This window comes from Campylobacter sp. MIT 12-8780 (genome assembly GCF_006864535.1).
Taxonomy (GTDB): Bacteria; Campylobacterota; Campylobacteria; order Campylobacterales; family Campylobacteraceae; genus Campylobacter_D.
This window is the reverse complement of the sequence record NZ_QHLL01000010.1, coordinates 1-57392: the sequence shown is the minus strand read 5'-3', so window position 1 is coordinate 57392 and position 57392 is coordinate 1. Positions and strand designations below refer to the sequence as shown.

Sequence of the window (57392 nt, the reverse complement as noted above, 5' to 3'; positions counted from 1 at the left end):
GCGATTTTTAATGTCGCTTTAGCTCAAGACTTTGGTAGGATTAGGGCTGAGTTCGTGTATGAACGCACTTTTTGGAGTAGTGCTGATATTTTTAAATTCGGCTATGTAAATGCTCAATTTAAGGGAATAGGAGGCATTTTAAGTGCTTTTGATAGTTCATATATAGCTGGTATGATGAATTCAGCTGATTATAATGCTGTATATTACGGACAAGGCTGGAAAGATAGCAATGCGTATCGTTTGGGTTTGAGCTATTTTGGCGATGATCATACTTTTATGCTTTCTTTTGCTTATGATGAGACGCCAACGCCTCAAGGTGTGTTTGGCATACCTGATGCAAATGCATTTATGTTTGGGCTTGGGTTAAGAAAAAGGTTGAGCGAAAGTGTCGATGTGGGTTTAGCGTATTCTTTAGCAGTAAAAGACAACAGAAAAAGCTTTATCCAATCACATGATGGCTGGGGTGAGCTACACCTTGTAACTGCTGGTTTTAAGTATCTTTTCTAAATACATTTTAACACTTAAAGCTTAGAAATGAGAATTTTAGAAATTTAAGTTTGTGTAAATTTAAGTAAGGTTCTAGGGCAAAAAAGCCCTAGAGTTTTTGTCAATATAGCACCAAATGCACTTTTTGTGAGCCATGCACGCCAAAAACCGTGATAAGCTCTATATCAGCTGTTCTTGAAGGACCAGCGATAAATAAAATATTATTTGGCAATACTTCATTTTCGCTTTTTACTAAATTTAAAGCTTCGGCTAGTGAGTTTAAAATCTTGCTTTTTTCAAGCAAAATGATACAAAGTGTCGGTGCTAAAGAAAGCATTCTAGGCTGTTTTGGCGAGCTTGGCACGCATACAACTCCGTGTGAGCTTATGCCACATTTTGCGTGAATGACAGAAAATTCGCTGTGAAAAACCTCGTGGCGTAAATTTTCTATCTCTTTATCAAAACATACTTTTTCGCTGGCTTTGATTTTATCTATATCAAGTTCTAAGCCTGTGCCATAGATGAATTTTTCATAGCCATATAAAGCGACGATTTCATTGATCTTTGTTTCAAGTTCGTGTTTTTCGCACTCTTCGACGATGAATTTGTTATCACTCATCTTGCGTTTCATCTCATCTATCGCCTCTTCACCACCAACTCTTTTGATATGTACGACTGGATCGCTTGTTTGTATGCGTTCAAAGTCTTTTATTTTATTTCTTTGTCTTACGGCATTTAAGATCGCTTCTTTGCTACGACTTGAAATTTCATTTTTATTTTCACTCATAGCTTACTCCTTCTAGCTTTTGAACTTCTTTGTAAAGATCGACTTTTATGGAAGGCAAATCCTTAAATTCGCTCCATTTTTTAATCACCGGCAACGCACTCTTAAGCCCTTGCACCGCCCAGTTAAAATAATGCGCGTTGCCTAGAGAAAAACGCCAAAGCCCACCATTTGTCGCTGCCATTTGGAAATTTCTCATTGCAAAAGCTTCGGCTTTGTTATGGTGCATATTTTCATCGCCTAAAAGCTTTTGTTCGCCTTGTCCTGCTTTATCGCTTCTTAATGTGCGTATGAGATTAGCGAGTGGAATTTTTACCGGACAAACTTCAGAACAACGCCCACAAAGCGAGCAAAAGCTTAAAATATCGCCGGTTTTATCTATACCAAAAAGATTTGGGCTAATCACTTCACCAATTGGTCCTGGATAAGTGGTTTGATAGGTGTGTCCGCCTATTTTATCATATACCGGACAAAAGTTCATACACGCACCACAACGAATACAGCGCAAGGCTTCATAATAATTTTTATTTGCAAGCATTCTTGTTCGGTTGTGATCAAAAAGCACGATATGCACTTCTCTTGGTCCATCTAAATCCCCATTTTTTCGAGGTCCTGTAATGATATTGTTATAAGTTGGGATAAATTGTCCTGTTGCTGAAGGGGTAAGCAAATGCACCATAGTTGCCGCATCCTCAAAGCTTTGCATCACTTTTTCTATACCACAAAGAGCGATATGTATGTCTGAAGCGGTGGTGCACATTCTGCCATTGCCTTCATTTTCTATAAGCCAAATTGCACCTTGCTCTGACATCGCAAAATTTACACCACTTAAGCCTATTTTTAAATCTTCAAATTGATTTCTTAAATGCTCTCTAGCTATGGCATTAAGCTTTTCTGGTTCGCTTTCAAGGCTTGCACCAAGTTTATCTTTAAAGGTTTGTCCGATTTGATAGCGATTTCTATGAATAGCTGGCACGACAATATGCACTGGCGTATCTTCATCAAGCTGCAAAACAAGCTCGCCAAGATCGCTTTCAACAGCTTTTAAGCCCTTTTTTTCAAGGTAGTGATTTAAGCCTATCTCCTCGCTTGCCATGGATTTGCCTTTGAGGATTTTATTTGCTTTTTTCTCCATCATAATTTGATAAATAATCTCACAAGCATCAGTATCAGAGCTTGCCCAATGCACGTGCATACCATTTTTTGTAGCATTTTTTTCAAATTCAAGCAAACGTTCATCAAGACTCATTAAGGCGTTATTTTTAGCCTGTCTTGCCCTTGCTCTTAAGCCTTGCCAATCCTCAAACCTATCATCAATAACCTTAAGACGATTTTTTTGTAAGATATGCATTGCAGTGGTTAAATTTGTTCTCATTTGTTCATTGCTGAGATTTTCATGAACAGCAACTTCGTGCGGTAATTTGTGTTCTGCACTCATAGTTTTGCTCCTTCAAGTCTTTTAAGTAAAAAGTCATATAAATGAAAGCCTTTTATATCAAGCCCCATTCTACTCATCGTGCCTTTGATATTAAGCAAGCAACCACCATCACCGCTGATAATGTATTTTGCTCCGGTATTTTGTATATCATTTACCTTTGCTCTTGCCATTGCGTTTGAAATTTCTGGTTCTTTTACAGAAAAAGTTCCACCAAAACCACAGCATTCTTGCTCGTATTCAAGCTCGATTAGCTCGACATTTTTAAGCCTTTTGATAAGATTTTTACTTGAGGTAATGCTTTTTTGCACTCTTAAAGCATGGCAGTTTGAATGCCAAGTTACTTTTATAGGCTCACCTTTGTCTTCATAATTTACATTTAAAACTTGATCGAGGTATTGAGAAAGCTCGATTACTTTTGAGCTAAAATGTTTGATCTCATCAAGTCTTTTATCCTCTTTGAAAAGTTCTATATAATCATGACTCATCATACCTGCACAAGAACCGCTTGGTACGATGATAGGATAGTCTTTTTCAAAAAGTCGAGTGTTATACAAAGCCACTTCTTTGCTTTCGTTAAAATAACCTGAATTAAAACTCGGCTGCCCACAGCAGGTTTGATTTTTCTTAAAAATCACCTCTACGCCTTCTTTACGAAGGAGTTTAATCGCATTAAGCACCATTTCTTGCATGGCAGCAGTGCCTAAGCAAGTTGCGTAAAAATACACTTTATTCAAAATAAATCCTTTATAATAAAGATAAGCCTTGCTTTTTCAAGCAAGGCAAAATATTATTTTTGTATATAAACAACATCAGGGATTATTCCATTAAGGAAAAATGCGATGATGCAAGTCCAAATACCTATTAAGATGATAAAGCCAACAGAATATTTAAGCGTAAATTTAAATAAGTCTGATTCTTTACCAGCTAAACCAACCGCAGCGCAAGCTATAGCTATACTTTGAGGGCTAATCATCTTACCAACAACACCACCAACTGAGTTTGCTGCTAAGAAAAGAGCTTCTTTTATCCCAAGTGCAGTAGCTGAAACTTGTTGTAATGGTCCAAAAAGTAAGTTTGCGCTTGTATCAGAGCCTGTTAAGAACACGCCTATCCAGCCAATAACCGGACTAAAGAAAGCAAAGGCATCGCCAGTTTGTGCAAATGCTGTTCCTAGAGTTGCGCTCATACCAGAGTTTTTAGCGATAAATGCAAAGGCAACCACAAGTCCTATAGTGATACAAGGCATAGCCATTTCTTTTAAAGTGTCTCCAAACGCTTCTTCAACGACATTTGATTTGATCCTTAAAAAGATGATTGTTAAAAATGCTGCGACTAAGATAGCCGTTCCAGCTTGTAAAGCGATAAAGTTTATCGGTAAATTTAAGCCTATAGCCTTACCATCTGGATCAGTTATGCTGCCTTCTATATTATTAAATGCCATAGTGACTTGAGTATAATCAAACACTTCTCCTTTAACAAATAAAGCCTTAAACCAAGGTTGAGTCCAAATGATGATACAAAGGATAAGCAAGATAAATGGAAGCCAAGCTTTAAATACCTTGCCAAATTCAAGTTGCTCGTGGTTTGAAAAGTCCTTTAAATCATCAAGTCTAAAGATATTTTTAGGCGACCAAAATTTCAAAAAGATAGTCGTACAAGCAAGTGAAACGACAGCTGAAACGATATCTGGAAGCTCTGCACCAAGATAATTTGAGCTTATAAATTGAGTTGCTGTAAAGCTTACTGCGGCAACTAAGATAGCCGGAAAAGTTTCTTTTACACCTTTAAAGCCGTCCATTAAAAAGACGATGAAAAAAGGCACAGTAAGGCTAAGTGGCACAAGCATACGACCTACCATAGCAGAAACAGCGTGCTGTTCAACCCCAACTAAATTTGCCATAGCGATGATAGGAATTCCAACTGCGCCAAAAGCAACAGGAGCTGTATTTGCGATAAGACAAAGTCCAGCTGCATAAAGTGGGCGAAGTCCTAAGCCTACTAAAAGTGCCGCAGTAATGGCTACTGGACCACCAAAACCAATCGCTCCTTCTAAGAAAGAACCAAAACAAAAGCCGATGAGAATAACTTGAATTCTATGATCAGGCGTGATTGTCATAACGCTTTGTTTGATGACTTCAAAAGAACCACTTTTAACTGAAAGCTTATAAAGAAAGATCGCAGCAACGATAATCCAAGCGATAGGCCACATACCTTGAGCAAAACCTTGCACAAAACTTGCACCAATGAGTGAAAAAGGCATACCATAAGTAAAATATGCCACCAAAGTTGCTACGATAACGGTAGCAAAGCCGGCTTGATAACCCTTAAGCTTGAATACAAGCAAACAAAGCAAAAAGCACAGGATAGGGATAAAAGCCATCAATGCGCTTAACCAAATGTTACCTAATGGATCAAAAATTTGCTGATACATTAAAACTCCTTAAAAATATTTTTTGTATTTTGTTTTAAGTTTAGCAAAAGAAAAATGAAAATTTGTTTTGTTTATTTAAGTGAAGTGTCAAATGTGTAAAATCGTAACTTAACTATAAGCATAAGTGATACTTGTTACAAAAGTATATAAAAAAAGTTATTTTTTTATTTAAATTAGTGTGTAAATATATACTTTTGCTTGTTGGCTTAATTTAGGCTTATTGTGAATTGTTAGCGAAAATAGCTTTTAAGTATCATCAAAAGATTGTCAATTTCTTCTTGTCTTCTTGCTTTTGTATTTGCGTCAAGTAAATGTTCTTTGATATGTTCTTGCAAGACTTCATTAAGCAAAGCATTCATCGCTCCTCTTGCAGCAGCGATTTGCTGGAGTATCTTAAAGCATTCATTTTCAGTTTCTAAAGCTTTTTCTAGGGCATTGATCTGTCCTTTTATCTTTTTGAGTCTTGTTAAGAGTTTGCTTTTATGAGCTATGGTGTGTGCCATTTTATCCCTTTAGTAAATTTTAAGATATACTAGGGTATAGTATCAAAAATCAAATTAGAGCTTGCTTAAAGAGCTTTGATTCTAAAAAATATGATTTAAATTTACACAAGGAAAAAAGATGAATACTTCTTCTTTGCATGGAAAAACTTGCTTTTATAGCCCTAGTAGTTCAAATGAAAAAGCACAAAAACGCATTTTTTATGCTTTTGTTTTTACTCTTATTACTATGGTTGTTGAGATTATCGCTGGAAGTTTTTTTAATTCTATAGCCTTGCTTGCTGATGGGTGGCATATGAGTTCTCATGCTGTGGCACTTGGCTTGGCTTTGCTTGGGTATTTTTTCGCTAAACGTTATGCTACAGATCGTCGTTTTAATTTTGGCACTTATAAAGTCGAGATACTCACAGCTTATACAAGTGCGTTATTTTTACTTGCAGTAGCTTTTTTTATGGTGTATGAGTCTATCCATCGTTTTTTAAATCCTGAAGATATAGCTTATACAGAAGCTATCATTGTAGCTTTTTTAGGGCTTTTTGTTAATGCTGTTTGTGTGTGGCTCTTAAAAGATGATGGCGGTGTTTGCGGGCATAATCATAACCACGATATGCACGATCATAGCGAGCATGAAAATTGCACACATTCGCACACAGAGCAAAAAGTGCAAATTGAGGGGAAGGATCATTCTAAAGACTTGAATTTAAAAGCAGCGTATGTGCATATTTTAGCTGATGCTTTAACCTCTATACTTGCGATTATCGCTCTTTTAGGCGGCTTGTTCTTGGGCTGGTGGTGGCTTGATGCAACTATGGGTTTAGTGGGAGCAACTCTTGTTTTTATCTGGTCTATAGGACTTATAAAAGATAGCGGAAAAATTCTACTTGATATTACTATGGACGAACCTGTTTTGAGTGAAGTTTTGGCTTTGAGTAAAGAATTTGGTGAGATTGAGGATTTGCATTTGCTTAAAATCGATAAGGATCATTATGCTTGTATTTTAAGTTTAAAAAGTCAGCAAAACTTAGCTCAAATCAAGTCAAAATTACAAACTTGCAAGGCTTTAGCACACATATCAGTTGAAATTTCAAGCTAGCTTAGTTTAAGCTATATGCAAAAAGCATTCTTTAATCAAACAAAGAGCTCTCAAAGCACTTCAGCTTAAAACTCGATCGATGAATTTCACTTTCTTTGCATACGCGTAAAGCTTCTATGTGAGCTTTGCTTGCGTAACCTTTGTGTTGTTTGAATCCGTAGTTTTTATACTTTGAGTCTAAGTGTATCATCACTTCATCTCTGCTTACTTTAGCAAGTATGCTTGCAGCTGAAACTTCTGGCACTAAGGTATCAGCTTTTATAAGTGTTTTTATGCCTTGGACTTTAAAATTTGTATTGCCATCAAACAAAAACTCAGTATTTTGCATAGACGAAAAATGCCTAAGTATGATTTTTAAGCCTGTTTGAAGGCAGTAAGATAAGCCTTTTTCATCGATTTGCTTGTTTGAAAATGCAAGGATTAAAAAGCTTGAGTTTTCTTTGATAAGTGTAAAAAGTTTTTTTCTTTGTGTGGCGCTTAAGGCTTTTGAGTCTTTTAAGCCAGCGATATTTTTATTAAGCAAACAAGCCGCCATAAAAAGAGGACCAGCCAAAGCACCTCTACCTGCTTCATCTATACCTATAAGCTTTTTGTGATTCATTTTTGCACTCTTTTGAATTTTTGTGATTATATAGAATTTATCTTAAAAAATTTCTTGCAAGATAGACTATAAAAGAGCTAGTTTTACATTTTGTAAATAAAAATTAAATATTTTAAAGCTTTTTGGTGATTTTTTAGTGCAAATTTGCTACACTTTAAGCAGTTTAAATTTTTACAAAAAGGAGAAAATATGAGCTTTAGGATAGAAAAAGACACTATGGGTGAGGTTAAAGTGCCTGATGAGAAGTATTGGGGCGCACAAACTGAGAGGAGTTTAGAAAATTTCCGCATAGGTATAGAAAAAATGCCAAAAGTTTTAATTTATGCTTTTGCTAATCTCAAAAAAGCAGCAGCTATAGTTAACAACCGCTTGAAAAATGGGCTTGATGATGAAAGAAAAGAAGCCATTGTTAAGGCTTGCGATGAGGTGATAGCGGGTAAGTTTGATGATAATTTTCCACTGGCTATTTGGCAAACAGGTTCAGGCACACAAAGCAATATGAATGTCAATGAAGTCATCGCAAACCGCGCAACTGAAATACTTGGCAAAGATTTTCGTAAAGAAAAATTCGTCCATCCAAACGATCATGTCAATCGCGGGCAAAGCTCAAATGACACCTTTCCAACAGCTATGAGTATAGCAGCAGTCCAGCAAGTAGAACAAAAGCTTTTACCAGCTCTTGATACCCTAACAGCAACTTTAAAGAAAAAGGTTGAGGAATTTAAAGATATCATTAAAAGCGGACGCACACATTTGCAAGATGCTACGCCTTTAACCTTAGGACAAGAATTTAGCGGTTATCTTTCTATGCTAGAGCATTCTAAAGAACAAATTCTAGCCTCACTTCCTACTTTAAGAGAGCTTGCTATCGGTGGCACTGCGGTTGGCACAGGGCTTAATGCACCGGCTCATTTTAGTGAAGAAGTAAGCAAAGAACTGACTAAACTTGTAGGGGTCGAGCTTAAAGCCAGTCCAAATAAATTCCACGCTCTAACAAGCCATGATGCCATGGTTTTTACACACGGAGCGATGAAAGGCTTGGCTGCAAATTTAATGAAAATCGCAAATGATATAAGGTGGCTCGCTAGTGGTCCAAGATGTGGGCTTGGTGAGCTTAATATCCCAGAAAATGAACCGGGTAGCTCTATAATGCCGGGCAAGGTTAATCCTACGCAGTGTGAGGCTGTAACCATGGTCGCCGTGCAAGTAATGGGAAATGACGCAGCTATAGGCTTTGCCGCTTCTCAAGGAAATTTTGAGCTTAATGTTTTTAAGCCTGTTATCATTTATAATTTCTTGCAAAGTCTTGATTTACTTGCTGATTCTATGCTAAGTTTTAACGAGCATTGTGCTGTTGGCATTAGTGCAAATAAAGAAAAAATTGATTACTATCTACACAATTCTTTAATGCTAGTTACCGCGCTTAATCCTCACATAGGCTATGAAAATGCAGCTAAAATAGCTAAAAACGCCCACAAAAAAGGCATATCACTTAAAGAAAGTGCTTTAGAGCTTAAGCTTGTAAGCGAGGCTGATTATGATAAATTTGTGGTGCCAAAGGATATGATTCATCCTTTAGGCAAGTAAAATATATAGTGTGTTATAGCCAAGTTTGTATAAATTTGGCTATAATCGTATGTTAATTTTTAAGAATTTTTAAACTTTTAATCTAAGATACTCAATAAAAATTATATGCTTTAAGATCAAAACTCATACTTAGCGATAATATTTGCTCCAAAATAATCCATCTTATCATCAAAGGCTGTTTTGTAAAAGCCTTCAAAACCCATTTTTGCGTTATTAGCTATATAAAAATATCCGCCCAAGCTTATGCCAAGTCTTTGCTTGTAGGGCTCTTCGTATTTGAGCTTTGCTCCTGTTTGAGTGCGAAAAATGGTGTTTTTATGGCTATTATAAAGCACCTTTTCATAACCAAGCTTAAGGCTTGAATACGCATTATTTACAAAAAAGCTTTGAGCTTCAAAACCAAGAAGCAAGTCAAGATTATAAGCTTTGTGATTTGCCGAGTTAAGAGCTAGTGCATCGCCTGTTTCTTCAACCTTTGTGCGTATATTATAAGAGTGTGATAAACCGATGAAAGGCTTTAAAGTAAAATAATCCTGATTGATTCTATAGCCCAAACTTGCTTCGCCATTTAGCTGATAAAAATCATACTTGCCTTTTGAATTAAGATCAAAATTTGGAAAATAAATCTGTCTTTGCGTATCAAATTTACCCATAGAAGCATAAGCTTTTATATCAAGTTCATAATCGCCCCCAAGTGCATAAAGCTGTGCTGTGCCAAGTTGAAACATATGTGAGTTTGAACTTGCTTTGTGGTATTCATCATCTTTTTTAATGCTACCATAAGCATAATTTGCTTCAAACCGCAATATATGCTCGTTAAAATGCTTTGTTTGATTAAGACGCAATCCGCCCATACCTCCACTTCCTTCGCCCAAATATCCAGAAGCAAAAGCAGAAATATCAAATTTATCTTCACTTGTATAAGGGCTTAAGAGTTCCTTGCTCTTCATCGCATCAAGCATAATATAAGGTTGTTTAAGATAGTTGCTTTGTATGCCCTCATCAGTATCATTGATAATCTCTTCAAGTTTGTTGCTATCATAAGAACTTACGACAAAAAAGTTTTTGATACTTTCATCGTTAGCTAGAGTTTGCACGCTAGCATTATTTGCTAGGTGGGGGGGGGGTGTTTGAGGAATTTTTTGGTGCGTTTTGTGAATTAGCTTGTGTGCTATTTGCTTGATGAGTGTTTGTATTGCTTGTGCTACTTAAAGTGCTTGTTTGAGCCGAATTTAGTGTTTGAGCGGTGCGAATATTTGAATTAGTGCTTTTTGTTGTTGTGTTACTTGTGGTTTGGATATTTGAGCAGTTTTCATTATCACAAGCAACTATACTTGCTTGAGCTAGAGTGGCTAATATTGCTCTGCCATTATACGCTTCTTTGTCACCAAAAACAGCTTTTTCAAGCACAGCTAAGCCATTTTGGTTTGGTTTTGTTGGTGTGCTTCCACCAGAACCGCTTCCACCTGTTCCTCCGGCATTGCCACTTCCACCGGTGCTACCTCCACCCGAGCCACTTCCCCCACTTCCACCGCCTGTAGTAGGACAGCTTGGCTCTGCCGCGCCTGTTTGCCAAACGACTATGGAGCCATCTCCACAAGTTTTGCTACTTGTCATATTGCTGCCACCACTGATCGCGATGTTTGTATTTGTGCCACTAAGCGTGCCATTGATGAGTGTGAGAGCTCCTTGTTGATTGATACCGGTAATATCTGCATTAATCGTGCCACCATCATTTGTAACATTAGCATTTAAAGAACCCATAGCACCACCAGTTCCTGGTTTAAAATCTATACTTGAGCCAGTTTTATTTTCTACTCCACCGGTTACATTTACGCTTCCACCTTGTATAGTAAGGCTTGAGCTTGTGAGATTGGTTGCTGAGTTTGATGAGTCTGTAAAAGTTTGATTCACAAGTTTTCCAGTGATATTAATCGTTCCACCTTCATTGACTAATTTTGCATTGCCACAAAATCCACCCTGAACACAAGTAGCGTCATCTATCCTTGTATTTATTTTTGCTCCATTATTTAAGTTTCCATTTATAGTAATGGTAGCACCCTTATTTGTAAAAGTGCTAGTTTTTCCTATATAGCTTATTGTAGTTTTTTCCTTTCCTGCCAAACTTAAGCCTCTTTCAAAAGTTGCTGTTCCTCCTTCTATAATAACATCATCATTAAATAAAGTTGAACCTGAGTCAATAAGAGTGTTTGAATTCGTTGCTCTAAAGATACCTGTCACAGCAAAGCCTTTATCTGCTTTTACGGTAAAATTAGAATTTGTTACATTTATGTTGCCATAGCTTGAAAAAGAACCTGTGCCTGTTCTACCTGTAAAAGCAAAGTCAGAATTACTAATAGTAGAAGTAGCATTTGAACTAATGATTATACTATCAAAGTCGTTTATATTAAGGCCAGCATTATTTATATTTAAAGTATTAAAATAAATGGGTACGCCTCTAGCAAGAAGCTTAGGGTCGCCATTTGGTGGATCTTGCCTATTAAGTGTAAGCACATTTGTTTTTGCACTACTTGTAAGGTTAAGACTTACTGTCTGATTAAAAGTGCATTGCTGCTGCTTGCAGACTGCGATAGCATTGTGCGTTTCTGATGATGTTAAAGTAATTACTGATGGCAAAACGTTTGTATAATCAGCATACAAACCAGCCGATAAAAGTATGATAAAAATGCTTTGTTTTTTCATGAGTGTCTAGTCTCTTTTAATTTTTTTTAAATAATAAAATTTATCATATAAAAGTAAAATACCAAGCATTTTTTTGAAAAATCTTTCTTTTTTTGAGAAATTTAAGTGGCTTTTGGCTAGAATTGATCTTTTAAAACAAAGGAAAAAAGTGCAAGAATTTCTCATAACCTCTTTAATCGTGTTATTTGTATGTGCTTCATTTTTAGCTTTTAAGCTTAGTCGTTTAAAGCTAATATATAAGTTTTTACACACTCAAGATCAAGAGCTAAAAACTCAAAATGAGGCTATAAAACTAGAAAATGAAAGCCTTAAACTCGATCTTAAAGAGCTTCAAGAAAGCCTTATAAAAACACAAAGCAAGCTTGATGCACAAGAGCTTAATCTAGCTTCAAAAGATGAGTATTTACGCTTGCAAAAGCTTGAATTTGAAAAAGAAAAAGCAAATTTAAAGGCTGAGTTTCAAGAAAAAGAACAAAGCCTCTTACACACTCACGCTGAAGCACAAAATAAGCTTTTTAAAGAGCAAAAAGCAAGCCTTGATGAGCTTGAATTAAAATACAAAACAAATCTTGAAAGCCTCAAATTTGAGTTTGAAAAAAGCCTTGAAAAACAGCACGAACTCTTACTGACTCAAAATAAAAATATGCTTAGTGATGAGAGCAAAAAAATCCTTGATGAGCTTTTCACTCCTTTAAAAAGCAGCGTAAAAGCCTATCATGAAAAACTCGCTCACAATGAAATAGAGCTAAAAACCAATATCAAAAATATGTTTGAATACAGCCAAAAGATAAGCCAAAACGCCGAACAACTTGCAAATATCTTAAAAGGAGATAAAAAAACAAGGGGCAATTTTGCTGAACTTCAGCTTAAAAGCGTGCTTGAGCACAGCGGCTTAAAAGAAGGGGTGCAATATAAGCTCCAAGAGCATTTAAAGCTTGATGGCAAGAGCTATTATCCTGATGCGGTGGTGTATTTAGATCATCAAAAAAGCATTATTATCGATGCTAAGTTTTCCCTGCCAAATGACTTTGATTTTAATCAAAACGATAGGCAAATTTGCGAACAACTTGCTTTAAACATAAAAGCTCGTATCAATGAGCTTGCAAGTAAGCCTTATACTCACTTTGATACGCATACTTATGATTTTGTTTTGCTCTTTTTGCCTTATCAAAACATACTTGATTTAGCCTTAGAGCATAGCCCAAATTTATATAAAGAAGCCTATGAAAAAAAGATTTATCTTACCACTCCACATACACTTTTTATGGCTTTAAACACCATAAATATAGCTTGGAGACACATTCAAAGTAATGATAATGTAATGAAAGCCTTTGAAGCTTTGGCTAAATTTCATGATAAATTTGTGAGCTTTGTTGAGGATTTTGAGGGCGTAAAAAGGGCTTTTAGCACCCTTGAGAACAAGCTTGATGCGGCTGAAAAAAAGCTTCTTAGAGGAAGTGGCAATCTTGCTTCTCGCTTTCATCAGCTTAAAGAACTTGGTGTAAAAACAAGTAAAGAGCTTAAGGCTGAGTTTGATGAGGGGATTTTAGAGCCTCAAGATAAGCCTTTTTTAGAACAAAACCCACACAAAAATCAAAAAAAGGAAGCTGATGAAAACGCTTTGTTTTAGTGCTAAAGAGCATGATTTAAATGCCATAAATTTAGGACTTGATGAGCTTATCTTAATGGAAAATGCAGGCAAAAACCTCGCCTTAATCATCAAAAAAGAGCTTAAAAAAAAATACAAAAAGAAAAAACACCCAAGAATACTTTTTTTACTTGGCTCTGGCAATAACGCAGCTGACGGGCTTGTAGCAGCACGAACCTTAAAAAATACCTTTTTATATGTGCTTGATAAAAGAGCTAAAAAAAGTGCTTTATTTATCAAGCAAGAGCAAATCGCTTTAAATTTAGGCTTAAGCTTTCTTGAAAAAGAGCCTGTTTTTGCAAGCTTTGATTGTATAGTTGATTGTGTGTTTGGAAGCGGTTTTAAGGGGCTCTTAGATACAAATACTAAGGCTGTACTTGAAAAAGCAAATCAAAGCAGAGCCTTAAAAGTGGCGTGTGATATGCCAAGTGGCTTGGCTTCTTACGCACAAGAAAAAGCTGGTTTTAAAGCTCATATAAGCGTAAGTATGGGCTGTATAAAAGAACTTATGCTTGAAGACTTTGCAAAGGACTTTGTGGGTAAGATAAAAACGGCAAATTTAGGACTTTGCAATGAAAAATACCTTAGTTTTGAAAAGGCAAAGAGCTTTTTGCTTGAAAAAAAGGATTTAAGGCTTATTGCAAGGGCTAAAAATACAAATAAAGGCTCTTTTGGACATGGCTTTGTATGTGGGAGTGCAAGTGCTGGCTCACTTTGTGCGTTATCTGCTTTAAATTTTGGCTTAGGACTTGTTTCTTTGGTGGGAAAAAAGGCTTTTTCGCCTCTTATCATGTGTAAAGAAAGGCTTGAAGAAAGTGCAAATGCAGCTGCTATTGGCATGGGACTAGATGATCTTAGCGTGCTTGATGAGCCGCATTTAAAAAATATCCCCCTTGTGCTTGATGCAAACTGCTTTTTAAGTGAAAAAATTCTGCCTTTTTTAGAGAGGGAAAATGTGGTTTTAACCCCACACCCAAAGGAGTTTTCAAGGCTTTTAAAAATGGCTTTTAATGAAGAAGTGAGCGTAGAAGAAATTCAAGCCAATCGTTTTGCTTTTGCAAGAAAATTTGCTTTTAAATTTAAATGCGTCTTGCTCTTAAAAGGTGCAAATCCTATCATCGCACAAAAAGAAAGGCTTTGCGTTGTTAATCTTGGCACAAGTGCCTTGGCTAAGGGTGGCAGTGGGGACGCTTTAAGTGGTATGATACTTGCCTTGCTTGCAAATGATTTTTCAGCCTTTGATGCTGCTATGCAAGCAAGCCTAGCTCACGCAATAGTGGCTAAAAAATACAAGGCAAATGCAAATAGCTTTGATGCCCTAAAACTCATAAAAGGACTTTCATGCTTGTAAAACTGGCGATTTTATTTTCTGGAAATGGCTCAAATTTAGAAAATTTACTTGAAAAATTGCATAAAAAAAAGTTTGACGAAAATGAATTTGAAGTGGTATTGTGTCTGTGTAATAAAGCCAATGCCTTTGGCATACAAAGAGCTAAGAAATACAATCTTGATACTCTTATCATAGAGCACACAAAGTTTAAAAGTAGGGAAGAATTTGATCAAGCTTTAGTAAGTGAAATTCAAAAAAGTGGGGCGGATTTAGTGGTGCTTGCTGGTTTTATGAGGATACTAAGCCCTGTTTTTACTCAAAATATCAAAGCTATAAATTTACACCCTTCTATACTGCCACTTTTTAAGGGAGCAAATGCGATCAAAGAAAGCTTTTATAGCGATATGAAGCTAGGCGGAGTAAGCGTGCATTGGGTAAATGAAGAGCTTGATGGCGGACAAATCATCGCTCAAGAAGCCTTTCAAAAAGAAGGTTTGAGCTTAGAGGAGTTTGAGGCAAAAATTCACGCCCTAGAACATGAAATTTTACCCCAAAGTGTGATAAAAATCTTTAGTAAAAATTAAGTAAAAAAGCTTATAATTGTGCTTTTGATAGTAAATAGGAGCAAGTGATGATAGAAAGTTTAGAGTGGATTTTTAGCCTTGATTCTTGGCTGACTTTGGCAACTTTAGCCGCTTTAGAAATCGTTTTAGGAATCGATAATATCATACTTTTAGCCATCTTAGTCAATAAACTTCCCCCTCATCAACGCGACAAAACAAGATATCTTGGGCTAATGCTAGCCATGCTTGCACGTATAGGCTTGCTTTTTTCTTTGTTTTGGATTATGAAGCTTACCGCACCTTTGTTTAATGTATATTTGCCAATGATTATAGAGGATAATGCTACGCTTAAAAGCACTCTTGAGCTTATGCCAAGTGAAATTTCAGGCAGAGATTTAGTGCTCTTTTTTGGTGGGCTTTTTTTAATCATCAAACCTATGCTTGAGATAGTCGAACAGCTTAAAATGCACCATGGCGAAGCACATCACACAAGCACAAGTTCAAAATTTTGGATCATTATCGCTCAAATCATACTTCTTGATATAGTTTTTTCTCTTGATAGCGTCATTACAGCTGTAGGTATAGCAAATAACTTGCAAATTATGGTTATAGCTATCATCATCGCTGTAGCTGTTATGCTTTTTGCAAGTAAGCCTATAGCTGATTTTGTCGAAACTTATCCAAGTATAAAAATTCTTGCTCTGGCTTTTTTAATTATGGTTGGTGTGGTTTTAGTGGCTGAAAGCGTGGATTTGCATATCGATAAAGCTTATATTTATGTAGCGATGATCTTTTCTTTGGTGGTTGAAATTTTAAATATCATTTCGAGCAAGAAAATAGAACATTTCAAGCCAAAAGAAAAATAAAAATTATTTTTTTGAAGCCTGTAAGATATGGTATCTAATTATAATTTTTGATAGAGTTTAAAAAAAAGCAAAATTTTAATTTTATATTAAAAATAAATTTAATATAAAATCCTATAATCAGTTTTGCAAATTTTTGCATATTTTTATCAAAAAGGAATGAAAATGATGGTTACAAATCCTAGCCAAAGACGTCTTACTCTTGCCTTTTTTATAGGAATTTTAGCAGGTGTTTTTGGCGGTATTGTCAAGTGGGGTTGGGAAGTGCCTTTTCCTCCAAGAGATCCAAGTGTGCCTTGGCCTGTTGATGCTCTTGAGCGAACAACTCCGCCAAAAATTTTCTTAGAGCAGCTTGGCTTGCCAAGTGATTGGACATATATGTTTTCGGGTGTTGAGCTACCTTTAAGCATTTTTATCGTGCATATTGGCTTTTCGGTAGTTTTTGGTGTGGCATATTGTATGCTTGCTGAGGTATATCCTCGCATTAAGATGTGGCAGGGTGCTGTTTTTGGCTTTTTTGTATATCTTTTTGCTCATGTTATCGTTATGCCTTTGATTGCTGAAGTGCCACCACTCAGTCAAATTCCTCTTGATGAGCATTTATCAGAGCTTTTTGGGCATATAGTGTGGCTTTGGGGTATAGAAATAGTGCGTCGCGATATAAGAAATCGTATCACAAAAACAGCTGATGCAAGCTAAAATACTTTTTTAAAAAAGTCCTTGTTTTTGCAAGGGCTTTTAGCTATTTTCAAGAACTATTATCGATAAAATTTTGAATTTCTTCCTTTTTTGTCATTTTAAGCATGGAAATTTGTTTTATAATTTTTAAAAAATTATTTAAACTTAGTATAAAAGCAAGACTAAATATTACAAAAAAACCAATATCTATCATTTGAAAGTCATTCATAAAGCAAAATACCAAAAAAACAGCACTTGCCACAAAGCATAAGATCAAAAAAAGCAAAGATCTCAAATTTGCTTCTTTGAAATTGTCCGTGTTTTGAGTGAAATTTTTAAATAAGATGATTTTATTCCTTCTTTTTGCAAGTATAAGTTCATCATTTTGCTTAAAAAGCTCATCTAAAACGCCTATATATTCAAGCTCATCGCGTTCATCTTTGAGTTTATAAAGGCAGTATTTACTCGTCTTTTTTTTCTGCAATTCTTTAATATGAAAAAAAATCAGCTCATTTTGTGCCACAAAAAAAGGCTCAAAGCTCATAAATGCCATAAGTATCATCTCCTAAAAAGCCCTTATATAAAGGTTTGAGTTCTAAATTTAAACTCGCATTTGCTTGTGCGGTAAATTTTGAGTTTGAAAAGATCAAAAACATATCCATATCCTTAGCAAAGCTTTTTAAAAACTCTGCCCCACCTTCAAACATCATAAATTTTGCTTCTTTTGGAATTTGAGTGAAAATCTGGCGGTTTGGCACCTTAAGAGCTGGGATTTTCTCATCAAAGCTAGCAAGTTCTTGATGACTTAAGATGCACAAATTTGGAGCCTTAGCTTCCTTGCCAGCTAATCTTGCATCTAAAACTGGGCGATCCTTTCTTAAAGTCTCTCCGCCAACTACGAGTAAATCAAGCTTTGAACGGATTTTATGAGCATAGCTTCTGCTTAATTCATTGCTGACAAACTTACCAAAAGGCGAGCCATTAAGGCTTAAAGCGAGTTTAAAAAGCTTAAAAGGCTCATTTTTTTGCCATTTTAAAAAGGGTTTAAGTAGATCAAGCCCTTCTTTTTCACAAAGCCCAAGCTCAACTTCAATGCCATGTTGCCTTAAAAACTCAGCCCCACCACTTGCTAGCTTGTGCGTATCTTTTACGCTTATAAAAACTTTTTTAAACTTAAGCTCGCTAAAAAGTCTAGCACAAGCTGGGGTTTTGCCCTTATGAGTGCAAGGCTCAAGAGTAACAAAAGCACTAGCGTCTTTGAGTAAAAAATGATGATTTTTAAGTATAAATTCATGAGCAGCATTGGCTTCATCAGGGATTTGCAAGGCTGGATCAAGCTCTTTTAAGGCTGTTTTTATGGCGTTTAACTCAGCATGAGCTTGTCCTGCTTGTTCATGAGCTCTTATGCTTAAAAGCTTGCCATTTTTATCTAAAATCACGCAGCCCACAGCTGGATTAGGATAGGTTAAAAACTGAAAGTTCCAAGCCTCATTTAAGGCTAGTTTCATATAAAATTCTTTTGTCATCTTTGCTTCTTTAAATTTTTGTGAAAGTATAGCAAAAGATGAAAAATGTTTTTATAAGTATTTTAAATTATTCAAATAAGTTTTTAATACCTGAAATTTCACCTTCCAAATCAAAAAAATAAATTTTAAGTTCTTTTTGTATATTTGTGTCTTTAAAAGCTCGATATTGATACTTGTGCTCGTGTAATTTTTCTATAATTTCCCCACTAATTTTAGGATAAATTAAAACACCTTTTTGGTTTTCATATTTACAAAGATAAGCAAAAATTTGGTATAAATCGCCTTGATTTATCTCCTCCTCTTTTTCAAGAATTTTCCATTTTGTATCAAGTATGGCAATGGGTTTTTCATTTTCATCTTTTTTGCAAATCACTATATCTGGTTTAATTTTAAATTTATTTTTTTGCTCTTGCTCGCTTTGTGCATCTCTTTCAAGCAAATATTTTGAACTATCTTGGGTTTTTATGGCATGATCTTTAGCATTTAAAGAACAATGCTTTTTAAGATGAAAGGCAACAAAGCTTTCAAAAAGTTTATTCATATCAAAAAGCAAAGCGCTAGCCTTTGAACTTCCACTATAAGGGCTTGGAGTGAGTTTTTCTAAAAAGAGTTTGCACCAAGGTAAAATTTGTTCATAAGCCTTAAAATGCCTTGAATTTACGCATTTTGCAAAATCAGCCTTATAATTTGTGCTTTGAGCTATATCATCAAAAATAAAGCGAAATTGCAAAAGTCTTGTGCTTATTTTAGAGCTAAATTTAAGCTTTTGAAGCTTTAAAAGTGCAGCAACTATAAGGCGGTTTTGAGGCAGATTTTGGCTATACTCATCAGCAAAGGTGTAAAAGCGTTCCTTGTGGGCGAAATTGTACTTAAGATTTTCATTAAAAAGTAATTTACCCCTTAAAAAAGTGCGGTTTTGTTTATAAGCTATATAATCACTCTTTATACCTTGTTTGACAAGCTTTTCAAGTTCATCTAAAAACAAGGACACAAAAATTTCAAGCAAAGGAAGCTTTTTAGCTTTTAAAGTCGCGATATTGCTTTGCTTAAAAGGTGAATCTTTAAGGGTTTTTAGCATATCAAGAAGTAAATCTTGGGCTTTTTTGGCTGAATTTAAAGCCTTGGCTTTATCTTGTGAATTTGAAGTTTCATTTTCCAAATCTTGCTCTAATTTCTTTTCGCTCCTAAAAATCTTAGGTAAAATTTCAAGACAAAAACCACTTTGAGTTTGGATCAAACCCACATAATTTCTTGCTTTAAGCTTGTTTGAGCCACAAAAATTGATAAAATTATGACTATCTTTTTGCTTGGCAAAGTCTTGAAGTTCATTAAAAATTTTCTTAGCTTCTTGATCTGTATTGGCAGAATTTTGCAAAACAGCCTTAATGTCATCAAGCCCAAACCTTTGCCATTCAGTTATAGCTAGGGTGTTATTTGTTTTCATTGTTTAGCTATTTTTTTTATTATATCTTGGAACTTCTTTAAATCCCACTCCCTAAAATCGGTGATAATATAAAGCTTTTTGTCATCATCTACAAAATCACTTAAGCTTGAGCCTAAATTTAAATCACTTGTAGGGCGTTCCTTAATCATATCATTACCATTTAAAACAGCATTAATCTTTGCATAATCATCATAAAAATACTCTTGTAAAAGCGGGATGATTTTCTTTTTAAATACATCTTGTAATTTCTTAAGGCTATCAAGCCCTATAAAAAACGCATGTCCTATAGCATGCTCTCTATCAAGCAAAAATTCTATGCGTTCATTTAAAACCCTTAAAAGCTCTTGTAAATTTACACCCTCGCAATCCTTGCTTATATTTTCATTATCCCATTGTGGCATCATCTCAACAAATTCAAATCTCCTACGCAAAGCCGTATCAAGCAAAGCTATACTTCGATCTGCTGTATTCATAGTGCCTATGATATAAAGATTATTTGGCACTCCAAATTTTTCATTACTATAAGGAAGCTTAACTTCTAAAGCCTCATCTTCGCCAAGTCTTTTGCTTGGCTCTATCAAGGTAATAAGCTCTCCAAAAATTTTAGAGATATTGCCCCTATTAATCTCATCGATGATGAGTATATATGGCTTTATTTTTTGATCTTCTTGATAGTCTGGCAAATTAAATTGCTTTTTAAAAAACATTAAAATACGCTTAAGATACGATGGATTAGGGCATTTAGCTTTTTCGTCTTTATACATCTTTTTTAGGTCGTCAACACCTGCATAATATCCGTTTTTTCTGTGCTTTTCATCCATCCCCTCAAACACAATACCAAAGGATTTTTCCGATCTATAACGCACAAAATATTTGTCATGAATATGCACGCCTTTTTCTATATTTTCTTCTTTGTTGCATTCTTCTTGAAGTTGCTCAATGCATTTATCTAGCCCTTCCATACTATCATGTTCCATAGCTTCTTTGCATATTTCTTTAAAAATACCATTTTTAATTTCATAGGTCATTTTGTTGTTTTCTTTGTCAACCTCTGGTTTTATCCCCTCCACAAACTCTTCATAAGAATAACTTTGATGAAAGGTGATAAATTCGATTTGTCCCATTTGTTTAAACTCATCAAATATTGCTTTTTTATCTTCTCTATCTTCCGGAATTTCATCTATAGCTTTGTAAAATTTTAAAATTTCAAGAGTTTTATCAATGGTAGTATAAGTCTTTCCAGTACCCGGAGGTCCATAAAGAATTTGATTAAGTGGAGGTTTTGTTGTCTGTAGATTTGGCATGCTTTCTCCTTTTGTGTTCCAAGATATAGGTTTGAAATCATCTATTGGAATTTTATTGTATTGACTTACGATTTCTAAAAATTTATTAAGAATTTTATCTAAATTATGCTCATCTAATCTCCCATCAAAATATTCAATCATAGATTCATCGAGTTCTACCAGATTAAGAGTCTCAAGAGCTTTGCAAGTTTCTTTCATTTCATCGGATCTACCTAGGCAAATATAAAATTTATTGTTTTGCTCCTTATGCATATAACCAAAATAAATATAAATACCTTTTTTATGAGTAAATTTGGATGAATTAACTAAATCATCTCTTAAAGTATCTTTACGCACAAAGCTTATACCACAAGTATCTTTCATTCCTCCGGTGCCAAATTCTATATTACTTTTATAGTTAAGTGAGTCTAAGATTTTATCCAATCGTTCGATTAAATCAGTTTTTTTCAGCCCTTGAGTTGTTTTTGGATTTACTCGATTATCAATCCTATCTACAAATTCTTTTATGCATAGTAGGAAATCTCGCTTTTGTTCGAAGTTTAAATTCATGCTCTCTCCTTAATCTATAATTTTAATTTTACAAAAAAAAAAAAAAATAAATCAAGCCTTAAATTTAGCTTATATAAGATAAAAAGTTAAAAAAGGAAAAAACCAAAACTCACCACACCACAAAAGTTTTGGCTTTTTTTATATCTTTAAAATTCAAGGTAAAATGAGACTTTTCATCGTCTAAATCTTGAAAGCTTAAATTTTCGCCCTCCACACTCAAAAGCTTGCCTTTAAGCTTTTCTTTTTCATTGGTAGTGATTTGAACTAATTCGCCCACGCTTAAAACAAAATGCCCTAATTTGCTAAGCTTTCGTTCAAGTCCCGGGCTTGAAACTTCAAAGAAGTATGCCTCTTTACTTGGCTCATTTGCATCAAGTAAGGGCGAGAGTATTTCGCTTACTTTTTGGCAGTCTTCTAAGCTCACACCGCCTTTTTTGACGATATATACCCTATAAATCAGCTTTGAGTTTTCACGCACAAGCTCGCTATCATAAAAACTTACATTAGCTTCAGCACAAAGAGCTTTTAAATCATTTTCGTTCATCTTTTTCCTTTTTTATCTTTTCAAAAAGGGCGTCTATGTGGTTTTGATATTCAAGTCTTTCATCGAATTTAAAGTGAAAATTTGGGCAGCGATACCAGCCTTGCTCGCTCATGCAGTAATTTTGCAAGGCTTTAGCAGCTTTTTTTAGAGCAAGTAAAATTTTTTCTTGCTCTAAGGCATTAAAAAAAGCCTTATCTACATACACAAAGGCATCATATCTACCTTTTTTGCACTCTACATCAGTAATGCTTAAATTCCTTAAAAGCTCATCATCAAGACTTGCTAAAGCCTCCGGGATAAGTTCTTTTAGCACACTTTGGGTGCGAAGTTTTCTTAGCTCTTGCTCGTTCATTTTTGCTCCTTAAGTAGCCTACAAGCTCACCATTTCCTTGACTTCTTTATAACTTTCTATATAATCACCCTCTCTCATGTCATTGCATCCTTCTATGCCAACGCCACATTCAAAGCCTTTTGCCACTTCTTTAACATCATCTTTAAAACGTTTAAGCGAGCTTACATTGCCCTCATATACAACCACGCCTTCGCGTATAAGGCGGATTTTTGCTCCTCTGTTAATCACGCCTTCTGTTACCATGCAACCTGCGATTTGTCCTATTTTTGGCACATTTATGACTTGACGAATTTGAGCTTGTCCGAGTTGCTCTTCACTGATAATAGGGCTCATAAGTCCGCTTAAAAGAGCTTTGACATCATCGATTAAATTATAAATAACATTATAAGTTTTAATCTCTACGCCCTTATCCTTAGCCCTTTCTTTAATCTCTCCTGTTGGACGCACATTAAAGCCAAGCACGACAGAGTTTTCACTAGCGCTGGCTAGTTCTATATCGCTTTGAGTGATACCGCCTATACCAGCGTGAATGATATTGACTTTAATCTCTTCATTGCTAAGCTTTTCAAGGCTTGCTTTTAAGGCTTCAAGTGAGCCTTGCACATCGGCTTTTAAGATCACTGGTAAGACTTTAAGATTGCCTTCTTTGATCTTTGCTCCTAGTTCATCAAGGCTTACTTTTGTGGATTTGCTGAGTTCTTTTTGGCGGTTGTATTCTTGACGTTTTTGAGCGTATTCTCTAGCTTCTTTATCACTATGTACAGCAATTAAAATTTCTCCAGCCTCAGCTACTTCACTTAAACCTATGATGACTCCGCATTCTCCGGGCTTTATCTCTTTTAAAGCCTTGCCCTGATCATCAAAAAGCCCTCTCACCTTGCCATAGGCTACGCCTGCAACTATGGTGCTTCCTATCTTAAGCGTTCCATTTTGCACGATGACAGTAGCGACTGCTCCTCTGCCTTTTTGCAAAGAACTTTCTACTATGCTTGCCTTAGCTAGAGCCTTAGCATTAGCCTTTAATTCTAAAATATCAGCTTGTAAAAGCACGATTTCAAGCAAATCCTCAACCCCTGTGCCTTTTTTAGCTGAAACTTCTACAAATTCATAGCTTCCGCCCCATTCAGTTGGTGTTATATCCATTTCAGCAAGCTGAGTTTTTACCCTATCAATATTTGCACCTTCTTTATCGACTTTATTAATGGCTATGATAAGAGGCACATTAGCTGCTTTTGCGTGATTAATAGCTTCTTTGGTTTGTGGTTTTACCCCATCATCAGCAGCAACAACGATGATAACGATGTCAGTAATGCTTGCCCCTCTTGCTCTCATAGCTGTAAAGGCTTCATGTCCTGGAGTATCGATAAAGGTTATTTTGCGTCCGTTTTTTTCTACCATATAAGCACCAACATGTTGAGTAATGCCTCCAGCTTCAGCACTTGCAATGCGAGATTTTCTTATATAATCAAGCAAGGAAGTTTTACCATGATCAACATGCCCCATTATAGTAATTACCGGAGCTCTTACACTAAGTTCGCCCTCATCTTGCACGCTTTCGTATTCTTTAACATAATCAAACTCATCAGCCTCATCAATGATCTTGATCTCAACTCCAAATTCCTCAGCTAAAATTTCAATCGCTGCCTCATCTAAAAAGTCGTTTTTAGTCGTCATTAAACCTAGCATGAAAAGCTTTGAGATAATTTCACTTGTATTTTTACCAAGCTTATCAGCAAATTCATATACTCTTATTTCTTTTGGAATTTCAAGGCTAGTAACTTGAGCGCTTTCTTTCTTTTCTATACGTTTTGGTGGTTTTTTACGTCCTCTTCTTTGTATGCTCGTTTCAGTAAATTGGTTAAAACTTTGCTTTAAAATTCCTGGCTGTTTTTTGTTTGTAGGTGCTGGGGCTGGTTTTTGTGCTATATTGCTAAAATCTGGCAAAACTACGACGTCTTCATCATCAAGGCTTATATCGCTAAAATCATTCCCCCCAAGCAAGTCCATTTTTTGCATGCCATCTTTGCGAGCTGAGGTGTTTGGTTTTTTGTCTTTTTTCTTTGGTTTTTTTATGCTTTCTTCTTGAGTACTTGAAAACATATCTTTAAGATCAATTCTTGCGCTTGTTTTTGGTTTTTCTTCGCTTGCTTGACTTTCTCTTGCTTTTAGATTTTCATCTTTTTTCTTTTTGACGATGACAAGTCCTCTTCTTTGGGTGAGAGAAGTTTGTTGCGGTGCGGCAGGTTCTTCTTTTTTGGGTTCTTGTATCATTTCTTTTTGAGCAAGGTTTTCTTGAGAGATTGGCTTGATCTTAGCTTCATTTTTTTCTAAATTTATGCTTTTTTCATTTGTTTTTTTTGCTTTTGTGGCTGGTTTTTTTGTTTCTTTTTTGATTTCTTCTTTATTTGTTTGGCTAGTTTTTGTTTCCTCTTTCTTTTTTTCACTTTTTGTGTTATTTGATTTTGGCATTTTTGCCTTAAAGCTTTCTGGAATTTGCTTGGTTTGTATGTATTCATAAATCACTGCTGCGAGTTCTTCATCTACTGCTGATGAAACGGTTTTTACATTCAGTCCAAGTTCAAGGGCTTTTTCTAAAACTTCTTTGCTGTTGTAGCCCATTTCTTTAGCAATCTCGTGAATTCTAATCTTTGCCATTATTTTGTATCTCCTTTAAATCCTGCAGAGTTATTTTGATATCCTGTGCCTTAAAACAAGGTTTTTGCAAGCTTTTTTTATCCTCTTTATGCAAGCATATCTCACAAAGATAAAAGCTGCGTCCAAAATGTAGATTAAGAACAATTTTTTTATCTTTGAGCCAAAAACGATAAAGCTCGTTTTGGGAAAATCTTTGCTTGCAAATAACGCACATTCTAATCGCTGTATGTTTTTTCTTCAAAATTATATCTTTTTTTCTTAGATTTTTAGCAAAATTCAAAGCCATTATTGTCAAATTCTAAAATTAAAGCTTTACAATTTGAAAATTTTTCTTGCATTTTACGCATAGCTTGCATAATATCATCTTTAAAATATAAAGAAAAAAAGCTTGATCCTGAGCCTGAAAGCACGCTCATTAAGGCATTGTTCTCAAGGGCAAGTTTTTGCACGTTAAAAAGTTCGGGCAAGGCTTTCATACGTCTTAATTGATGAAGTTTGTCCTTGCTTGCAAGATGTAAAAGCTCATATTTTTTTTCTAAAAAGCACGCCGTTAAAAAAGAAGCATGGGTAAGATTGAAAACAGCAGTTTTAAAACTGACATTTTTAGCTAAAGTATTTCTGCTTTCTTTAGTGCTAAATTCGCTTTTTGGCACAACAACAAGGGCTTTAAGATTATCATCAATCTTTTTTTTGATACTTAAAACTTGTTTATTTTCAACTATAGAGCAAACAAAGCCTCCAAGCGTGCAAGGGGCTATATTATCAGGATGATTTTCATAGTTTAAAGCCTCATTTAGAATTTCTTCTTTGCTGATCTTTATTTTTGCAAGCTTATACGCACAAGCTAGGGCTGAAACTATAACAGCTGATGAGCTTCCTAAGCCTCTTGAGAGGGGGATTTTGTTTGTAAAATGAAAGCTAAAAGGAGGATTTTTTTCTTTGCTAAGTTCAAAAAACTTTTGATAAAAAATTTGCACAAAGGCATTATTGCTAGTATATAAGTTTTTATTCGTTTCTCCCTCGCCTTTGATCTTAATGATAAGTTCTTTGCTGGGTAAAATTTCAACCTCATTAAAAAGCTTTAAACTTAGTCCCAAGCAGTCAAAACCTGGTCCTAAATTCGCACTAGTAGCTGGAACGATGATCTTCAAATTTACTCCTAAATCGCTTCTAAAAAATAAAAAGGTAAATTATCTTCTTTTAAATCTAAGCCTTGCAAGCTTTTAGGCAAGAAAAACTCGCCTGCTTCTGTGTCTTCTAGGATAATTTCACCCTTTTTATATACAAAACATAGCTTTTTATTTGCCCTTATAGGCTTAAAATCATTAAGCTCAAAAGCACTCACTGCAAGAAGTGGTATATCTTTGACTATGCTTAGAGTTTTAAGGCTTAAAAAGCTGATTTTAATGCCCATATAAGAACCAGGTCCATTAGCATATATAAGTTTTGAAAACTCAAATTCTTTAAGCAAGGCTTGAAGTAAAACAGGCAGAGCCTCACTTGCTCTTTCATCACTTTGCACGCTTTTAATCAAAACATCATCTTCATAAATACCCAGCATTAAAGGCTTTGCAAGGGCATTTAAAAGCAAAGAATACTTTTTTATGCAAAGACCTTTTCATAAATTTGAGCTTTTTGTGTCTCAAGGCTTACAATCTCATACGCACTAGTATCTTTAAGCACTTCTTTGGTAAGCAAGTGATTTAAATGATGGCTTCCTGCATAAGAGATATAATCCCCATATACCCTATATCCAAGCAAGCTTAAATCCCCAATGGCATCTAAAATTTTATGACGCACAAATTCATCTTTAAAACGCAAGCCCTCAGGATTTAAGACGCGATTTTCATCAACAACTATGGTATTTTCAAGACTGCCACCTAGTGCTAAATTCATCGCGCGCAAGGTTTCAACATCTTTTAAAAAGCCAAAGGTTCTAGCTCTAGCTATTTCTTCTATATAATTTTTCTTGCTAAACTCAAAGCTGTAATGCTGCTCGCCAATAAGGGCATTATCAAATTTGATAGTATAGCTAATCCTAGGCTCATCAGTTGGAGTAAGGCGGACGAATTTATCTCCATCTCGCACTTCTATAGGCTTTTTAATCACCATGATTTTTTTAGGCGCATCAAGTTCTTTAAGCCCAGCCTCATCAAGCATCATACAAAAGCTTATAGAGCTTCCGTCCATTACTGGAGCTTCATTTGCATTTAAAACTATGCGTATATTGTCTATCCCATAAGCATTAATGGCACTCATTAAGTGTTCTATAGTTGAAACATAGCCTTTTTCATCGCCTATAACTGTGGCTAGCTTGGTATTAATCACTGAACTTGGTAAAGCCTTATAAGTAGCATTTAAATCACTTCTAAAAAAAACTATGCCTGAATTTGCCTCCATAGGCTCAAGAGTGATTTCTATAGGCTCGCCCTTATGAAGCCCTATGCCTACGCCTTTGACGCTTTTTGCAATGCTTAATTGTTTCATCTTGTCTCACTTTGTATGATTTTTTTGCCCTCATCAAGGACTTTGCTGATATTGTTTTTGATCCAATTGCTATCCTGCCATTCTTCAGGACGCACCTCAACACCTTGTATCAAGATACCAAAATGCAAATGATCGCCCAAAGCTAAGCCACTTACACCAGTATCTGCGATGATGTCTCCAGCTTTAACCTCATCGCCTACGCTTACTTCACTTACTGTGCAGTGTCCATATAGGCTGTAAAGCCCAAAGCCATGATCAATAACTATATTTATACCATAAATTCCATTTTCTTCAGCAAATACAACTCGCCCATCATTTGAGCTAAAAATTGGAGCTTTTGCCACGCTTGCTAGATCAAGTCCCATGTGATAGCTATCACTTACAAATTCGCCCTCATAAGAATAAAAGCGATGATCGGCAAAATCAGCTACTTTCATCGCGTTTTTAAGCGGTAGAAAAAGCCTGATAGGAAAGCTTTTAAGCGTTTGATTACTCACTTGAGCTGTAAGAGCGTGAATGCGTTTTTCATTGCCAAGTCTTAAGTCTTCATTGACAAATTTAAAGCTTTCAAGTTTGTTAAAATTGCTTCCTTGTGGAGCGTATTGCTCGGCTAGGGTTTGAATTTTGCCTTCTAAAAAGCGATCATTTAAGGCTATGTTTGAGTTTCTGTATTGTCGGTTTTTAAGATAAAATCGTATGCGTTCTTTGGTAGTGTTTCCGGCTTTATCCTTAGCGACAACATACGCACGAAAATCCTCATCTTTAGAGTCCCAAGCGATTAAACTTGCATAATAATCTTGTTTAAGATAAGGACTTACCGCAAATACTTTTCCTTTGTCAGTTTGGATAAATACTTGATCTAAATTCTCATCTTTTACTTTAAAAACAACGCTTGCTGCTCCTCCTTGTTCGATTTGATATGAGTTTGAAAGTATTGAAACAAGGGGTTTTTTATCATCAAGAATGATAAGAATTTCTTTAAAGGCGGTATTTCCACCAAAGAAATTCCAAAAGCTCTTATCTTTGGCTTCAACCTGCATGATATAGGAGTTTATCTTTTCTTTATAAGAGTTTTTAGGTAAGAAAATTTCAAGCGTTGATTCAAGTTTATTGTTTAATCTTTCATCTTTGATTACCACACCGCTATCGTTGTTATCTTTTTTGAGTGTGATTTTAATGCTCGCAAGCCCTGATTGCTCATCAGCAATACGCATAATGATAGGCTCAGCAAGATTAAGATACACCTTGTCTTCAGCATAAATTACAGGAGGATTTTTTTCAAAAAATTCAAATTGCTTTGCAAAAAACAAAGCAAGAGCGATCACAACAAGGACGAGTAAAAAGATGATTTTATTCGTTTTCTTTCTGCGTGCCATGATCGTTTTCCTTAAAAATTTCTTGATATTTTAATGTGTTTAAGTAAATTAGAAGTAAATTTATCCTTGCATTTGCTTACTTCTGTTTTTTTAAATTTATAAAATATCTCTTAAAGCATTTGCTTTTTTCATCCACTTTTTTAAAGCTTTTTCATCATCATCTTGAATCATTTTCTTGCATAATTCAAGTTCATTTTGAAAAAGCTCTATACTTGCGAGTAAATTTTCTTTATTTTGCTCAAAGATACTGCCCCACATTGCTGGGCTTGATTTGGCGATTCTGCTCATCCCTTTAAAAGAAGGACCGCCTAGATGCACGATATTTTTTTTGTTTTCTTCTTTCATCACAAAATTTGCTAAGGCAAAGCTTATGGCGTGTGGAAGATGAGAGATGATGGCGGTGTGATGATCGTGAGCTGAAGCATTCATAAAGATGATTTGCATACCAAGATATGAAAAAAGCTCAACCGCTCTTTGTCTGTGTTTTACCTCAGCTGCCTCGCTCTCGCATAGCACACATACAGCGTTTTTATAAAGTTCTTTAAAAGCTGCTTTAGCACCGCTATTTTCAGTGCCTGCCATAGGGTGAGCGGCGATAAAATGGCTTTTTAATTCTTTTGGTAAGCTTTTAATGATCTCTTTTTTTGTGCTTCCAAGTTCTATGATAGTTGTATTTGAGCTTGTATCTTTAAGCTCTTTAAGCACTTTTACTATAGCATCAACAGGGATAGCTAAAATGATAATATCACAAGTTTTGATCTCCTTAAAGCTTGCAAGTTCATCAACAAGCCCTAAATTTAAAGCTTCTTTAGCATTTTTTTCGTCCGTATCATACCCAAGCACCTTACTAATGAGCTTGTTTTCTCTCAAACACAGCCCCAAACTTCCACCCATAAGCCCCAAACCAATGATACCTATTTTCATATTATCCTTTCAAAAACTTTTCATTATATTTTTTTGGTTATTATACACGCTTAAAACTCAAATTGAGGTAAAAAATCAGTATGAAAAAAATAATTGGCTTTTGTTTTTTAGTAAATTTTGCTTTGGCTGTGCAAGTCAATGAGATCAAATTTAGCGGACTGACTCAACTTTCAGCTCAAAGCGCTCTTGATATAAGCGGGCTTAAAGCCCCTCAAAATATAAGTGAAAAAGAGATTAATAAAGCGATTTTAAATTTATACAAGCAAAATTATTTTAGTGATATACAAGCGCAGCTAAATAATGGCGTGCTTGAGTTTAAGCTTAAACAAAAGCAAAGTATTGCAAGGATTGATATTACCGGTGTTGCTTCAAATGATCGCAAGCAAATTGATAGCATACTTAATATCAAACGAGGATATTTGTATGATGAGGGTTCTGTAAAAGAAGCTGCTGAGCGCATACGTATGTTTTATGAAGCAAAGGGGTATTTTGATACTGTGGTAGAAACAAGCACCGAGCCTTTGAGTAATGCAAGCGGTTTGCAGCTCAATTTCATCATCAATAGAGGCGAAAATATCACTATAGAAAATGTACTTTTAAGTGGGAGCAAAAAGCTTGATTATGGTGATGTAGAACCAAGTATAGCTAATAAAGAACGCGAATTTATGGGCTGGATGTGGGGTAGGAATGATGGGGCTTTGAAAATCTTTGAACTTGGCAATGATAGTGCGAGGATTAGTGATGAATATATGAAAAGAGGTTATCTTGATGCTAAAGTTTCTTCAGCATTTTTACGCACAGATACAAATAATTACAAAGCTGATTTGTCGTATTTTGTCGAGGAAGGAATTTCTTATAAAATCGCTGCAATTCGTATAGAAAACCCCGTTTTTAGCGAAGAAGAAAATACCGAGCAAGTTGATGATCTTAAATCTCAAGTCGGCAAAACAGCAAATATAGAAAAAATTCGCCAAGATATAACACTCATACAAACAGCCACAGCTGACTTAGGATATGCTTTTGCTCAGGTGTATCCAGATATACAAAAAAACGAACTTGATGCTGAGGTAAGTATAGTTTTTAAGGTTATTCCAAATGAAAAGGTGTATATTAGAAATGTCATTATTTCAGGCAACTCACGCACAGCCGATAAAGTCGTGCGTAGAGAGCTTTATCTTACAGAAGGGAATTTATATCACAAAAGTGATTTGATAGAGTCAAACAATGCACTTCGCAGGACTTCGTATTTTGATGATGTGAATATCAAAGAACAAAGGGTTGATGCGACTCAACTTGATTTGATTGTTGAAGTTACTGAAGCTTCTACAGGATCGATTTCAGGAGGTATTGGCTATGGCTCGACTGATGGGCTCTTGCTTAATGCTTCACTTTCTGATACAAATATCTTTGGCACAGGGCTTAAAAGTGTCATAAGCGTGGATAAAAGCGATGATTATCTTTCTGGTCGTATAGGACTTACAAATCCCCGCTTATTTGATACTTATTATAGTTTGGGCGGAAGTGTGTATGCAAATGAGTATGATTGGGATACTTATAGTGAAAAAAGTCGCGGTTTTGATATCACGCTTGGAAGGCAGTTTTTTAGGTATTTTAATGCAAGTTTAACTTATAATTATGAAGCCGATAATATCTATTATCTTAGCCCTACGCTTTTGCTTTCTGGCTATGAGCTTGGGCGAAGTGTGAAAAGCTCAGTTACACCGGCGATTTCATTTAACAATACAGATGATTATTATCTACCTAGACGAGGGATTATCGCTTCTACAGCCCTTGAAGTTGCTGGGGTTGGAGGAACGCAAAATTTTGTAGCTTCAAGCACGAGATTTAACTTTTATCAAGGTTTGCAAGATTATATAGGGCTTGATTTGATTTATCGTTATAAGGGAGCGTTTTATAAAATCTGGGACACAGGTAAATTACCGATCAATCAAAGAATTTATCTTGGAGGTATTAGTTCCATAAGAGGCTTTGAAAGCAGAACCGTAAGCCCAAAAAACCGCTATGGCTACGAAGAGGGTGGAACGATAGCTTATACAAACTCATTTGAGCTAAGTTTTCCTATCATCGATAGGATCAAGCTTAGAGGAGCTTTGTTTTTTGATTATGGTGCAGTAGGTAGATCGGTGCTTGATATTGATAAAAGCATACACCGCTACTCTACAGGTATGGCTATAGAGTGGATCACGCCTATAGGTCCTTTGCAACTTGTCTTTGCAAGGGCGTTAAATGACAAACCCGGCGATGATACAAATAATTTTGAATTTACTCTTGGAACGAGATTTTAAGAAAAAAAATTGCTATTCTTAGCAAAGTCAAATATTTTATTTGCTATAATGGCGAAGTTTTATTACAAGGCTTAAAGAATGAATTTTTTAGAACTTTTTTCAGGTATAAGACGCAAACAAGCTTCGCCAAGTGAAGCACCAAATCACTGGGTAAAATGCGATAATTGCCATGCTTTAATGTATTACAAAGAGATACAAAGCTCAAATAATGTCTGCCCAAAATGTAATTTTCATATGAGAATTTCTCCGCTTCAAAGGATAGAGCTTTTAAGTGATGAGGGTTCTTTTATAGAGTATGACGCAGCTTTGCACGCTGTTGATCCACTTAAATTTGTAGATAGCAAGTCTTATAAAAAGCGTTTGAGCGAAAGTGAAGAAAAAACAGGACGAAAAAGTGCGGCAATCAGCGGCGAATGTTTGATGAATGGCGTAAAAACTCAACTTGTTGTATTTGACTTTGCTTTTATGGGTGGCTCTTTAGGTTCGGTTGAGGGTGAAAAGGTTGTAAGAGCGGTGCAAAGGGCTATAACAAATAAAACTCCTCTTGTCATCGTTTGTGCTTCAGGTGGAGCAAGAATGCAAGAAAGCACTTTTGCTTTAATGCAAATGAGTAAAACCTCAGCAGCCTTAAAACTTTTAGCTGATGAGAAGCTGCCTTGTATTTGTGTGCTTACTGATCCTACTATGGGTGGGGTTTCAGCTTCTTTTGCTTTTTTAGGTGATATTATTATCGCTGAGCCGGGTGCTTTAGTAGGCTTTGCAGGAGCAAGAGTGATTAAGCAGACTATAGGGGCTGATTTGCCAGAAGGCTTTCAAAGGGCTGAGTTTTTGCTTGAACACGGACTTATTGATGCTATCGTGCAAAGAAGTGAGCTTAAGCAGTGTATTAGCGATTTTTTAAAGCTCTTAAGTAGGAGTTAGGCTTTGCAAATTCATATCGTTTGCGTGCAAAAAAAACAAGGTGAATTTCAAAACCTTGAACACAAATACACCAAGCTTATTAGTCATTATGCGCGTTTAAGTGAATACAATGTATTTAACAACAAAATCGCCAATGCTCAAAAACTTAGCGCAAGCGAAGCGAAAAAAAGCTATGAAGAGCCAATGTTAGCACATAAAAAAGGCTATAGTATCATTCTTGATGAGCGGGGCAAAAGCTTTGATAGTTTAGAATTTTCAAGGCTTTTGGTAGATAAAAGTGAGTTAAGCTTTTTTATCGGTGGGGCGTATGGCTTTGAAAAAAGCTTTCTTTCGCATTTTGATCTAAGTTTATCTTTAAGCAAACTTACCCTTGCTCATCATCTTGTTAAAATCGTTCTTTTAGAGCAGATTTACCGCGCTTTTTGTCTGCACTATCAACACCCATATCACAAATAAAGGCTTCAAATGGATAAATCAAAACTCAAAAGTTTTCAAAAAATTTTAGAAGAGAGAAAAAAACTTATCTTAAATCAGCTTGATAGCAATACTCAAGAAATCGAGGATTTGTATAATTCAGAACCAAATGATAATATTGACTTTTCAAGCATTAACACAAGCTCGCAGATCGAACAAACGATAAATTCAAATCTCAAACAAGAGCTTGGTGAGATTGAAAATTCACTTTCTAAGATCAAGCAAGGTATTTATGGGATTTGTGAGTCTTGTGAAGAAGATATTGATACAAATCGCCTAAAGATCAAACCGCATGCAAAGTATTGCATTAATTGTCGTCAAAGTATAGAAAAAGGAGAAAAACTATGAGGATCAAGCTTTTTATATTCTCAGGATTGCTTTATTTAGTCTTGTTAGGAGCCTTTGTTTATCATGTGAGTAATGCCGAATTTACCCTTATGTTTGGAGGGTATGAATTTACCTTGCCGGTGGTGGTTTGGGTTGTTTTGCCGGTAGTGTTTTTGTTTGTTTGTGCGATTTTACATATGAGTTTTTATACCTTTTTGCGGTATTTAAAAACAAAAGATTTTTATAGCGATGCTCGCAAATTTCAACATTTTGCTCTTGATTTACTCTTAGAAAAAAATCCTAAGCCACATTTTAAAATCAAAGAATTTCAAAATGCAGCCGAGCTAGTAAAAAGTTTAAAAACATTTGAAAAAATTCCAAATAATGATAAATTAAACGAAGTGCTTGATATCTTAAGTGAGCTTAAAGAGCAAAAAAGCGTCAATTTAAAGAAATTTAAACTCGATCAAGAAAATCCACTTGTGCAACTTAATGAAAAAAACACCATTTTAAACGATATAAATTACGCATTTTTAAGACTCAAAAATAAAAAAGAATTTCAAAACGAACTTGATCTTATCGCTTTTGAAGAGCTTTTAAAACTTGGCACTTTCAAGCAAATTCAAAGTTTGAGTTTGCATAAAAACGCTCAACAAATCACCGAGCTTTTCAAACGTTTTGAACAAGGTAGTTTGCAAATGAATAATCAAGAATTTGAAAGCTTGCTTAATGAAGCGGTGTTAAGTGAAAAGCAATACCTTGATATCGCTAAATTAAGCACTAAAAAACTTGATCCAGATTCTTTAATAGCGATCTTTAAAAAACTTAAAGAGCAAAATAGCGATGCACTTAAAGCGTATTTGTTTATCTTGGCTGAATTTGGGCTTTTTGATGAGTTAAGACTTGAGCTAAAAATGAGTTCTAAAGAGTATGAAGAGTTCAATATCATACTTTTAGCAAGAGAACATCACAAAAAAGTTGATTTTAACACGCTCGTGCAATAAATAATGATAGACTTTACTCAAAAGCCTTTAATCCTTGCTCCTATGGCAGGTTTTTCTGATCTGCCTTTTAGGGAAGTGGTAAAAAAATTTAACGCTGATTTAACCATAAGTGAGATGATAAGCTCAAATGCTTTGGTGTATGAGAGCAAAAAAACCCTTAAAATGCTTGAAAAATCAAGCCTTGAAAATCCATACATAGTTCAAATCGCAGGCGCTGATAAAGAAGTGATTAAAAAAGCAGTTTTGCTTTTAAATGACTTTGAATTTATCGATGGCATAGACTTTAACTGCGGTTGCCCGGTCAATAAAGTCATCAAACAAAACGCAGGTGCTAGCTTGCTTTTAAATTTAGAGCTTTTAAAAAGCCTTGTAAGCACGATAAAAACGCATTCTAAGAAAAAAAGCCTAAGTGTGAAATTTAGACTTGGCTTTGAGGAAAAAATTCCAGATCAAATCGCACAAGCTTGCGAGCAAGCCGGAGCTGATTTTATCAGCATACACGCACGAACAAGAAAGCAACTTTACAGCGGAAAGGCTGATTATGAGGGCATTTTAAAAGCTAAAAAAGCTGTAAAAATCCCAGTAGTAGCAAATGGAGATATAAGCTTTGAAAATGCTAAAGAAGTCTTAGCCCTCACACAAAGTGATGCTTTGATGATAGGGCGGGCTAGCATTGGTAAGCCTTGGATTTTTTATGAGATTAAAAACGATCAAAAAATCAGCGAAACTTTAAAAAAAGAAATTATCTCTTTTCATTTTGAGGCTATGCTTAAACACTACGGCGAACAAGGTGTAAAGCTTTTTAGAAAGCATTTGCATGAATACTCTAAAGGTTACAAAGACGCTTCAGCTTTTAGAGACAAGATCAATCGCTGTGAGAACGCAAAAGCTATGCAGCAAGAGCTTGAGGCATTTTTTTAAGTGTTTTTTGCTTTTATACTTCTTAATCTTTTGTAATTTTTATTTTTAATGTAATCATTTTTCTTGTAGATTTTTAACTTTTTTGCTTTTTGTAAGCTTTTGCTATGTTGAGTTTAGTTTTTATTTTTTGAAATTTTAAAAGTTGGAACGAAACTTGCTTTTCTTAGAGAAAATATTTTATTTTAAGGAGACAAAAATGTCAAAGCCGATTCAATTAGAAGCTTTAGAGACTTTCAAAGAGGAATTAAGTGCAAAAAAACCTGAGCTTGTATTGCAAGTTTTAAGCTTGCTTGAGAATTTAAAAGCAAAGGCACAAGATGAAAAAATGGTAAGAATTTCAGCAGAGCTTTCTGCAATCTTAAATGATGAAAAAAACTATGAAAAGATCAAAAGCGCTCGCGATTTAAACGAGCTTTTAGAGTTTATCGAGGAGATGAATGAAGCAAATATTATGCTTAAAATTTATCCAAGCGAAAGCTTGCGTTCGTCATTTCCACATTTGGCTCAAGAGTCATTTTTATAAAAAAATTTACGAGGAAATACTATGTTAGCGGCAAAAAGTGATATCATCGATCTTGCATTCAAGCAAGTAAAAACAAGTGCGAGCGAGCCAGCAAGCTCATCAAGTTCAGTAAGTAGTGATGAGGGGCAAAGCTTTTTAGCAAATTTAGTCCAAGCTATCGATGAGACGAATCAATTTTTGCCAGAACGCTTACAAATCAGCGAACAAGAAGTATTACAAGATGCAAGAGCTATGCTTGAAAAAAGCGATCTTTTAGGAGGCTTTGGCAGTTTTGATGAGAGTAAGAACGAGTCTATATTTGAGTCCTTAAGCTTCATGGAGGTTTTGGGAGTTTTAGAAAAACTTCAAATTCAAAGCACAGATATCAAGCTTGGCAATCTTTCAAGCCAAACTCAACAGCTTTTAAGCACACAAAGCAATCTTGAAGCTTTAAAAGGTGCAAAAAATTTAGGCGAACTCTTAGAGCTTGCTAAAGGCTTAAATTTAAATGTTTCAAACATCAAGGTTGATCGCTTGCTTGAGCTTAAAGAAGCTTTTCCAAATTTAAACAAGGCTGAGTTTTTTAACAAGTCTATTGAAAATGTATTCAAGCAATATCTCAACACCAAAATAGCTGCCGCACTTGAGGGCTTAGAAAGCAAGCAAAATACACAAAAATCAAATTCAAAAGATGCTACAAATTTACTTTCAAAAGCATTAAAAAGCTTGGATTTAGAAAACAAAAACAAAAAAACTTTAGTGAGTGAAAATACTGATGAACTAACTCACACCAAAGCTACAAAAATCGACACAAGCTCGCCAAGTAAAGAGCCTAAAGATAAAATCATCGATCATTTAGACAGCAAAATAGAAAACACAAAAGAAAATATAAGCGAAAAAACAGCTAAAAACAGCACTTTAAACACACAAAAAGATGAATTTAAAAGCACTTTGCAAGTGTTAAGCTCAAAAGAAGCTATCAACGATAAGCTTAATAACACAGCCAAAAACAGCTCAAACGCTTCTTTGCAAACACCTAGCACTGAAAAGAGCATAAAAGAAAATACCTTTATCTTACAAGATGAGCCAAACACAAAGGTTTCTTCTAAGAGCTTTAATCAAACTCAAGAGATAAAAGAAACTAAAAGCCAAACTCAAGATCTTACAAAAGAAGTGAGTAAAGAAGGACAAAATACTCAAATTTTAAACTCTAAATTGGTAAAAGAAAAAGAAAAAATACAAACACAAATTCAAAACGAAGATGAAAAAGCAACTCAAAACCAAGCTTTAAAAACTCAAAATGCTGAGCCAAAAAATGCAGAAAAAATCATAACAAAAAATGATTTTGATGTAAAAGATGAGCTTGAAACAATACACAATCAAAATACAAAAGAACTTCCAAAAGAATTTGCAAAAGAAAAAAGCACACCAAAAAGTGAGATAAAAGCAAACTCAAACGAGCAAGTAAAACTTGCAAGTGAGATAAAAACTATGAGTGAGAGCGTAAGAGTAGAAAATAAAGATTTTAAAAGCACAGATGTAAAACCTGCTTTTGAAAATATCTTAAACAAGATCAATACCAAAGAAAACTTAGGCTCAAACGCGCAAAATAACGCAAATAGCGAGCAAAACCAAAATGCTTCAAAAGAACAACAAAACTTGAATTTTGGCAAAGAAAGCACGCAAAAAAGTAGTGAGGAAAGCACCTTAAATATCAATAAAAACGATAATAGCGAGTTAAATTCTTTGATTAAGGATTTAGCTCAAGTATCAAGAAACGAGCTTAAATCAGCAGTAAATGCTAAAGAGACTTTGCAACATTTTGCAAATGATTTAAAAGAGCAAATGGCAAATTACAAAGCTCCAATTACCAAGCTTAATATCACTTTAAATCCATCAAATTTAGGTGAAGTTGAGGTTACCTTGATCCAAAGAGGAAGTAATTTACATATCAATTTTAACACCAATACCAATGCGATGAACTTGTTTATCCAAAACCAAGCTGAGTTTAAAAATTCACTTGTAAATATGGGATTTACAGGGCTTGAAATGAACTTTAGCGATCAAAGCAAAAAAGAGCAAAATCAAGGACAAAACAAAAACAAAAATGCTTTTAATTATGAAAGCGAGTTTGAAAATACAAGTGAAAACAATACCCTAGAACTTGTTTTAGCAAGGTATTTTTAACTTGGAACAAAAATTGCTTTAAATAAAGATAAAATCACAAGGAGAGTAAGATGGCTTTAGCAACAACAACCAATTCAGTTACCACGCCGACAACGACAGCGACGACAGACACAAGCTCAACAAATAATTCAAGTGCAAGTTCAGCAGCCTCAAATGCGATGCTGGATAAAGACGCATTTTTAAAACTTTTGTTGATAGAAATGCAACACCAAGATCCAACCGATCCTATGGATAGTGATAAAATGCTTACGCAAACTTCACAACTTGCTGCTCTTGAAATGCAACAAAATACAAATACCACTATGGAAAAAATGGTTGAAACTATGACTCAGCTTTCAGATGTTATGCTTTCAAGTGGAAATTTATCCGTGCTTAATGCCATAGGAAGAACAGCTGTGATTACAGAAAGCACCTTTAAACTCACAAGCGCGACTGAAAAAATTTCAGCCAAAATGTATCTTCCTAAAGAGACAAAAGACGGAGCAACTTTTCAAGTGCTTAATGCAAATGGTGATGTGGTGCGAAGCATTAAAGTGGCAAAAGATGATCTTAAAGTCGGCACAAACACTATTGATTGGGACGGCAGAAATGACAATGGTAATTATGTTGGAGCTGGCAATTACACGATGAAGGTAAGCTATACCGATGTTGATGGAGGCACTTCTACTAGTGCGTATGGAGCATATCCTATAGAAAGTATTCAATTTAAAGATGGCGTGCCTTACGCTCAAATCGCTGGGCAGTATGTGAAATTTGATCAAATAGCTGAGATTAGCTAAAAATTAAAAAGGCAAAGGGGGAGTTATGTTTAGCGGATTTTATAATGGAGTAAATGGTATCAAAACTCAAAATTTTGGTATAGATATAAGTGCAAATAATATAGCAAATATTAATACTCCGGGCTTTAAATACTCCTCTGCTGAATTTGAAGATATTTTTTATCAAAGAGCAAGCTCTCAATCAACCAACCCTGCCCAATCAGGCTTTGGCGGCACAGGTTCGGCAAGTAAGGTTGTTTTTGAACAAGGCTCATTTATGACAAGTGATGGTGAGTTTGATGTGGCTTTAAACGGCAAGGGTTTTTTTGGCGTTTTGGGGGCAAATAATCAAGCTTATTATACAAGGAATGGTTCTTTTTCAAGAGATGGAAATGGAAATTTAGTCGATAGCTTTGGAAACTATGTTTTAGGCACGATGAATCCAAATTTTTCCCAAATGAGCTTTAGCGACAGAGTTTCTTCTCTTATGGGAACAAATTTAGGCTCAGGCGCAGTTACTTCAGGCTGGACTATAAACAATCCAAATCAAGATTTTAGCATAGGTGCAACAACGACACAAAGCATACTTTCAGTGCCTAAAAATTTATATCTTCCTCCAGAAGTTACCACAAGCGTAAGTTTTAAAGGGAGTTTAAATGCTGAAACTAAAACTCAAAATGTAAAAGTGCCATTAAATACAAATAACATCAATATCGCTACAAATGATGAAGGCAAGATCGTTGCAAGTGGCTCTGTTAATAGAGCTGATATTTTTAGTGCTAAGGCTGGCGAAAGAGTGATTTTAAATTTCAAAGACGCAAATGGCGTGACATCAAGCATTGAAGCGATTTTAGATGAAAATTTAAACTATCAAACTAATGCTGTGGATTTAGCCGGACTTGATAGGGATAGCTTGTATATAGACTCTGCAGTTTTAGCTACCGAGCAAGAAAGTGCAGATAATAAGACTTTAGAAGCTGATGTGTATAATAGCGATGGCTCAAGAAGCACCTTGCGCTACACACTTTCTCGTGTATTACCTCAAGTTGGCGAAAATATCGAATACAGCATAAGTGCTGGGGTGTATAATAGCGATGGAGAATTAGTCGGGGGTTTGAGTAATGGAAATTTAGTCTTTAATCAAAACGGAGCTTTAATTGCTAACTCGCTTACTAGTGTGCCAAATCCAAATGGTGGCACCATCAGTGTCAATCTTGGCACACCTTTAAATGCAAATGTAGGCTCTGGCTATGATGGAGTTTATATCAACAAAAATTCTAACTCAAATGATGAGCTTGTCGTAAGATCAAATGGCTTTGCTGAGGGCTTTTTCTCGCAATATGATATCAGCAAAGATGGCTCTTTAGTCGCACAATTTACCAACGGACGCACTGCCGTTGTAGGCAAACTTGCTTTGTATAATTTTATCAACGAACAAGGCTTAGCTTCAGCTGGTAGCAATAATTTTATGCAAACTTCAAATAGCGGAGCGCCGACTTTTATCTATGATCAAAATGGCAATTTTAATTACACAGCAAGCTTTGTTGGGGGCAAACTAGAGCAATCAAATGCGGATTTAAGCATGGAGCTAACCAATCTCATCGTTATGCAAAAAGCTTTTGATGCAAGCTCAAAAAGTATCACAACAAGTGATGAGATGATACAAAGAGCCATTAATATGAAAAATTAAATTTAAAACACTATGAATAAGTTTGAGCTCAAGTTAAATTCTCAAGCTCAAATTTGTGTTTTAAGCCTTGTAAAAGGCTATTTGATCAAAGTGCTAATGGCTTTAAAGTGTTCGTTTTTTGCATCACTCATCAAGCCAAATAAAAAGCTTTCAGTATTGATGATTTTTGCTCCACAAGTTTGCATAAAACGCAAAGCATTTTTGTGATTTTCTTTGCTTCTTGAGCTTAGAGCATCTTCGATAAGCCATACTTCAAAGCCCATTTTCAAAGCCATAATCACACTTTGCAAAACACAAATATGTGTTTCTATGCCAAAAAAGACTAAGCTTTTGCAATTTGTGCTTTTTATGCATTTTACGATCGCTTCATCGTTCATTACACTAAAAGAAATTTTTTCAAAAAGCCTTACTTGAGGGCTTTCATCATTATGATCTAAGGCGTTAAAATCAGCTATAGTTTTAAATTTCAAAGCCTCATCAGTCTTACCCAAACCCTTTGGATACTGCTCGCTTATGAGCGTTTTTATGCCAAGTTTTCTTGCCCCAGTAAGTAAAATTTGAGCGTTTTTCAGCACTTTTTCTTTGTAAAACATTGCTGGGATAAGTCTTTCTTGTATGTCAAGTCCTAAAAGTAGGCTTTCATCTTTTTGTAGTAAGGTTTGCATATTTTCTCCTTTTAAATTTCGCCTTTTTGAATGAGCTTTTGCCCTTTGTAAATCCCATAAAGCTTAGAGCTACCATCTTTCATCATAACAATCACTGGATATTCTTCATCTTCAAAGCCTTGCTCCATACCAGCACTTCCTTGAGGCATACCCGGCACAGCCAAGCCTATCACATTTTTTGGCTTTTCTTTTAAAAGCCACGATACGGCTGATTCTGACATATGCCCTTCTATAGCATAGCCTGCGATGATACCTGTATGACAACTTTGAAATTCTGGTTTGATATTCATTTTGTATTTTACTTGCATAAAATCATCACTTTTATGCACCTTGAGTGTATAGCCCTTTTCTTGCATATATTTTGCCCACAAATCACAACACCCACAAGTTTTGCTTTCATAAAGTTCGATAAGCTTGTCATTTGCCAAAAGTGGCAGGGTTAAAAGACACGCTAAAACAATCTTTTTCATTGCTGCTCCTTTTCAATTTGAAATTAAAGTATTGTAACACGCTTTGCTAACATTATGTTTGCAAAATGAATAAAAAACGATTTTTTATTCATTCTTATGCTAAAAAGTAAAGCAATATACGCCTTTTAAGCAAAATTTTGCTATAATTTGCATTTTTAAATGATAAAAGGCGTTTTGATGAGTGCGGATTTAAAATTTGATTATAAGGCTTTGGCAAAGGAGTTTGGCACTCCTTTTTATATCTATGACTTTGATATGATTAAAGAACGTTTTTTGCGTTTAAAAACAGCTTTTAAAGCAAGAAAATCTCAAATTTTTTATGCCATGAAAGCTAACTCAAATTTAAGCCTTTTGTCTTTGCTTAAGGAGCTTGATAGCGGATTTGACTGCGTAAGTATAGGCGAGGTAAAAAGGGCTTTACAAGTTGGCACTAAGCCGTATAAGATCATTTTTAGTGGAGTGGGAAAAAGCGAGCTTGAGCTAAAACAGGCTCTTGAATATGATATTTTGTATATCAACCTTGAAAGTGAAGCTGAAATGTATGTGCTTGAAAATGTGGCAAAAAAGCTAGGTATTAAAGCTCGTATCAGCATAAGAGTAAATCCAAATGTCGATGCAAAAACCCACCCTTACATCTCTACAGGGCTAAATGTTAATAAATTCGGCGTTGCCTTTGATCTTGCAAGAAAAATGTATCTTTACGCTCATAAAAGTGAATTTTTAGAGCCAGTTGGTATTCATTTTCACATAGGCTCGCAACTTCTTGATATAAGCCCAATACACGAGGCAAGCGCCCTTGTAGCCAAACTTGTGCGTGAGTTAAAAGCCTTAAATATAGAGCTTAAATTTTTTGATATAGGCGGTGGTTTAGGTGTTTCTTATGAAGGCGAAAGCGAGCCAGATTTATATGCTTATGCTCAAGGTGTGCTTGGCTCTTTAAGTGGGCTTGATCTTACCATAGCACTTGAGCCGGGACGCTTTTTGGTTGCACGAGCTGGTGAGCTAGTAAGTAGCGTGCTGTATGAAAAGATCACACCTTCAAAACGCTTTATTATAACAGATGCGGCGATGAATGATCTTTTACGCCCAAGCCTTTATAATGCCTATCATGAGATAGTTTTACCTTATAATGAGGGCGAAAAAAGTCCTTGTGATGTGGTGGGTGGAATTTGTGAAAGTGGGGATTTTTTTGCTAAAGATAGGCTTTTAGAGCAAAGCAAAAATGGGGATATACTCGTGATTAAAAATGCTGGGGCATATGGTTTTTCTATGAGTAGCAATTATAATACCCGCCCAAAAGTATGCGAGCTTGCTAAATTTAAAGATGAAAATGACAAAACACAAATCAAACTTATCCGCAAAAGACAAAGCTTTGAAACTTTAGTGCAAGATGAGCTTGAGTGTTTGAAAGAGGGGTAAATATGTTTTTCATCGATGTGCAAGGCACGCTTTTAAGTGATATAGATAAAAGCTTGATCACTGGGGCTAAGGAATTAATCAGCTTTTTAAATGAAAAAAACTTAGCCTATGTTATCGTTACAAATAATACCAAAAAGCTTGATTTTTTAGAGCATTTAAGAGCAAAGGGACTTGATATAAAGGATAATGCTTATATTGATCCCTTTGTTGTGCTTTTAAGCTTGCTTGAGCCTTGCAAAATCGCTGCTTTTGGCTCAGCCGAGTTTAAACAAAGCCTTGAAAAGCTTGGTTTTAGTTTGGATTATAAAGAAGCAAAGGCTGTGCTTGTGGCGAGTTTTGATGGCTTTTTGATGAATGATTTTGCTGCTATGATAGAGCTTGCAAAATCTGGAGTAAGGGTGATTGCTTTGCATGAAACAAGTATTTATAAGAAAAATGAGAGGCTTTATCCAGGTGTTGGAGCCATTATGAAAATGCTTGAATACGCGAGCAATGCAAGCTATGAGGTGGTTGGAAAGCCAAGTTTTGCCTTTTATAAAAGGGCTTTAGAGCTTTTAAAAAGTCAAGATAAAAGGGCAAGTTTTGAAAATACGCTTATCATTAGTGATGATTTTAGGGGCGATTTGGTGCAGGCTAAGGCACAAGGCATGCAAACAGCTTTGGTTTTAAGTGGTAAAATTTCAAGCACAAAAAACCTTGATGAAAGCAAGCTTGACTTTGTCTATCCTAGTGTGGCTGAGTTTTTGCAAAATTTAAAGGAAAAATGATGAATTTAGAGGATTTAAGGGCAAAGATTGATGAGGTTGATAATGAGATTTTAAAGCTACTTGGCAAGCGAATGTCTTATGTAAAAAGTGTTGGCGAACTTAAATATAAAAACAAAGGACAAATTTATCGTCCAGAGCGAGAACTTGCTATTATCAAGCGTTTAAAAAGCTTAAATCAGCAAAATTTGCTTGATGAAAAGGCAATCGAAGCTATTTATCAAGAAATTTTTGCCGTTTCAAGAAATCTTGAAAAGCCTCAAATTGTAGCTTATCTTGGACCAGAAGGCTCTTACACACATCAAGCTGCTCAGGCTCGTTTTGGGGCTGTGAGTGCTTATAGGGCTTTAGCTACGATTGAAGATGTGTTTAAAGAGCTCGCTAATAAAGAAGCAAATTACGCAGTCGTGCCTATAGAAAACAACACAGAAGGTGCGGTTGGCATTACGATGGATTGTTTGGCTAAATTTAAGGAGATAAAAATCTTTGGTGAGCTTTATATGGATATACACCATTCTTTTGTGAGTTTAAATGATGATTTAAAGCAAATCAAACGCATTTATTCTCACCCACAAGGATATAATCAATGTCATAATTTCATACAAAGTCACAACCTCAATGAAATCGAGTTTATTGCGAGTAAATCTACAGCAAACGCGGCTTTTTTAGCCTCAAAAGATGAGTATTCAGCCGCCATTTGCTCAAAAATCGCAGCCAAACTTTATAAAGTGCCTGTGCTTTTTGAAAAAATAGAAGATAATGCTGCAAATCGCACAAGATTTTTAATCTTAAATGAAAACAAATTCCCACAAATGCCAAATTGCAAAACCTCTATACTAGCACATACAGCTCACAAACCCGGAGCCTTGTTTGATCTTTTAAGCTCATTTAAAAAAGAAAATATCAATATCTACCGCCTAGAATCACGTCCTGTAAAAAGTAAAGACTTTTTACATAGTTTTTACATAGACTTTGAAGGGCATATTGATGATGCAATAGTGCAAAAAGCTATAGGATCGCTTAAAGAGCTTGTTTGGCTTGGATCATATCTTAAAGCTGAGTAAAAATTTAAAAGGAGAAAAGATGAAATTTAATGATTTTTTAAATAATCTAAGCAATTATGAGCCGGGTAAGGATATAGAAGTTATAGCCAGAGAATACGGCGTGAGTGAAGTGATCAAGCTTGCAAGCAATGAAAATCCACTTGGCACTTCCCCATTAGCCTTAAAAGCCTTACAAGAAAACGCTCATAAGGCGTATTTGTATCCAGATGATAGTATGAGTGAGCTTAAAATGAAGCTTGCAAATAAATTTAAAGTAAGTGAAAAAGAGCTTATTATCGGGGCAGGAAGCGATCAGATCATCGAATACGCTGTGCATTCAAAGCTTAATACCCAAAATGCTTTTTTGCAGTGCGGAGTAAGTTTTGCGATGTATGAAATTTATGCTAAGCAAACAGGAGCAAGATGCTATAAAACAGCTTCTATTACACATGATTTAAGTGAGCTTAAAGCCCTTTATAGCAAGCACAAAGATGAGATTAAGCTTGTATTTTTGTGCGTGCCAAACAATCCTTTGGGCGAGTGTTTAAATGCAAGTGAGGTTGAGGATTTTTTAAGTTTTGTTGATGAAGATTGTTTGGTGGCAATTGACGCTGCGTATAATGAATTTGCAAGCTTTAAGGACGAAAAAAAGCATTTAGAGCCACAAAAATTACTTAAAAAATATAAAAACGCCTTATATCTTGGCACTTTTTCAAAGCTCTATGCTTTGGGTGGGCTTCGCATAGGCTATGGTGTGGCAAATGAAGAGATTATTAAAGCTTTTTATAAGCTTCGTGCGCCTTTTAATGTAACAAATTTAAGTTTAAAAGCTGCAGTGGCTGCTTTAGACGATGAAGATTTCATTTCAAGAACTTTAGAAAATAATTTTAACGAGATGAAGTTGTATGAAGAATTTGCTTTAAAACACGCAATTTCTTTTATACCAAGTTATACAAATTTTATTACTTATTTCTTTGATGAAAAAAATAGCAGTGATTTGTCTGAAAAATTGCTTAAAAAGGGTATAATAATACGAAATTTAAAATCATATGGTTTAAATGCAGTGAGAATCACCATAGGCAAGCCTTATGAGAATGAACGATTTTTTACTGAATTTGAGAAAATCATATAAAATGATATAAAAAGATTGAGGGTGTATGGAAGAATTTAAAAATATGCTGCACCAAATCGGGCAGCTGTATCAAAATCTAAGCAAAAGACAACGTATAGTAATAGCTGCTTCTATCGTTGTAGTGATAGGGTTTTTGGTATTTTTAGCACTTTATAAAGGCACAGGTTCAAGTGCAAAATCAAACTATGCTGTTTTGGTAGAAAATACCGATGCGAGCAATGCAGCCGCTATCGTTACGAGACTTGATCAAGCTGGAGTGCCTTATATCTTACAAAATGAAAATACCATTTTAGTGCCACAAGATCAAGTCTATAGACAAAAGATGATGGTAGCAAGCGAAGGACTTATCAAAGACTCTAAAATGGGCTGGGAAGGCTATGATCAACAGCAGTTTGGAGCTACAAGCGAGGATCAAAGGATTAAGTATCTTAGAGCCATACAAACTGAACTTGCACGCACCATAGAAAGCTTAGAGCCTATACAAAGGGCGAGTGTGCTTATAGCTATCCCTAAAGATAGTGTTTTTACCGAAAGGCAAACCCCACCCACAGCTTCAGTTGTGCTTAATATCAAAGAAGGATTGAAGCTTACGCCTAAGCAAATTGATGGTATTAAAAATATAGTCGCTTCAGCTGTGCCAAAACTTGGTAAAGAAAATGTAAGAATCACCGATCAAAAGGGCGTGCCTCTTGAAGAAGATCAAGCATATGAAAGTGATTTAATCGCTACTCAAATCAAATACAAAAGAGACAGAGAACAAGAATTAGAGCAAAAGATTATCAATACCCTCGCACCTTTTGTAGGCGGCACAGATAAGGTTGTGGCAAATGTCAACATAGACTTTGACTTTTCACAAATGGAATCTCAAAGCGAAGTGTATGATCCAAACACTGTTGTAAGAAGCGAACAAACTTTAAATGAAGAGCGAAGAGGCTTTAAAGATCCAACCATACAAGGCGTTCCAGGAGCTGTGTCAAATATCTCGCCAGTTGAAGGCTTGCAAGACAATACAAGTGGTGAGTATAGCACCAAAAATCAAACCACAACAAATAATGAAATTTCAAAAACCATTACTAATACAAAAAAATCATTTGCTACTATACTTCGCACTTCAGCCGCGGTAATGATTGATGGAAAATACCAAGAAAGCATAAATGAAAATGGCGAAGTGGTAACTGAGTATATCCCACTAAGTGATACCCAGCTTCAAAATATACAAAATTTAGTCCAAAGAACGATAAATTATGATGTTGCAAGAGGCGATTCAGTCGCTGTGAGTAACTTGGAATTTGCAAAAGGTGATGTTAAGGTTGAAAGTAAGGTTAAAACCTTTTATAGTCGCTTTATTGAGCCATTTATCCCACCTGTTAAATACTTCATTGCAGCGATTTTACTTTTTATCTTTTACAAAAAAGTTATCGTGCCATTTACGCAAAAAATGCTTGCAGATGTTGCTGCAGCTGAAGAGCAAGAGCAAAAAGATGCTGGATTTATCGAAGATGCTGAAGATGCGTTGGAGAAATTTAATGCTGCACGAAAAAGAGTGGAAGAGCAGCTTGGTTTTGGTGATAGTATCAATGAAGATGCGTTGCAGTATGATGTCTTGCTTGAAAAACTAAAAGCTTTAGTGAGCGATAAAAGTCAAGAAGTGGCTACTTTGCTTCAAACTTTAGTAGAAAATGATAGCGAATATAACGAACATAAGGATATGTGATGATCAAGCTTAGCGAAGAACAAAAGATGATCTATGACGATCTTTCTATGCCAGAAAAGATCGCTATTTTTTTAATCCAACTTGGAGAAGATGTAACAACTGTTGTGTTTTCTCATATGGAGATTAATATCATCACCGAAGTTTCTCGCTACATAGCTATGGCAAAGCAGGTGGATAAAACCGTCGCAACAGCTGTTTTAGAAGAGTTTTATACCCTACTTCAATCAAATCAATACATCAAAAGCGGTGGCTTAGAATACGCCAAAGAAATACTTTATAAAACTTTTGGTCCAGAAATTGCAAATAAAATTTTAGAAAAACTCACCAAAAGTATGGAAAATAATCAAAATTTTGCATACTTAGCGCAAATTAAGCCTCAACAGCTTGCAGACTTTATCACTAAAGAACACCCTCAAACCATAGCCTTAATCCTAGCTCATATGGATTCAACTCATGCGGCTGAAACTTTGGAGTATTTTAGCGATGAGTTAAGGGCTGAGGTTGTTATTAGAATGGCAAATCTTGGTGATATCTCTCCAAGTATCATTAAAAGGGTTTCTGCTGTGCTTGAAAGTAAGCTTGAAAGCCTTGCAAGTTACAAGGTTGAAGTGGGTGGTCCAAGAGCTGTGGCTGAAGTGCTTAACCGCTTAGGACAAAAAGCGTCTAAATCAACCATTACTTATATCGAACAAAGTGATGAAAAACTTGCTGAAACGATTAAGGACTTAATGTTTACCTTTGATGATATTGCTAAACTTGGCACACAAGCAATCCGTGAAATTCTTAAAGTTGCTGATAAAAGGGATCTTATGGTGGGACTTAAGGGCGCAAGTGAAGAGCTTAAGCAAAAGTTTCTTGCCAATATGTCTACTCGTGCGAGCGAAGCTTTCCTTGAAGAAATGGGCTTTTTAGGAGCTGTTCGGGTTAAAGATGTTGAGGAATCGCAAAGAAAAGTTGTCGAGGTTGTGCAAAGACTTGCAGAGCAAGGATTAGTTCAAACCGGCGAAGCTGATGAGATGATAGAATAGGCTTAAACTATGGCAAAAAATACCAATGTAATTTCACAAAGCAATGCAAACGAACATATCGTTGAGAACTATCATTTTAAGGTAATGAGTGAATTTGCAAGCACTCAGGAACAAAACCGCATGCAAGAGGCTTTAAATGCACCAGTTCCTCCAGCCACTACCCAAGAAGCTATGCCTTTGGAAGAAAAACCTAACCCACAAGTAGCTGAGCCAACTTTGCAAGCCCCATTAGAAGAAGAAAACAAAAGTGAGGCAAATGCTCCTTTTCAGTCAAGCTTTGTCGAGGATTTGCTGAAAAAAACTGATGAAATGTCTGGCAATATCATCAAGCTTCAAATGCAAATTGAAAGTCAAGAAAGTGAATTTAACAACCGCTTAAATGCCGAGCTTGAGGGAGCAAAAGAAAAATTTACTCAAGAAGGGTATAACAAGGCAAAAGCTGAGTTTGATAAAGAAACAAATGAGCTTAAAGATAAATATCTTAAAAGTGTGGCTAAGCTTGATGAGGCATGTGCGAATTTAGATGTGTTTGTGGCTAAAAACGAACAAGAGCTTGCTAATACTGCTATTGAAATCGCAAAAGAAGTGATTAACAAAGAGCTCGAGGAAAATTCAGCCCAAATTGCTTTAAATCTCTCAAAAGAGCTTATCTCAGAGCTTAAAGGTGCTGCAAGTATAGAACTTAAAGTAAGCCCAAGTGATTATGATTTTGTAAAATCCGAGCTTAAAGAACTTACTCATCTTAAAGTTAGTCTTGATGATGCTATCTCAAAGGGTAGTGTTATCGTGCTTAGCGATGTAGGAAATATAGAGTCAAATTTAAATTCTCGTCTAAATAAAATCAAAAAAATGGTTAGCCAATGACAGCTTTAAGCATAGAGCATGAAAGGCTTCAAGAGCTTGATTTGCAGGCTTTAAATGAACTTGCCGCAAATTTAAGAACAAGGATTATAGAAGTTGTAAGCAAAAACGGCGGACACTTAAGCTCAAATTTGGGTGTTGTGGAGCTTAGCATTGCTATGCACTGCGTTTTTGATTATAAAAATGATCCTTTTATCTTTGATGTTTCTCATCAAAGCTATGCACACAAGCTTCTTACCGGTAGGGCTGATTTTTTTCATACGCTTAGGCAGTTTGGGGGCTTAAGTGGTTATACTAAAGAAACAGAGGGGGATTATTTTGTCGCTGGACATTCAAGCACAAGCATATCCTTGCTTGTTGGAGCCTGTAAAGCTATAAAGCTAAAAAAGCAAAACCGCACACCCATAGCTTTAATCGGCGATGGAGCAATGAGTGCTGGTATGGTGTATGAAGCCTTAAATGAGCTTGGCGAGAGAAAATATCCTTGCGTCATCATCTTAAATGATAATGAAATGAGTATAAGTAAGCCCATTGGAGCGATCTCAAGATATCTTTCAGGAGCTATGGCAAGTGAGTTGTATCAAAAATTTAAAAGGCGCGTTGAAGGCGTTTTAAGTTATCTGCCTCAAAGTGCAACTTATATGGCAAAACGTTTTGAGGAGAGTTTTAAGCTTATAACTCCGGGAATTTTGTTTGAAGAGTTAGGACTTGAGTATATAGGTGTGATTAATGGGCATAATTTAAACGAACTTATCCCTGCCCTAAAAAAAGCCAAAGCTATGCAAAAACCTTGTATAGTGCATACTCAAACCATCAAAGGCAAAGGTTATGAAAAGGCTGAAGGTAAAAATGCTAAATGGCACGGTGTAGGTGCTTTTGACATACAAACCGGACAAGCTGTGAAAAGCTCAAACACATCAAAGTCAGCCACAGAGCTTTTTGCTTTAAATTTGCTTGAACTTGCCAAAGAATTTGATGATATAGTAGGTGTTACAGCAGCTATGCCAAGTGGAACAGGGCTTGAAAAGCTTATAGAAGCTTATCCAGAGCGATTTTTTGATGTGGCGATTGCCGAACAACACGCTGTAACTTCTATGGCAGCTATGGCAAGAGAAGGCTTTAAGCCATTTATCGCTATTTATAGCACCTTTTTGCAACGCGCTTATGATCAAATCATACATGATTGTGCGATTATGAATTTAAATGTAGTTTTTGCCATAGATAGAGCTGGCATTGTCGGTGAGGATGGCGAAACGCACCAAGGAGCTTTTGATATAAGCTTTTTAGCCTGTGTGCCAAATTTAACCCTTATCGCACCAAGAGATGAGGCGATGATGAAAGAAGTTATGCGTTATGCTTATCATCATCAAGGTTGCATAGCTTTTCGCTATCCAAGGGGAAGTTTTTTACTCAATGATGAGTTTAAGCCTTCTAAGATAAAGCAAGCAAAGGCTCAGTGGCTCATAAAAAATGAAAGCAAAATCGCATTTTTAGGCTACGGACAAGGTGTTGGTAGGGCTTTTGGAGTGCTTAAATACCTTGAAAAAGAGGGCTTGAAAGACTATGCAAATTTGATTGATTTGATTTTTGCTAAGCCTTTAGATGAGGTGCTTTTAAAAGAACTTGCCTTGCAAAGTCAAATTTGGTTTGTTTTTAGTGATAGTGCAAAGATTGGTGGTGTGGCAAGTTTGCTTGAAACTTTCGTGCAAACTCATAATTTAAAAGTTAAAATCATCAGCTTTGAATACAAAGATGAATTTATCACCCACGGACAAACAAATGAGGTTGAGCAAAGTTTAGGCTTAGATACACAAAGTTTAGCCTTGCAGATAAAACGATACGCACAGCCTTGAAATAAATTTAAGTATATATAAACAAAGTTTGTAAATTCTTAAATAATAAAAAATATCCTTTAGTATAAACTTATTTTAAACTTTTTTTTGTATTATTACACAATAAATAAAATTACAAAAAAGGTCGTTTATGGAACTTGTGCAACTCTTAAAAAATCACGATTTAAAAGCTACTCCACAAAGGCTTTGCGTGCTTAAAATCCTTAAACGCCACGAACACCCAAATATAGACGAACTTTATAAGCAAGTGCGCGAAGAATACCCATCAATCTCACTTGCCACCGTGTATAAAAATCTCAATACCTTACAAGAACAAGGTTTGGTTGTTGAAGTCAATGTGCCTAATCAAAAAACGTATTATGATATATACGAAGAGCCACACATTCACCTTGTTTGCTCAAGGTGTGGTCATATAGATGATCTTAATTTCAAAGACACAAATTTAGCCCTTTATCAAGAAGAGATAGAAAAAAAGATAGGCAATTTAATCGATCATTTAAGCATAAGTGCAAGGGTTGATGGTTGCTCTAAATGCCGCCAACGCTAAATTTTAGGAAAGCGTATGCAAAAACAAGAACAAATCGTAGAAATGTTTAACCAAATTGCTCCAAGTTATGACAAAGCAAATAGAATTTTAAGTTTTGGAGTAGATATAAGCTGGCGAAAAAAGGCTTGTGAAAGAGTGCTTAAATGCTTTGATGAGCATAAAAAACTTAAAATCGTTGATGTGGCGTGCGGAACAGGCGATATGCTTGAAATTTGGCAGGCAAAGGCTAAAGAGTTACACAAATCCATCTCTTCTCTCATCGGTATAGATCCAAGCACTTCAATGCTTAAGATTGCTAAGAAACGCTTTTCAAAACTTGAATTTATCGAGGCAAAAGCCCAAGAACTTCCCCTTAAAGATAAAAGCGCAAATATTATCAGTATAAGTTATGGAATTCGCAATGTCGTGCAAAGAAAAGAGGCTTTAAAAGAGTTTTTTAGAGTGCTTGATAAGGGTGGGATTTTGTTGATTTTAGAATTTACAAAAAGAGAAAAAGGTGGGCTTGTCGCTTGGATAAGGGATTTTTATCTTAAATACATACTGCCAAAAATTGGTTCATTCATCAGCAAAAATTCTCAAGCCTATGAATACCTTCCCCATTCAATTGATGCGTTTTTAAGCAAGGAAGAGCTGATTAAAGAGCTTGAAGAAGCTGGTTTTAAGATGATGTATTATGAAAGTTTGAGTTTTGGTATAAGTTCAATGTTTGTTGCCATAAAAGAAAAATGAAAGTCAGCGAGCTTAACCTTAAAGCAAAAAGCTTGCTTGAGGCGCATTTTGAGAATATTAGCCTTAGTGGAGAAGTCTCTAAGATCACTTTTCATGGTTCAGGGCATTGGTATTTTGACTTAAAAGATGAAAAATCAAGTATAGCCTGCGCTATGTTTAAAGGCTTTAATTCAAGGCTTGATTTTAAGCCAAAAGTAGGGGATTTTTTAGAATTAAATGGCTTTGTGAGCTTATATGCTGAAAGTGGGCGGTATCAGTTTATCGCTAAGGATATGAAAAATTCAGGCTTTGGTGATTTAGAAGCGCAGTTTTTAGCTCTTAAAGAAAAGCTTGAAAAAGAAGGGTTGTTTGAAATAATCCACAAAAAACCCTTGCCAAATTTTCCCTCAAAAATCGCCCTTATCACTTCCTTAACCTCTGCTGCTTTGCAAGATATGCTTAAGCTTATCAACCAAAAAGGCTATTTTTTAGCCCAAATTTATATTTTCAATGCCCTTACTCAAGGAAGTATTGCGCCAAATTCTCTCATAAGAGCTTTGCAAAGGGCTGATGAGTATGGTTTTGATCTCATCATTATTGCAAGGGGTGGTGGAAGTAGGGAGGACTTGTTTTGTTTTAACGATGAGGGTTTAGCAAGAGCGATTTTTCACGCTAAAACACCTATTATATCGGCTATTGGACACGAGATTGATTATGTGATTAGTGATTTTGTGGCTGATTTTAGGGCTCCAACACCAAGTGCAGCGATTGATCTTATTTTTATGAGTAAAAATGAACTTGAGCAAAAGCTTGATGAGCTTGAGTTTGCTCTTAAAACTTGTTTGAAAAACAAAATTCATAATGCGGATTTTTCTTTGCTGAGTCTTGAAAGGCTTTTTAAAGCCAAATCTTTGCACACCATCATCGAGGACAAGATCAAACAAATCGAGTTTTTACAAAAACAACTCAACTCGCTTATACGCAACAAACTCGAGCATTTTAAACTCAAACTTATGAGTTTAAACAACGCTTTTTTGCAGCACGAAGCTTTTTTCCAAAAGAGCAAAGATCTTGTAAGTATCCAAAAAGATGGACAAAAAATTCGCCTTGAAGAACTTTCAAAAGATGATATTATCACACTTTGTTCTCAGGACACTCAAAGAGAAGCTAAACTTTTATGAGCATAAAAACTCAAACTTGTGTTGCCAAATTTTTTATGTTTGATTTGCTTGAATTCACCTAAATTTTTATCAAATAATATTTTGCAGTGGTGTTCGATGATGATATAAACTATATTTTTACTATGCAAATTTAAGATCAAATTGATAATTTTTTCATAAATATCCTCAAAACCAGCTCGTATATCAAAAGGCGGATCAAGATAAATGATAACTTCATCTTGAAGCGTTTCAAGCAAGTGTGGCAAAAATACAAAGCTATCTGCTTTATGCACAAAAAGCGTATTTTCATCAATACTCTTTGCGTTTAAAAGAGCTATCTCATAAGCTTTAGCGTCTTTTTCTATAGCATAAGCTTTTAAAGCATAATGGCTTAAAGCGCTCGCAGCCATTACAGCGCTTCCACCAAAAGCTTCTATGAAAATTCTATTGTTGAGTTGATTTTGCAAGACATTGAAAACGCAGTCTTTGACTATACTTTTTGTGCTTCTTGTTGTCTTTAAACTTGGTAAAATGAGCTTTTTGCCTTTAAATTTACCACTTTGTATGAGGGTAAAAAGTTTTTTATTAGACGCGTTTTTATTCATCAAGGGCGCTAAGAAGCTTAGTTTTTAAGGCGTCAATAGCCCTGTCAATCTCGTTTTGATAACTCTTTCTAAACTCACTTGCGATATGCTCTATCTTTTCTTCTAGAGCTTTTTTCTTCTCCAAAGCTTTTTTTTCAGCAAGCTCGCAAAGTGCGGTATGAAATTCAAGTAAGGCATTTAAAAGCTGTTCCTTGCTAAAAGGCACGCTAAGTTGGCTTGAGGACTTGGCGATGATGAATTGTGGCTTGAGTTCATTGCTTTTTTCATCACACACCAAAAAATCGCAATCCTTTTTCATCACCAAATATTCTCTTAAAAAGAGTCTTAAGGCATTTTCAAGGATAATATCTTTGCATTCTAGAGCTATTTTCATTTTTTGACTTTAATTTATTTTTATTCTTAAAATACACATTATATCAAATTTTTTTGGAATTTTTTGGTTTTGCTCTTTTAAAATTGCTATATTATCTTAAAATATTAATTTGAGCTTGTATTGTAAAATATTTTTTTGATTTGTTGATCTTTTAATAGCCGATAATTTTCATATTAATTAAGATATTTTTAAGTATAAAATTTATAATTTTTTGTTAAAAATATCTTACAATGTAAAAAAAAGTAACATTAAATTTGAATTTTCCGTTTTTTTTTTTTTTTGTATTTTACACTGCGACACCTTTTTAAGATAGAATGAAAACTTATAAAGCTTTGTTGAAGAGTTTTTACACTACTTAAAATAAGGATAGAAATAATGAAGTTCTTAAACCAAATGAGTTTAGGCACAAAAGCAAGTGCCTGTATTGTTGCAGTTTTTGCCTTTTGTATGATCGTAATGACCATACTTTTAACAAACAGCTCAGCAAAAATTCAAGAAAAAGAGTCTCAAAAACTCATCGCTAATGTTGCTGCAAGGGTAAGTAATATCATTGATAGCTATATGAAAGAGATTATCGCCGTTTTAAAGCTTTCTCAAGATAGTATAGAAGAGATGTTGCTTGAAGATCGGAATTTACAAGAGCAGATCAAAGATCAAATTTATTTTGCGATTGATGCGACTTCGTATGCAACTTATGCGTATGTTTATCTTAAAGATACAAGTGTGCTAAATGGCGAGGTTATGGATAGTAAATATAAACTGCCAAATAATGAATTTATGATACTTGTGACTGATACAAATATCGATAAAAAAGGCGGAGTTGAAATTTTGCAAGCTGATGAGGCGATCGCTCATTTTGATTCTGTGCAAAAGGCTTTGCAAACAGGACAAGAAACTATGGGTGAGCCAAGCTGGCAAAGTATAGGAAATTTTGAGAGTAGGTTTGGTTTTGGCGTGAATTATCCTTTGTTTGATAAAAATCATAAAGTTATAGGTGTAGTAGGAATGTTTATCGATGAAGAGGCTTTATCTAAAAGTGTTTTATCTGATCGATTTTCTGTTTTTGATCAAGATTATCGCACTTTACTAAGTTCTCAAGCAAATGTCGTTGCTCACCCAAATAAAGATGTGATTGGCAAATCCTTTACCGCATTAAATACCGATCCAAGCGCAGCTGCCCTGCTCAATGCTATACAAAACAAACAAGACGCTCTTATAAGTTATAAAAATATACAAGGCACAACAACTTTTGCTGGGATAAAAATTCTTGATTTGGGTAAATTAGGATATATGGTTTCAGCTGTTGTTGCCCCGCAAGAGTCTATTTTTGCACCTGTTTATGATTTGAGGCGAATGATTATTTTGATGGTGCTTGTGTGTTTATCTATAGGAGTTGTATTTACGATTTTTTATGTAAGAAAAGCAATAGTTTCAAGGGTAAACAATATCTCCAAACAGCTTCTTAGTTTTTTTGATTATATCAATCACAAAACAAACACCATGCCAAAATCTCTTCCTCCAAAGGCACATGATGAGCTTGGTTTAATGGCTTTGGCGATTAACGAAAGTATCCAAAAAACACAGATTGGTTTAACTCAAGATCAAGAAGCCGTCCAACAATCAGTCCAAACCGTGCATATAGTAGAAGAAGGTGATCTAAGTGCAAGAATCACAGCTAGCCCTAAAAATCCTCAGCTTATAGAACTTAAAAATGTATTAAATCGCTTACTTGATGTCTTACAACACAGAGTAGGTTCAAATTTAAATACCATTCGTGAAGTCTTTGAAGAATATAGAAATTTAGACTTTAGAAATAAAATTCCTAATGCAAGTGGTAATGTAGAAATCACAACTAATATCTTAGGCGATGAAATCGTAAAAATGCTTAAAACCTCATCTGACTTTGCCAACTCTTTAAGTGAAGAAAGTGGCAAACTCCAAGAAGCTGTAAATGCTCTCACTCAAAGTTCAAACTCACAAGCTCATTCTTTAGAAGAAACAGCAGCAGCTTTAGAACAAATCACTTCTTCTATGCAAAATGTCTCGACAAAAACAAGTGATGTTATCACTCAAAGTGAAGAGATTAAAAATGTC

Annotated in this window: 55 protein-coding genes (1 of these 55 running past the window's edge); 30 read left to right on the top strand and 25 right to left on the bottom strand. The window is 35.4% G+C overall.

What is annotated here, in order from left to right; genetic code table 11:
• Nucleotides 1-507, top strand: partial view of an OmpP1/FadL family transporter gene (locus DMB95_RS08080; protein ID WP_142931647.1) — the 3' portion only. It extends 189 nt beyond the left edge of the window; only the last 507 of its 696 coding nucleotides appear in the window; its start codon lies off the left edge, out of view; its stop codon occupies nt 505-507.
• A gap of 100 nt (nt 508-607) precedes the next feature.
• Here the strand turns inward: DMB95_RS08080 and DMB95_RS08075 are convergent, their stop codons facing one another.
• From DMB95_RS08075 to DMB95_RS08055, 5 genes are all read right to left on the bottom strand, one after another.
• Nucleotides 608-1273: a LutC/YkgG family protein gene (locus DMB95_RS08075; RefSeq protein ID WP_142931646.1), complete on the bottom strand. Its 666-nt coding sequence runs from the start codon at nt 1271-1273 to the stop codon at nt 608-610.
• Nucleotides 1266-2708, bottom strand: a complete 1443-nt coding sequence (locus DMB95_RS08070; protein WP_142931645.1) for a LutB/LldF family L-lactate oxidation iron-sulfur protein — start codon at nt 2706-2708, stop codon at nt 1266-1268. Before DMB95_RS08070 ends, DMB95_RS08075 begins: the two co-directional genes overlap by 8 nt.
• Complete coding sequence (locus tag DMB95_RS08065) at nt 2705-3445, bottom strand: (Fe-S)-binding protein (protein ID WP_142931644.1); 741 nt, start codon at nt 3443-3445, stop codon at nt 2705-2707. The genes DMB95_RS08070 and DMB95_RS08065 overlap by 4 nt, the downstream gene beginning before the upstream one ends.
• Nucleotides 3446-3495: 50 nt before the next feature.
• Complete coding sequence (locus DMB95_RS08060; protein ID WP_142931643.1) at nt 3496-5139, bottom strand: L-lactate permease; 1644 nt, start codon at nt 5137-5139, stop codon at nt 3496-3498.
• Between the two features lie 230 nt (nt 5140-5369).
• Nucleotides 5370-5642, bottom strand: a complete 273-nt coding sequence (locus DMB95_RS08055; RefSeq protein WP_142931642.1) for a metal/formaldehyde-sensitive transcriptional repressor — start codon at nt 5640-5642, stop codon at nt 5370-5372.
• A gap of 118 nt (nt 5643-5760) precedes the next feature.
• On the opposite strand from DMB95_RS08055, the gene dmeF reads away from it, so the two are divergent.
• On the top strand, nt 5761-6732 hold the full coding sequence (gene dmeF / locus DMB95_RS08050) for a CDF family Co(II)/Ni(II) efflux transporter DmeF (protein ID WP_142931641.1): 972 nt from the start codon (nt 5761-5763) through the stop codon (nt 6730-6732).
• Nucleotides 6733-6763: 31 nt separating this feature from the next.
• Here the strand turns inward: dmeF and DMB95_RS08045 are convergent, their stop codons facing one another.
• Nucleotides 6764-7333 (bottom strand): ribonuclease HII, encoded by a 570-nt coding sequence (locus DMB95_RS08045; RefSeq protein ID WP_142931640.1) that lies wholly within the window; start codon nt 7331-7333, stop codon nt 6764-6766.
• A gap of 189 nt (nt 7334-7522) precedes the next feature.
• On the opposite strand from DMB95_RS08045, the gene fumC reads away from it, so the two are divergent.
• Complete coding sequence (gene fumC, locus DMB95_RS08040; RefSeq protein ID WP_142931639.1) at nt 7523-8920, top strand: class II fumarate hydratase; 1398 nt, start codon at nt 7523-7525, stop codon at nt 8918-8920.
• Nucleotides 8921-9036: 116 nt separating this feature from the next.
• Here fumC and DMB95_RS08035 read toward each other — a convergent pair whose 3' ends face one another.
• Both DMB95_RS08035 and DMB95_RS08030 read right to left on the bottom strand, forming a co-directional pair.
• A complete protein-coding gene (locus DMB95_RS08035; protein WP_142931638.1) occupies nt 9037-10017 on the bottom strand; it encodes an autotransporter outer membrane beta-barrel domain-containing protein in 981 nt (326 codons plus the stop codon).
• Between the two features lie 7 nt (nt 10018-10024).
• A complete protein-coding gene (locus DMB95_RS08030; RefSeq protein WP_142931637.1) occupies nt 10025-11623 on the bottom strand; it encodes a hypothetical protein in 1599 nt (532 codons plus the stop codon).
• Between the two features lie 148 nt (nt 11624-11771).
• Here DMB95_RS08030 and rmuC point away from each other — a divergent pair, with 148 nt between their 5' ends.
• The 5 genes from rmuC (at nt 11772) to DMB95_RS08005 (ending at nt 16726) form a co-directional block, all read left to right on the top strand.
• Entirely contained in the window at nt 11772-13253 is a 1482-nt protein-coding gene (gene rmuC / locus DMB95_RS08025; RefSeq protein ID WP_260604840.1) for a DNA recombination protein RmuC, read from the top strand.
• Nucleotides 13234-14622 (top strand): NAD(P)H-hydrate dehydratase, encoded by a 1389-nt coding sequence (locus DMB95_RS08020; protein ID WP_142931636.1) that lies wholly within the window; start codon nt 13234-13236, stop codon nt 14620-14622. The genes rmuC and DMB95_RS08020 overlap by 20 nt, the downstream gene beginning before the upstream one ends.
• Complete coding sequence (gene purN, locus DMB95_RS08015) at nt 14613-15185, top strand: phosphoribosylglycinamide formyltransferase (protein WP_142931635.1); 573 nt, start codon at nt 14613-14615, stop codon at nt 15183-15185. Before DMB95_RS08020 ends, purN begins: the two co-directional genes overlap by 10 nt.
• 47 nt (nt 15186-15232) lie before the next feature.
• Nucleotides 15233-16030, top strand: coding sequence for a TerC family protein (locus DMB95_RS08010; protein ID WP_142931634.1), 798 nt, complete (start codon nt 15233-15235; stop codon nt 16028-16030).
• Nucleotides 16031-16195: 165 nt separating this feature from the next.
• A complete protein-coding gene (locus DMB95_RS08005; protein WP_238386950.1) occupies nt 16196-16726 on the top strand; it encodes a YagU family protein in 531 nt (176 codons plus the stop codon).
• A 49-nt stretch (nt 16727-16775) separates the two neighbouring features.
• Here DMB95_RS08005 and DMB95_RS08000 read toward each other — a convergent pair whose 3' ends face one another.
• From DMB95_RS08000 to DMB95_RS07940, 13 genes are all read right to left on the bottom strand, one after another.
• On the bottom strand, nt 16776-17258 hold the full coding sequence (locus DMB95_RS08000; RefSeq protein WP_142931632.1) for a hypothetical protein: 483 nt from the start codon (nt 17256-17258) through the stop codon (nt 16776-16778).
• Entirely contained in the window at nt 17239-18231 is a 993-nt protein-coding gene (ribD, locus tag DMB95_RS07995) for a bifunctional diaminohydroxyphosphoribosylaminopyrimidine deaminase/5-amino-6-(5-phosphoribosylamino)uracil reductase RibD (protein ID WP_142931631.1), read from the bottom strand. Before ribD ends, DMB95_RS08000 begins: the two co-directional genes overlap by 20 nt.
• Before the next feature lie 67 nt (nt 18232-18298).
• Complete coding sequence (locus DMB95_RS07990) at nt 18299-19675, bottom strand: McrC family protein (RefSeq protein WP_142931630.1); 1377 nt, start codon at nt 19673-19675, stop codon at nt 18299-18301.
• A complete protein-coding gene (locus DMB95_RS07985; RefSeq protein ID WP_142931629.1) occupies nt 19672-21528 on the bottom strand; it encodes an McrB family protein in 1857 nt (618 codons plus the stop codon). The genes DMB95_RS07990 and DMB95_RS07985 overlap by 4 nt, the downstream gene beginning before the upstream one ends.
• A 109-nt stretch (nt 21529-21637) precedes the next feature.
• Entirely contained in the window at nt 21638-22072 is a 435-nt protein-coding gene (gene rimP, locus DMB95_RS07980; RefSeq protein ID WP_142931628.1) for a ribosome maturation factor RimP, read from the bottom strand.
• Entirely contained in the window at nt 22059-22424 is a 366-nt protein-coding gene (gene rbfA, locus DMB95_RS07975; protein WP_137633451.1) for a 30S ribosome-binding factor RbfA, read from the bottom strand. Before rbfA ends, rimP begins: the two co-directional genes overlap by 14 nt.
• A gap of 18 nt (nt 22425-22442) precedes the next feature.
• Nucleotides 22443-25079, bottom strand: a complete 2637-nt coding sequence (infB, locus tag DMB95_RS07970; protein ID WP_142931627.1) for a translation initiation factor IF-2 — start codon at nt 25077-25079, stop codon at nt 22443-22445.
• Complete coding sequence (locus tag DMB95_RS07965; protein ID WP_238386924.1) at nt 25066-25320, bottom strand: DUF448 domain-containing protein; 255 nt, start codon at nt 25318-25320, stop codon at nt 25066-25068. The genes infB and DMB95_RS07965 overlap by 14 nt, the downstream gene beginning before the upstream one ends.
• 25 nt (nt 25321-25345) lie before the next feature.
• Complete coding sequence (thrB, locus tag DMB95_RS07960) at nt 25346-26230, bottom strand: homoserine kinase (protein WP_142931626.1); 885 nt, start codon at nt 26228-26230, stop codon at nt 25346-25348.
• A gap of 8 nt (nt 26231-26238) precedes the next feature.
• Complete coding sequence (locus tag DMB95_RS07955) at nt 26239-26640, bottom strand: tRNA threonylcarbamoyladenosine biosynthesis protein TsaB (RefSeq protein ID WP_142931661.1); 402 nt, start codon at nt 26638-26640, stop codon at nt 26239-26241.
• A gap of 41 nt (nt 26641-26681) precedes the next feature.
• Nucleotides 26682-27566: a UDP-3-O-acyl-N-acetylglucosamine deacetylase gene (gene lpxC / locus DMB95_RS07950; protein ID WP_142931625.1), complete on the bottom strand. Its 885-nt coding sequence runs from the start codon at nt 27564-27566 to the stop codon at nt 26682-26684.
• Nucleotides 27563-28942, bottom strand: coding sequence for a M23 family metallopeptidase (locus DMB95_RS07945; RefSeq protein ID WP_142931624.1), 1380 nt, complete (start codon nt 28940-28942; stop codon nt 27563-27565). Before DMB95_RS07945 ends, lpxC begins: the two co-directional genes overlap by 4 nt.
• Before the next feature lie 96 nt (nt 28943-29038).
• Complete coding sequence (locus DMB95_RS07940; RefSeq protein ID WP_137633457.1) at nt 29039-29866, bottom strand: prephenate dehydrogenase; 828 nt, start codon at nt 29864-29866, stop codon at nt 29039-29041.
• 80 nt (nt 29867-29946) lie between these two features.
• Here DMB95_RS07940 and bamA point away from each other — a divergent pair, with 80 nt between their 5' ends.
• The 10 genes from bamA to DMB95_RS07890 all read left to right on the top strand — a co-directional run bounded on the left by bamA (nt 29947) and on the right by DMB95_RS07890 (nt 40956).
• On the top strand, nt 29947-32172 hold the full coding sequence (gene bamA / locus DMB95_RS07935) for an outer membrane protein assembly factor BamA (RefSeq protein WP_142931623.1): 2226 nt from the start codon (nt 29947-29949) through the stop codon (nt 32170-32172).
• A gap of 78 nt (nt 32173-32250) precedes the next feature.
• Nucleotides 32251-33093, top strand: a complete 843-nt coding sequence (accD, locus tag DMB95_RS07930; protein ID WP_142931622.1) for an acetyl-CoA carboxylase, carboxyltransferase subunit beta — start codon at nt 32251-32253, stop codon at nt 33091-33093.
• 3 nt (nt 33094-33096) lie between these two features.
• Nucleotides 33097-33549, top strand: coding sequence for a 23S rRNA (pseudouridine(1915)-N(3))-methyltransferase RlmH (locus tag DMB95_RS07925; protein WP_142931621.1), 453 nt, complete (start codon nt 33097-33099; stop codon nt 33547-33549).
• 9 nt (nt 33550-33558) lie between these two features.
• Nucleotides 33559-33915 (top strand): RNA polymerase-binding protein DksA, encoded by a 357-nt coding sequence (dksA, locus tag DMB95_RS07920; protein WP_142931620.1) that lies wholly within the window; start codon nt 33559-33561, stop codon nt 33913-33915.
• Nucleotides 33912-34898 (top strand): hypothetical protein, encoded by a 987-nt coding sequence (locus tag DMB95_RS07915; RefSeq protein ID WP_142931619.1) that lies wholly within the window; start codon nt 33912-33914, stop codon nt 34896-34898. The genes dksA and DMB95_RS07915 overlap by 4 nt, the downstream gene beginning before the upstream one ends.
• A 3-nt stretch (nt 34899-34901) precedes the next feature.
• Entirely contained in the window at nt 34902-35819 is a 918-nt protein-coding gene (locus DMB95_RS07910; RefSeq protein ID WP_142931618.1) for a tRNA dihydrouridine synthase, read from the top strand.
• A 196-nt stretch (nt 35820-36015) separates the two neighbouring features.
• Nucleotides 36016-36342 carry a hypothetical protein gene (locus DMB95_RS07905; RefSeq protein WP_137633464.1) on the top strand — a complete coding sequence of 109 codons (327 nt, stop codon included), beginning with the start codon at nt 36016-36018 and terminating at the stop codon, nt 36340-36342.
• A 21-nt stretch (nt 36343-36363) separates the two neighbouring features.
• Complete coding sequence (locus tag DMB95_RS07900) at nt 36364-38508, top strand: flagellar hook-length control protein FliK (protein WP_142931617.1); 2145 nt, start codon at nt 36364-36366, stop codon at nt 38506-38508.
• Nucleotides 38509-38558: 50 nt separating this feature from the next.
• Nucleotides 38559-39287, top strand: a complete 729-nt coding sequence (locus tag DMB95_RS07895) for a flagellar basal body rod modification protein (RefSeq protein ID WP_142931616.1) — start codon at nt 38559-38561, stop codon at nt 39285-39287.
• Nucleotides 39288-39312: 25 nt separating this feature from the next.
• Complete coding sequence (locus DMB95_RS07890; RefSeq protein ID WP_142931615.1) at nt 39313-40956, top strand: flagellar hook-basal body complex protein; 1644 nt, start codon at nt 39313-39315, stop codon at nt 40954-40956.
• A 77-nt stretch (nt 40957-41033) separates the two neighbouring features.
• Here the strand turns inward: DMB95_RS07890 and DMB95_RS07885 are convergent, their stop codons facing one another.
• Both DMB95_RS07885 and DMB95_RS07880 read right to left on the bottom strand, forming a co-directional pair.
• Nucleotides 41034-41621, bottom strand: a complete 588-nt coding sequence (locus DMB95_RS07885) for an isochorismatase family protein (RefSeq protein ID WP_142931614.1) — start codon at nt 41619-41621, stop codon at nt 41034-41036.
• Between the two features lie 11 nt (nt 41622-41632).
• Nucleotides 41633-42091: a DUF411 domain-containing protein gene (locus DMB95_RS07880; RefSeq protein ID WP_142931613.1), complete on the bottom strand. Its 459-nt coding sequence runs from the start codon at nt 42089-42091 to the stop codon at nt 41633-41635.
• Nucleotides 42092-42268: 177 nt separating this feature from the next.
• On the opposite strand from DMB95_RS07880, the gene lysA reads away from it, so the two are divergent.
• From lysA to xseA, 11 genes are all read left to right on the top strand, one after another.
• On the top strand, nt 42269-43510 hold the full coding sequence (lysA, locus tag DMB95_RS07875; protein ID WP_142931612.1) for a diaminopimelate decarboxylase: 1242 nt from the start codon (nt 42269-42271) through the stop codon (nt 43508-43510).
• A 2-nt stretch (nt 43511-43512) separates the two neighbouring features.
• On the top strand, nt 43513-44277 hold the full coding sequence (locus DMB95_RS07870) for an HAD-IIA family hydrolase (RefSeq protein ID WP_142931660.1): 765 nt from the start codon (nt 43513-43515) through the stop codon (nt 44275-44277).
• Nucleotides 44274-45338 carry a prephenate dehydratase gene (pheA, locus tag DMB95_RS07865; protein ID WP_137633471.1) on the top strand — a complete coding sequence of 355 codons (1065 nt, stop codon included), beginning with the start codon at nt 44274-44276 and terminating at the stop codon, nt 45336-45338. Before DMB95_RS07870 ends, pheA begins: the two co-directional genes overlap by 4 nt.
• Nucleotides 45339-45357: 19 nt before the next feature.
• Nucleotides 45358-46449, top strand: a complete 1092-nt coding sequence (hisC, locus tag DMB95_RS07860) for a histidinol-phosphate transaminase (protein WP_142931611.1) — start codon at nt 45358-45360, stop codon at nt 46447-46449.
• A gap of 25 nt (nt 46450-46474) precedes the next feature.
• Nucleotides 46475-48163, top strand: coding sequence for a flagellar basal-body MS-ring/collar protein FliF (gene fliF / locus DMB95_RS07855; RefSeq protein WP_142931610.1), 1689 nt, complete (start codon nt 46475-46477; stop codon nt 48161-48163).
• Nucleotides 48163-49191, top strand: coding sequence for a flagellar motor switch protein FliG (fliG, locus tag DMB95_RS07850; protein ID WP_034904855.1), 1029 nt, complete (start codon nt 48163-48165; stop codon nt 49189-49191). Before fliF ends, fliG begins: the two co-directional genes overlap by 1 nt.
• Before the next feature lie 9 nt (nt 49192-49200).
• Nucleotides 49201-50055 (top strand): flagellar assembly protein FliH, encoded by an 855-nt coding sequence (fliH, locus tag DMB95_RS07845; protein ID WP_142931609.1) that lies wholly within the window; start codon nt 49201-49203, stop codon nt 50053-50055.
• Nucleotides 50052-51905, top strand: a complete 1854-nt coding sequence (gene dxs, locus DMB95_RS07840; RefSeq protein WP_142931608.1) for a 1-deoxy-D-xylulose-5-phosphate synthase — start codon at nt 50052-50054, stop codon at nt 51903-51905. Before fliH ends, dxs begins: the two co-directional genes overlap by 4 nt.
• 130 nt (nt 51906-52035) lie before the next feature.
• Entirely contained in the window at nt 52036-52452 is a 417-nt protein-coding gene (gene perR / locus DMB95_RS07835) for a peroxide-responsive transcriptional repressor PerR (RefSeq protein ID WP_137633476.1), read from the top strand.
• 15 nt (nt 52453-52467) lie between these two features.
• Entirely contained in the window at nt 52468-53181 is a 714-nt protein-coding gene (ubiE, locus tag DMB95_RS07830) for a bifunctional demethylmenaquinone methyltransferase/2-methoxy-6-polyprenyl-1,4-benzoquinol methylase UbiE (protein WP_142931607.1), read from the top strand.
• Nucleotides 53178-54341 carry an exodeoxyribonuclease VII large subunit gene (gene xseA / locus DMB95_RS07825; RefSeq protein WP_142931606.1) on the top strand — a complete coding sequence of 388 codons (1164 nt, stop codon included), beginning with the start codon at nt 53178-53180 and terminating at the stop codon, nt 54339-54341. Before ubiE ends, xseA begins: the two co-directional genes overlap by 4 nt.
• On the opposite strand, the gene DMB95_RS07820 is transcribed toward xseA, so the two are convergent.
• Entirely contained in the window at nt 54317-54925 is a 609-nt protein-coding gene (locus DMB95_RS07820) for an RsmD family RNA methyltransferase (protein ID WP_142931605.1), read from the bottom strand. The two genes, xseA and DMB95_RS07820, sit on opposite strands and share 25 nt — an antisense overlap.
• Nucleotides 54918-55298, bottom strand: a complete 381-nt coding sequence (locus DMB95_RS07815; RefSeq protein WP_137633480.1) for an ornithine carbamoyltransferase — start codon at nt 55296-55298, stop codon at nt 54918-54920. The genes DMB95_RS07820 and DMB95_RS07815 overlap by 8 nt, the downstream gene beginning before the upstream one ends.
• A 375-nt stretch (nt 55299-55673) precedes the next feature.
• Between DMB95_RS07815 and DMB95_RS07810 the strand changes: the two genes are divergently transcribed.
• A partial coding sequence (locus DMB95_RS07810; protein ID WP_142931604.1) for a PDC sensor domain-containing protein occupies nt 55674-57392 on the top strand: 1719 nt, incomplete at its 3' end.

What these genes read in the sequence shown, in the direction of transcription:
- rbfA (WP_137633451.1), bottom strand. Translation starts at nt 22,424, where the DNA reads ATGAACGAGCAAGAGCTAAGAAAACTTCGCACCCAAAGTGTGCTAAAA.
- dxs (WP_142931608.1), top strand. Translation starts at nt 50,052, where the DNA reads ATGACAGCTTTAAGCATAGAGCATGAAAGGCTTCAAGAGCTTGATTTG.
- infB (WP_142931627.1), bottom strand. Translation starts at nt 25,079, where the DNA reads ATGGCAAAGATTAGAATTCACGAGATTGCTAAAGAAATGGGCTACAAC.
- bamA (WP_142931623.1), top strand. Translation starts at nt 29,947, where the DNA reads ATGAAAAAAATAATTGGCTTTTGTTTTTTAGTAAATTTTGCTTTGGCT.
- xseA (WP_142931606.1), top strand. Translation starts at nt 53,178, where the DNA reads ATGAAAGTCAGCGAGCTTAACCTTAAAGCAAAAAGCTTGCTTGAGGCG.
- DMB95_RS08045 (WP_142931640.1), bottom strand. Translation starts at nt 7,333, where the DNA reads ATGAATCACAAAAAGCTTATAGGTATAGATGAAGCAGGTAGAGGTGCT.
- DMB95_RS07915 (WP_142931619.1), top strand. Translation starts at nt 33,912, where the DNA reads ATGAGGATCAAGCTTTTTATATTCTCAGGATTGCTTTATTTAGTCTTG.
- lysA (WP_142931612.1), top strand. Translation starts at nt 42,269, where the DNA reads ATGAGTGCGGATTTAAAATTTGATTATAAGGCTTTGGCAAAGGAGTTT.
- dmeF (WP_142931641.1), top strand. Translation starts at nt 5,761, where the DNA reads ATGAATACTTCTTCTTTGCATGGAAAAACTTGCTTTTATAGCCCTAGT.
- fliH (WP_142931609.1), top strand. Translation starts at nt 49,201, where the DNA reads ATGGCAAAAAATACCAATGTAATTTCACAAAGCAATGCAAACGAACAT.
- rimP (WP_142931628.1), bottom strand. Translation starts at nt 22,072, where the DNA reads ATGAACGAAAATGATTTAAAAGCTCTTTGTGCTGAAGCTAATGTAAGT.
- DMB95_RS07910 (WP_142931618.1), top strand. Translation starts at nt 34,902, where the DNA reads ATGATAGACTTTACTCAAAAGCCTTTAATCCTTGCTCCTATGGCAGGT.
- purN (WP_142931635.1), top strand. Translation starts at nt 14,613, where the DNA reads ATGCTTGTAAAACTGGCGATTTTATTTTCTGGAAATGGCTCAAATTTA.
- DMB95_RS08060 (WP_142931643.1), bottom strand. Translation starts at nt 5,139, where the DNA reads ATGTATCAGCAAATTTTTGATCCATTAGGTAACATTTGGTTAAGCGCA.
- hisC (WP_142931611.1), top strand. Translation starts at nt 45,358, where the DNA reads ATGAAATTTAATGATTTTTTAAATAATCTAAGCAATTATGAGCCGGGT.
- ubiE (WP_142931607.1), top strand. Translation starts at nt 52,468, where the DNA reads ATGCAAAAACAAGAACAAATCGTAGAAATGTTTAACCAAATTGCTCCA.
- DMB95_RS07815 (WP_137633480.1), bottom strand. Translation starts at nt 55,298, where the DNA reads ATGAAAATAGCTCTAGAATGCAAAGATATTATCCTTGAAAATGCCTTA.
- DMB95_RS07955 (WP_142931661.1), bottom strand. Translation starts at nt 26,640, where the DNA reads ATGCTGGGTATTTATGAAGATGATGTTTTGATTAAAAGCGTGCAAAGT.
- DMB95_RS07890 (WP_142931615.1), top strand. Translation starts at nt 39,313, where the DNA reads ATGTTTAGCGGATTTTATAATGGAGTAAATGGTATCAAAACTCAAAAT.
- DMB95_RS07870 (WP_142931660.1), top strand. Translation starts at nt 43,513, where the DNA reads ATGTTTTTCATCGATGTGCAAGGCACGCTTTTAAGTGATATAGATAAA.
- pheA (WP_137633471.1), top strand. Translation starts at nt 44,274, where the DNA reads ATGATGAATTTAGAGGATTTAAGGGCAAAGATTGATGAGGTTGATAAT.
- DMB95_RS08000 (WP_142931632.1), bottom strand. Translation starts at nt 17,258, where the DNA reads ATGGCATTTATGAGCTTTGAGCCTTTTTTTGTGGCACAAAATGAGCTG.
- accD (WP_142931622.1), top strand. Translation starts at nt 32,251, where the DNA reads ATGAATTTTTTAGAACTTTTTTCAGGTATAAGACGCAAACAAGCTTCG.
- lpxC (WP_142931625.1), bottom strand. Translation starts at nt 27,566, where the DNA reads ATGAAACAATTAAGCATTGCAAAAAGCGTCAAAGGCGTAGGCATAGGG.
- fliF (WP_142931610.1), top strand. Translation starts at nt 46,475, where the DNA reads ATGGAAGAATTTAAAAATATGCTGCACCAAATCGGGCAGCTGTATCAA.
- DMB95_RS08055 (WP_142931642.1), bottom strand. Translation starts at nt 5,642, where the DNA reads ATGGCACACACCATAGCTCATAAAAGCAAACTCTTAACAAGACTCAAA.
- DMB95_RS07940 (WP_137633457.1), bottom strand. Translation starts at nt 29,866, where the DNA reads ATGAAAATAGGTATCATTGGTTTGGGGCTTATGGGTGGAAGTTTGGGG.
- fliG (WP_034904855.1), top strand. Translation starts at nt 48,163, where the DNA reads ATGATCAAGCTTAGCGAAGAACAAAAGATGATCTATGACGATCTTTCT.
- DMB95_RS07990 (WP_142931630.1), bottom strand. Translation starts at nt 19,675, where the DNA reads ATGAAAACAAATAACACCCTAGCTATAACTGAATGGCAAAGGTTTGGG.
- DMB95_RS07900 (WP_142931617.1), top strand. Translation starts at nt 36,364, where the DNA reads ATGTTAGCGGCAAAAAGTGATATCATCGATCTTGCATTCAAGCAAGTA.
- DMB95_RS08010 (WP_142931634.1), top strand. Translation starts at nt 15,233, where the DNA reads ATGATAGAAAGTTTAGAGTGGATTTTTAGCCTTGATTCTTGGCTGACT.
- DMB95_RS07985 (WP_142931629.1), bottom strand. Translation starts at nt 21,528, where the DNA reads ATGAATTTAAACTTCGAACAAAAGCGAGATTTCCTACTATGCATAAAA.
- DMB95_RS07880 (WP_142931613.1), bottom strand. Translation starts at nt 42,091, where the DNA reads ATGAAAAAGATTGTTTTAGCGTGTCTTTTAACCCTGCCACTTTTGGCA.
- DMB95_RS07905 (WP_137633464.1), top strand. Translation starts at nt 36,016, where the DNA reads ATGTCAAAGCCGATTCAATTAGAAGCTTTAGAGACTTTCAAAGAGGAA.
- ribD (WP_142931631.1), bottom strand. Translation starts at nt 18,231, where the DNA reads ATGACAAAAGAATTTTATATGAAACTAGCCTTAAATGAGGCTTGGAAC.
- DMB95_RS08070 (WP_142931645.1), bottom strand. Translation starts at nt 2,708, where the DNA reads ATGAGTGCAGAACACAAATTACCGCACGAAGTTGCTGTTCATGAAAAT.
- DMB95_RS08075 (WP_142931646.1), bottom strand. Translation starts at nt 1,273, where the DNA reads ATGAGTGAAAATAAAAATGAAATTTCAAGTCGTAGCAAAGAAGCGATC.
- DMB95_RS08005 (WP_238386950.1), top strand. Translation starts at nt 16,196, where the DNA reads ATGGTTACAAATCCTAGCCAAAGACGTCTTACTCTTGCCTTTTTTATA.
- perR (WP_137633476.1), top strand. Translation starts at nt 52,036, where the DNA reads ATGGAACTTGTGCAACTCTTAAAAAATCACGATTTAAAAGCTACTCCA.
- DMB95_RS07945 (WP_142931624.1), bottom strand. Translation starts at nt 28,942, where the DNA reads ATGGCACGCAGAAAGAAAACGAATAAAATCATCTTTTTACTCGTCCTT.
- fumC (WP_142931639.1), top strand. Translation starts at nt 7,523, where the DNA reads ATGAGCTTTAGGATAGAAAAAGACACTATGGGTGAGGTTAAAGTGCCT.
- DMB95_RS08030 (WP_142931637.1), bottom strand. Translation starts at nt 11,623, where the DNA reads ATGAAAAAACAAAGCATTTTTATCATACTTTTATCGGCTGGTTTGTAT.
- DMB95_RS07895 (WP_142931616.1), top strand. Translation starts at nt 38,559, where the DNA reads ATGGCTTTAGCAACAACAACCAATTCAGTTACCACGCCGACAACGACA.
- dksA (WP_142931620.1), top strand. Translation starts at nt 33,559, where the DNA reads ATGGATAAATCAAAACTCAAAAGTTTTCAAAAAATTTTAGAAGAGAGA.
- DMB95_RS07820 (WP_142931605.1), bottom strand. Translation starts at nt 54,925, where the DNA reads ATGAATAAAAACGCGTCTAATAAAAAACTTTTTACCCTCATACAAAGT.
- DMB95_RS07885 (WP_142931614.1), bottom strand. Translation starts at nt 41,621, where the DNA reads ATGCAAACCTTACTACAAAAAGATGAAAGCCTACTTTTAGGACTTGAC.
- DMB95_RS08020 (WP_142931636.1), top strand. Translation starts at nt 13,234, where the DNA reads ATGAAAACGCTTTGTTTTAGTGCTAAAGAGCATGATTTAAATGCCATA.